Below are 56027 nucleotides of genomic sequence, written 5' to 3'. Positions count from 1 at the left end.
GCCGGACGGCGCCCCTCGCTCCCTACTGGTCGGACGAGAACCGCACCGCCCCGGCCGGAATCCGGGCGTCGCACCAGACCCGTACGCCGTCGCGGAGTTCGTTGTCCGGGCCGATGACCGCGCCGTCGCCGATGACCGTGCCGGTGAGGACGGAGCGTTCGCCGACGCGGGCGCGGGTGCCGATGAGGGAGTCGGTGATCACGGCGCCCGGTTCGATCACGGCGCCGGGCAGGATCGTGGAGCCGCAGACCCGTGCGCCCTCGGCGACGAACGCGCCCTCGCCCACCACCGTGCCGCCGGTGAGCTTGGCGTCGGGGGCGACCCGCGCCGTGGGCAGGACCAGCCGGTCGCCGCAACGGCCCGGGACCGCCGGGGACGGGGCGCGGCCCAGGACCAGGTCGGCCGACCCCCGGACGAACGCGGCCGGGGTGCCGAGGTCCAGCCAGTACGTGGAGTCCACCAGGCCCTGGAGATGGGCGCCGGCGGAGAGCAGGTCCGGGAAGGTCTCGCGCTCCACGGAGACCGGGCGGCCCGCCGGGATGGTGTCGATGACCGAGCGGCGGAAGACGTACGCCCCCGCGTTGATCTGGTCGGTGACGATCTCCTCCGGGGTCTGCGGCTTCTCCAGGAAGGCCAGGACGCGGCCCGTCGCGTCGGTGGGGACCAGCCCGTAGGCGCGCGGGTCGGTCACCTTGGTGAGGTGGAGCGAGACGTCGGCGCCGGTCGTCTCGTGGGTGCGGACCAGGGCCCGGATGTCCAGGCCGGTGAGGATGTCCCCGTTGAAGATCAGGACCGGTTCGTCGGGGCCCGAGTGGAGGCGCGCGGCCACGTTGCGGATGGCGCCGCCGGTGCCGAGGGGTTCGTCCTCCGTGACGTACTCGATGTGGAGGCCGAGGGCGGAGCCGTCGCCGAAGTGCGGTTCGAACACCTCCGCCAGATAGGAGGTGGCCAGCACGATGTGGTCCACGCCCGCCGCTCTCGCCCGCGCCAGCTGGTGCGTGAGGAACGGCACCCCCGCCGCCCTGACCATCGGCTTGGGGGTGCGCACCGTGAGCGGGCGCAACCGGGTGCCCTTGCCGCCGACCAGGAGGATCGCTTCTGTCACCTGTCGTCTCTGCTTCCTGCCGGGACCGGCCGCAACTGTCTGTCGGCCGGCCAGTGTATGCAGACCGCCCGATGGCGGCCCGCCTCCCCGACCCCCGTCGTCAACCCGTCGTCGCCCCGTCGACCACCCCGTCGGCGGCCCCTCGGCGCCCCCGTCGGCGGGCCGCCGTGGGACGGGCCGAGCCGAGTGCGTCGTCAGGTCGTCCATCGGGGCAGTACGTGGCGAATCCGTCCGGATGGCCGGAGATCACCTTGAGTCGCACCTTCCTGCCTTTTCGGTAGAGATTGCCACCCACGGACCGCAGGTATGTCCTGCCGCGCGGACCGACCCGTGGCCGCCGGACTTCCCCGCGGGCGCCCGCGTACGCTGGTGCGGGTGAACGCCACCGATCGCACCCCTGCCGACCTGCTGCGTTCCGCGCTTGCCGCGGACCCCGGCCGCCCCCTGGTGACCTTCTACGACGACGCCACGGGCGAACGGGTCGAACTCTCCGTGGCCACCTTCTGCAACTGGGTGGCCAAGACCGCGAATCTGCTCCAGGGGGATCTGGGGGCGGCGCCCGGTGACCGGGTCGCGCTGCTGCTGCCCGCGCACTGGCAGACGGCCGTCTGGCTGCTGGCGTGTTCGTCGGTCGGGGTCGTCGCGGATGTCGCCGGGAACCCGGGCGCGGCGGACGTCGTCGTCAGCGGGCCCGACTCGCTGGACGCGGCGCGGGCGTGCGAAGGGGAGCGGGTCGCGTTGGCCCTGCGGCCGCTCGGGGGGCGGTTCCCGCAGGCGCCGGCCGGGTTCGCCGACTACGCGGTGGAGGTGCCGGGCCAGGGCGACCGGTTCGTGCCGTTCGTGCCGGTCGGCCCCGAGGAGCCGGCGTTGATCGTGGCGGGGGCCGAGCTGACGGGCGCGGAGGTCGTCGAGCGGGCCCGGGCCGACGCGGGCGCGCTGGGGCTCACGGGTCCCGGTTCGCGGTTGCTGTCGGGGCTGGCGTACGACAGCTGGGACGGGGTGAGCGCCGGGCTGTACGCGCCGCTCGCCAGCGGGGCCTCGGTCGTGCTGTGCCGGAATCTGGCGCGGCTGGACGAGGAGTCGCTGGCCAGGCGGGTGGAGAGCGAGCGCGTCACGGCCACGCGCCGCTGAGGACGTCCGCGGCTCACCCGGACGGCGCAGCACCGGCCGCCTCACCGGCCCATCCGCGCCATGGTCGTAGGAGCAGGACTACACGCTCGTACGCCATGGAGGGGTGGGCCCGCTCGTGCTGGACGACGACACCGTAGGAGGGGCTTCCGCCTCCGGGGCCGGGCGCGTGCGCCGGCGGTGGCGCTGGGGGCGGCGGGGTGCACTCGGGGCGGGTGTCGTGGTGCTGGTCGCCGGAGGCGTCGGGTGGGGGGTCTACGCGAAGCTCGACGGGAACATCACGCCGGATGAGGCCGCCGCCGCCGAGCTGGCGCGGTACGAGAAGGAGCGGCCGACCTCGCTGGTGAAGGGCGCGCAGAACATTCTGCTGATCGGGTCGGACTCGCGGTCGGGCGAGGGGAACGCCGAGTACGGGCGGGACTCCGGGACCGAGCGGTCGGACACCACGATCCTGCTGCATCTGGCCGCCGACCGGCGCGGGGCGACCGCCGTGTCGCTGCCCCGGGACCTGATGGTGGACGTGCCGGCCTGCCGGCGGCCGGACGGGAGCCGGACCGAGCCGGTGTTCGCGATGTTCAACTCCGCGTTCCAGGAGGGCGGTTCGGCCTGCACCATCCGGACCGTGGAGAAGCTCACCGATGTCCGGATCGATCACCACATGGTCGTCGACTTCCACGGGTTCAAGGACATGGTCGACGCGGTCGACGGCGTGGAGGTGTGCCTGAAGGCGCCGATCGAGGACAGGGCCGCCCGGCTGCGGCTGCCCGCGGGCCGGGTGACGCTCGACGGGGAACAGGCACTGGGTTACGTACGGGCCCGCGAGTCGCTCGGGAACGGCAGCGACACCGAACGGATGGACCGTCAGCAGCGGTTCCTGGGCGCGCTCGTCAACAAGGTGCAGAGCGAGGACGTACTGCTCAATCCGGTGAAGCTCTATCCGGTGCTCGACTCGGCCACCTCCTCCCTCACCACCGATCCGGGGCTGGCGAACCTGCGCGGGTTGTACCAACTCGTGCGCGGAATGCGGGACATCCCCGCCGAACGGGTCCAATTCCTCACCGTGCCAAGGGAGTCGTACGTATACAACGCCAATCGCGACCAACTCGTGGAACCGCAGGCCGAGAAGTTGTTCGCGCGGTTGCGGGCGGACGACCCGGTGACGGTGACGAGGAAAATCCCCCGGGAAGGGGACGAAAGGCCCGGCGTTGACGCGACCGAGGCGCCCGCCTTTCGCGGGAACACGGCCGCCGAGGACGGCTGCCGGTAAAGCGATCGCCAAGGCGGCGGAGTTCCATAAAGAAAATTAGGGCGGATTGACCGGTTGTAGGGACGTGGAATGCGTCACCGCCGTCGCTCGACGCTCGACCGGGCGGATAGTGTGAGCGATCCGGTGCGCCTGGCCATGGGTCCGTCCTGTGGACGGCGCGCCGCTTGGACGAGACCCGAGCGCCTGGAGGGGGAAGGCGCCGCGTGGCCCCGACGGAGGATTCGGTAAACCGTGGACGCGCAAGGCCGTGGGCGGGCGGAGAACATCGACCCCGCAGACCAGTGGGTACTCAATCCGGACACTGGCGAATACGAACTGCGACTGACTCCTTCCACACCGCAGTCAGCGGTGCCGGGACCCCGCAGAGCCGCCCCCGGCGGCGGGACGGCACGGAGCCGTAAGACGCCTCCGGACCGGGAGGCCCGCCAGGCCCCGGGGCGCGCCGCCCCGGGCCGTGAGGTGCCGCCGCCGCGCAGACGGCGGGGCGCGCCCGAGGAACCGCCGGCCCGGCGCGGGCGGGGCGCGGCGAAGAAGAAGTCCAAGAGCAAGAAGATCCTGATGTGGACGGGCGGCGGCCTGGCCTTCGTCCTGGTCGCCGTGTCGGCGGGCGGCTACCTCTACATCAAGCACCTCAACGACAACATCACCTCCGTCTCGGACGACGGCGCGAGCACCGGCGGCTTCAGCAAGGACAAGGCGATCAACATCCTGCTGATCGGCACCGACAAGCGCACCGGTTCGGGCAACGAGGGCTACGGCGACTCCGGCAGCGTCGGCCACGCCGACACCACGATCCTGCTGCACGTCTCCAAGGACCGCTCGAACGCGACCGCCCTCAGCATTCCGCGCGACCTGATCACCGACGTCCCGGACTGCCCGACGACCCAGGCGGACGGCACCTCCAAGGTCATCCCGGGCACGACCGGCGTCCGCTTCAACACGAGCCTGGGGCAGGGCGGCCGTACGCCCAGTTGCACGGCGCGGACCGTCACCGAGCTGACCGGGGTCACCCCGGACAACTTCATGGTCGCCGACTTCAACGCGGTGAAGACGCTGACCACCGCGGTCGGCGGTGTCGACGTCTGTCTGGCGAAGGACATCAAGGACCCCGACTCGCATCTGAACCTGAAGAAGGGCACCCGGCACATCGAGGGCGAGACCGCGCTCGCCTTCGTACGGACCCGGCACGCGGTGGGGTTCGGCGGTGACCTGAGCCGGATCGCTCTCCAGCAGCAGTTCCTCAGCGCGCTGATGCGGAAGCTGAAGTCCAACTCGACCCTCACCGATCCGACGAAGATGGTGAAGGTGGCCGAGGCGGGCACCAAGGCGCTGACCGTCGACTCCCAGCTGGACAGCATCGGCAAGCTCAAGGACCTCGGTCTGGAGCTGGGCAAGCTGGACGTGAAGAACCTGACCTTCACCACCGTCCCGGTGATCGACAACCCGGCCGAGAAGGTCAAGGCCACCGTCGTCCTCAACGAGACGACCGCGCCGCAGGTCTTCTCCATGATCAAGAATGATGTGTCGTTCACCGCGGTCAAGCAGAAGGCGGCGAAGGAGAAGGCCGCCGTCGCCGCCCGGCTCAAGGGCACCAAGTCGGCGGCGGCCGACGTGCGGGTGCGCATCGTCAACGGCGGGGCCGAGTCCGGCAGCGCGCAGAAGACGCTCGCCTGGCTGCAGAACCAGGAGGGCGTGCTCAAGTCCGAGAACGCGGGCAACGCTCCGGCGGCGCTGGCGAAGACCACCCTGGAGTACGCGGCCGACCAGGCGCCCCAGGCCCGCCGGCTCGCCGCGATCATGGGTCTGTCGGGCTCGGCGCTGAAGCCCGGCAAGAGTGTGCTGAACTCGCAGGGGCTGCCCGCGATGACGTTGACGCTGGGCAAGGACTTCAAGGGGGCGGGCGTTCCGCTCACGGCGGCGTCGGGTTCGACGCCCGAGGGGGTACAGAAATCCACGGCCGACAAGGTTGAGTGCGCCAAGTAGGTGACCTGACGGGTCCGTTCCGCGTCTCACACGACGCGGGGCGGACCCGTGTCAGGTCCAGGGTGGGTTGGGGAGGGGCGGGAGTGGCGCGGAGCAGTGTGCGCGGGGAGGTGCCGGCGGCCGAGGAGACGAGGTCGCCCGGTCCGCGGAACGGGGAGAGACCGGCGGCCGGCAGCGGGGGCGCCGACGACGGGGACAGCGAGGGGAACGGCGAGGGGAACGGCGACCGCGGACGGCGTGGACGGCGGGCGCTGCGCTGGTCGGCGACGATCCTGGCGGTGGTCATAATCGGGACGGCCGGCGCCGGATACCTCTACTACGAGCACCTCAACGACAACATCAAAAAGGGCGCCCTGAACATCGGTGACGCGAAGGACCGGGCCGCCGCGCCGAAGGCCAACGCGGCGGGCCAGACGCCGTTGAACATCCTGCTGATCGGTTCGGACGCGCGGAACTCCGCGGAGAACCAGAAGCTCGGCGGCGCGAAGGACACCTTCGACACCCCGCCGCGCGCCGACGTCCAGATGCTGCTGCACCTCTCGGCGGACCGCTCCAACATGTCGGTGGTGAGCATGCCGCGCGACACCCTGCTGTCCATCCCCAAGTGCACGGACCCCAAGACGGGCGACACCTACTCCGCCGAGTCCACGGCGATGACGAACGACTCCCTCGGCCGCGGCGGTCCCGGCTGCACCGTGGCGACCTGGGAGAAGCTGACCGACATCCACATCGACCACTTCATGATGGTCGACTTCGCGGGCGTGGTCTCCATGGCGGACGCGATCGGCGGGGTGCCGGTCTGCGTGGACGCCAACATCTACTCGCACACCTCCTCCGGTCACGGCTCCGGCCTGAAGCTGGAGAAGGGCACCACGTCCGTCAAGGGCAAGCAGGCGTTGCAGTGGCTGCGCACGCGGTACGGCTTCGAGGACGACACCGACATCGCGCGGACCAAGGCGCAGCACCAGTACATGAACTCGATGGTCCGCCAACTGCGTGAGAACGCCACCCTCAGCAACCCCAACAAGCTGCGCGAGCTGGCCGAGACCGCCACCAGGTCGATCACGGTCGACGACGGGCTCGGCACCGTCTCCAAGCTGTACGACCTCAGCAAGGAGCTGAAGAAGGTCCCGACCGGGCGCATCACCATGACGACGATGCCGTGGCAGTACTCGGCGACCAGCAGCGGCCGGGTGGTGCCGAAGCCGGCCGACGCCGAGCAGCTCTTCCGCCTGGTCCGCGAGGACATCGCGCTGGACGGCAAGGACAAGAAGAAGACCCCGGCCGCGGAGCCGGTCTCCTCCGATCCGGCCGCCGCCGACGACAGGATCGCCGTACGGGTGGAGAACGGCACCCGGACGAGTACGACGGGCGCCGTGCGCGGACGGGCGGGCGACGTGGCGCGGGCGCTCGTCGGCAAGGGCTTCACCGAGGCGGTGGCGGACTCCTCGACGGTCCTCAGCAAGGACAGGACGGTCGTCCGCTATCCCAGCGACGATCTGCAGGGCGACGCCCAGCGGGTCGCCAAGTCCCTTGGTGTCCCGGTCGGTTCGGTGAAGAAGTCGACGAGCGTCTCGGGGGTCACCGTGGTCGTCGGCGCCGACTGGGCCTCCGGCACCACGTACCGGGCCCCGGCCGAGGACGACTCGACGCCGGACTCCGCCGCCGCCCTCAACGGCGCGGACACCACGGCCTGTATGCACGTCGACCCGGACTACATCTGGTAGTCCGGGCCGAACTCGCGTCCTGCGGTGGTCAGTTGCTGGTAGGGCTGAGCACCGCGGGCCGCCGGGAGGCGATCACCCGCCGTGCCAGGGACTTGGGGCTGGTGAGGAAGCCGAAGCCCCAGGAGAGGTGCATGGTGGCGAGGGCGAGGGGGATCTGGAGCCGGGCCTTCGGGGAGAGGCCCCGGCCCGCCGGTACGGAGCCGAGGGCGATCGCCGCGAGGTAGCCGCCGGGCACCACGAAGCCCCACGGGGTCAGCGCCAGGCCGACCGCGATCCCGGCCGCCATCGCGCACACCGCGGTGGGCGGGGCGAGGTAGCGCAGGTTGATGGAGCCCTCGTGGTAGCGGGCGACGACGTGCCGCCAACGGCCGTAGTCCTTGTACTGCTTGGCGAGGGCCTTCACCGAGGGCCGTGGGCGGTAGGACACGCGCAGTTCGGGCGAGAACCAGATCAGGCCGCCCGCCTCGCGGATCCGGAAGTTCAGCTCCCAGTCCTGGGCGCGGATGAACTCCTCGTTGTAGCCGCCCTGTTGCTCCAGCGCCGCGCGCCGGAACACACCGAGGTAGACGGTCTCGGCGGGGCCGGCCGCGCCGCCCGTGTGGAAGGCCGCGTTGCCCACGCCTATCTTCGAGGTCATCGCGGCGGCGACCGCGTCCTCCCAGGCGTTCTCGCCCTCGGCGTGCATGATGCCGCCGACGTTCTGCGCGCCGGTCTCGTCGAGGAGGCGTACGGCGTTGGCGATGTAGTTCGGCGAGAGGATGCCGTGGCCGTCGACGCGGACGACGATCGGATGGCGGGAGGCCTTGATCGCGGCGTTGAGGGCGGCGGGCGTGCGGCCGGTCGGGTTCGGGACGGTGTGCACGCGGGGGTCTTCGCGCACGAGCGCGGCGGCGATCTCGTCCGTGCGGTCCGTGGACGGACCCAGGGCGATCACCACCTCCATCTCGCCGGCGTACTCCTGCGCGAGGATCGCTTGGACGGCTCCGCGCAGATGCCGCTCCTCGTCGAGGACGGGCATGATCACAGAAACGGCGGGGAGCCGCGCGTCGGGCTTGGCGTTCATAGGGGGCTCACGTTACCGCGAACGGGGGACACCAGTGCGCCCCGCCCGGGTCGGTGCCGCTCGTATCTGATCGTATCGGCCTACGGTGCTCACGATCCCACGTTCGGCCCTCGCGGAGGTGTCCCCCATGCCCACGCCGCCCCGCCGCTCCCCCACCGCCCGTCCCCCCGAGCGCCGCCCGCGGCCCCCCGCGCGGCCGAAGCGACCGCCCGTGCGGCCGAAGAAGCCGCGCTGGGCCATGCGGGCGGCGAGCACGTTCTCCGTGGTGGTGCTCGCCTCCGCCGGGATCGGGCACGCCGTCGTCACCGGCCTCGACGCGGACATCGCCCGCGTCGACCCCTTCAAGGACATGAAGAACCGGCCGCGCGCCGGCCACGGCATGAACGTGCTGCTCGTCGGCACCGACGGCCGGGACCGGATCAGCGAGGCGGACCGGCACGAGTACCGCCTCGGCGGCGCGCCCTGCCGCTGCACCGACACGATCATGATCGTGCACCTCTCCGCGGACCGGGACCGGGCGAGCGTGGTCAGCCTGCCGCGCGACTCCTACGCCGAGGTGCCCGGCCGTACCGACCCGGCCACCGGCGGACACCACGGGACGCACCCCGTCAAGCTCAACGCGGCCTACGCGGAGGGCGGCCCGAACCTCACCGTGCGGACCGTCGAGAACATGACGCACGTGAAGATCGACCACTATCTGGAGGTCGACTTCACCAGCTTCATGAAGACGGTGGACGTGCTCGGCGGGGTGCGGATCTGTACCGCCGAGCCGCTGCGGGACTCCTACACCGGGCTCGACCTGCCGGCCGGCACGCACACGCTGATGGGCGGCCAGGCCTTGCAGTACGTCCGCTCGCGCCATGTGGACGGCGCCGCCGACCTCGGCCGGATGAAGCGTCAGCAGCGCTTCCTGGCGGCGCTGGTAGAGCAGGCCACCACCTCCGGGGTGCTGCTGAACCCGCTGCGGTTCCGTGACGTGACCCGGGCGGTCCTCGGCTCGGTCCGGGCCGACCAGGGCTTCGGCACCGATGAACTGCTGGACCTGGGGCGGGGGTTGCGGAACTTCTCCCCCTCCTCGTCCGAGTTCACCACGGTCCCGATCAGTGACATGGCCCATGTCGTGAAGGGCGTCGGCTCCACCGTGATGTGGGACGGCCCGAAGGCGGCGAAACTCTTCGACGCCCTGCGGGACGACAAGCCGCTGACCGTCCGCCGGGCGCCGGGCTCGGGCGTCGCGACGGTGGACGTGCCCCCGCGGCAGATCCAGGTGCAGGTGGAGAACGGCACGACGGTCGGCGGGCTCGGCCGCCGGGTGGACGCGGCGCTCGCGGCGACCGGCTTCCGCACCACCGGCCGGCCGGTCACCGCGGCCCAGCACGACGTACGCCGGACGGTCATCGCCCACGACCCCCGGTGGGACCGCTCGGCGCGGACGCTGGCCGCCGCGCTGCCCGGGAGCGAGCTGCGGGCGGTGCCGGGGCAGGGGACGCTGCTGAAGGTGATCGTGGGGAGCGACTTCAAGCGGGTCACGCCGGTGCGGGCGGACGGTCCACAGCCGGCCGAGCCCACCCGGTCGACGCCGTCGACCCCGTCGGCCCGGCCCATCCAGGCGCCCCCGTCGTCGACCGGGCCGGCGGAGGGCGCTGCGGGCGCCGAGGGGGCCGTGGAGACGGGGGAGAGGATGGGGTGCGCCTGAAAAAGCGTGACACTTCGCCGGAATTCGTCACGCTTTCCGCGGTGGACCCCCCCTCCCCGGGCCCCCTCGGGCTCAGTCGTCGAGGCCCTCGGCGGCCCGCTTCTCGCGCAGCTCCATGATCGCGCGGCGGCGGGCCAGCCGGTGCGTGCGGCGGATCTGGGCCTCCTGGTAGCGGCGCTCGTCGCGCTCGGTCTCCGGGAGCACCGGGGGCACCCGGCGGGGCCTGCCGTCGGCGTCGACGGCGGCGAAGACGAGGTAGGCGGAGCCGACCTGGGTGGCGGGGTCCGACTCGTTCCAGCGCTCGGCCATGACCCGCACGCCGACCTCCATGGAGCTCCGGCCGACCCAGTTGACCTGGGCCTTCACATGGACGAGGTCACCTACGCGGACCGGTTCGAGGAACGCCATCTCGTCCATGGACGCGGTGACGGCCGGGCCGCCGCTGTGCCGGCCGGCCACGGCGCCCGCCGCGTCGTCGACCAGCTTCATGATCACCCCACCGTGCACCGTACCCAGGAGGTTGGTGTCGTTGTGGGTCATGATGTGGCTGAGGGTGGTGCGGGAGGCGGAGGTCGGCTTCCCGGGGAGCTGGTCTGTCACGGCCTGGTCTGTCACGGCCTCCACCCTATGCCGGGTGACTTTCGCCGGACTTTGTGTCGGCTTGGCAACAGCAGTGACCTGATTTTCCGACGACCCTTGTATGGCCCATAGGGGCGCACTGCACACTGGGCCCCATGAGCGATTGGCCCCAGGGCAGTTCCGGCGACGACCGGGACCGGTACGGACGCGGCAGCGGCAACGCACAGCCGGAGAGCGCACGCGTGATGCGTCAGGTCCGGCGTGGCCCCGGGGCCACGCCGGGAGAGAACGGCTACCCGGGCTCCGGCCCGGCGGCACCGCCGTACGGCGGCGGAGTCCCGCAGCAGTCGTCGTACAGCGGCGGCCAGGGCTACGACGACGGGTACAACACCGGCCAGGTCTACGGCAGGCCCGGCCACGACGGTCCCGGCGGGCCGGAGGGTCCGGGCGGCCCGGGCGGACGCGGTCCGCGGCCCGCGCCGAACTGGCGCCGCCGGATCAAATGGACGGCGATCACCCTCGTCACCGTGCTGCTGGTCACCTCCGTGGCGACCTACTTCTGGGCCGACTCCAAGCTCAACCGCGACGTCGACCTCTCCAAGGTGATCGACCGGCCGGATGCGGGCGGCGGCACCAACTACCTGATCGTGGGTTCCGACAGCCGGGCCGGGCTGACGGCCGCGCAGAAGAAGGCGCTGCACACCGGTTCCGCCGAGGGCAAGCGCACGGACTCGATGATGATCCTGCACGTCGGTGACAACGGGGACACCCTGGTCTCGCTGCCCCGTGACTCGAACGTCACGATCCCGTCCTACGTGGGCTCGACGTCCGGCAAGACGTACAAGGGCACGGGCCGGCAGGAGAAGCTCAACGCGGCGTACGCGGAGGACGGGCCCACGCTGCTGGTCCGCACCGTCGAGTACAACACCGGCCTGCACATAGACCACTACGTCGAGATCGGCTTCGCCGGCTTCGCGAGCATCGTGGACGCGGTGGGCGGCGTCACGATCGACATCGACAAGGGCTTCAAGGACTCGTACTCGGGCGCCGACTTCAAGGCCGGCAAGCAGACGCTCAACGGCGACCAGGCGCTCGCCTTCGTCCGTACCCGGCACGCGTTCGCGGCCTCCGACCTCCAGCGCACCAAGAACCAGCAGAAGTTCCTGTCGGCGCTGGCGCACCAGGTGGCGACCCCGTCGACGCTGCTCAACCCGTTCAAGCTCTACCCGACGCTGGGCGCGGGCCTGGACTCCCTGACGGTGGACAAGGACATGTCGCTGTGGGACCTGGCGTCCATGTTCTGGGCGATGAAGGGGGTCAGCGGCGGCGACGGTACCTCGATGAACATGCCGATCTCCGGCTCCACCGGCGGCAACCTCGTCTGGGACAAGGCGAAGGTCAAGACGCTGGTGAACGAGTTGAACAACGACGAGAAGGTCACGGTGTCCGGCAACTGACACGGACCCGAAGGGCCCCGCCCGCACGCCCGCGAGGGGCGGTGGGGGCGGGGCCCTCGTGGTGTTACGGCAGGTTCCGCGCCATCACTATGCGCTGGACCTGGTTGGTGCCCTCGTAGATCTGGGTGATCTTCGCGTCGCGCATCATCCGCTCGACCGGGTAGTCGCGGGTGTAGCCGTAGCCGCCGAGGAGCTGGACCGCGTCGACGGTGACCTCCATCGCCACGTCCGACGCGAAGCACTTCGCCGCCGCGCCCTGGAAGGTGAGGTCCTTGTCGCCGCGCTCCGAGGCCGCCGCGGCCTGGTACGTCAGCGCGCGGGCCGCCTCGATCTTCATCGCCATGTCGGCGAGCATGAACTGGATGCCCTGGAAGTCGGCGATCGGCTTGCCGAACTGCTTGCGCTCCTTGACGTAGCCCTTGGCGTAGTCGAGGGCGCCCTGCGCGATGCCGAGCGCCTGGGCGGCGATGGTGATGCGGGTGTGGTCCAGGGTCTTCATCGCCGTCGCGAAGCCGGTGCCCTCCTCGCCGATCATGCGGTCGGCGGGGATACGGACGTTGTCGAGGTACACCTCGCGCGTCGGGGAGCCCTTGATGCCGAGCTTCTTCTCGGGGGCGCCGAAGGAGACGCCCTCGTCGGACTTCTCGACGACGAAGGCGGAGATGCCCTTCGAGCGCTTCTCGGGGTCGGTGACCGCCATCACCGTGTAGTAGTCGGAGACACCGGCGTTGGTGATCCAGCGCTTCACGCCGTTCAGCACGTAGAAGTCGCCGTCGCGGACCGCCCGGGTCTTCATGCCGGCCGCGTCCGAGCCGGCGTCCGGCTCGGAGAGGCAGTACGAGAACATCGCGTCGCCCTTGGCCAGCGGGGTGAGGTACTTCCGCTTCAGGGCGTCGGAGCCGGAGAGGACGACCGGGAGCGAGCCCAGCTTGTTCACCGCCGGGATCAGGGAGGAGGAGGCGCAGACGCGGGCCACCTCCTCGATGACGATCACGGTCGCCAGCGCGTCCGCGCCCGCCCCGCCGTACTCCTCGGGCACGTGCACCGCGTGCAGGTCGTTCGCGACCAGGGCGTCGAGGGCCTCCTGCGGGAAGCGGGCCTCCTCGTCCACCGCGGCGGCGAACGGCGCGATCTTCGCCTCGGCGAGGGAGCGGATCGCGTCCCGGAGCATGTCGTGCTCCTCGGACGGGCGGTACAGGTCGAAATCAGCCGATCCGGCCAAGGTCTCTCACGCTCCAAGGACACTGTGACGACGTTGTTCATTACTGTTAAGTAACCCAAATTTTAGGGGCCCCGCCCACGGGAGTGATACGTGAGCTTGGCGACAGGGGGGAAAATTCCCCGCACAGAGCGCCGACTATGCTCGGGCGCGCATCCCCGCGCCCACTTTTCTGGAGCACTCATGGCCCTCAAAATCACCGTGATCGGCACCGGCTACCTGGGCGCCACGCACGCCGCGGCCATGGCCGAGCTCGGCTTCGAGGTGCTCGGGCTCGACGTCGTACCGGAGAAGGTGGAGATGCTCCGCCGGGGCGAGGTGCCGATGTACGAGCCCGGCCTGGAGGAGTTGCTGCGCAAGCACGTGGCCGGGATAGAGGGCTCCAGCGGGCGGCTGCGCTTCACCATGGACTGGGCGGAGGTGGCGGAGTTCGGGGACATCCACTTCGTCTGTGTGAACACCCCGCAGAAGCACGGCGAGTACGCCTGCGACATGTCGTACGTCGACGCCGCCTTCGCCGCCCTCGCCCCGCACCTCACCGGTCCCGCGCTCGTGGTGGGCAAGTCCACCGTGCCCGTCGGCTCGGCGGACCGGCTGGCCGGCTACCTCGCCGCGCACGCCCCCGCGGGCGACGACGCCGAGCTGGCCTGGAACCCGGAGTTCCTGCGCGAGGGCTTCGCCGTCGAGGACACGCTGCACCCGGACCGGATCGTCGTCGGCACCAGGAGCGAGCGCGCCGAGAAGCTGCTGCGCGAGGTGTACGCGGGGCCGGTCTCGGCCGGGTCGCCGTTCGTGGTGACCGACTTCCCGACCGCCGAGCTGGTGAAGACGGCCGCCAACTCCTTCCTCGCCACCAAGATCTCCTTCATCAACGCGATGGCCGAGGTCTGCGAGGCCGCCGACGGGGACGTGGTGAAGCTGGCCGAGGCGATCGGGCACGACGAGCGGATCGGCCGGAAGTTCCTGCGGGCGGGCATCGGTTTCGGCGGCGGGTGTCTGCCCAAGGACATCCGGGCGTTCATGGCGCGCGCCGGCGAGCTGGGCGCCGACCAGGCGCTGACCTTCCTGCGCGAGATCGACTCCATCAACATGCGGCGGCGCGGCCAGATGGTGGAGATGGCGCGCGAGGCGCTGGGCGGCGGTTCCTTCCTGGGCAAGCGGGTCGCGGTGCTCGGCGCCACCTTCAAGCCGGACTCCGACGACGTACGCGACTCCCCCGCGCTGAACGTCGCCGGGCAGATCCACCTCCAGGGCGGCCAGGTCACCGTGTACGACCCGAAGGGCATGAACAACGCCCGCCGCCTCTTCCCGACGCTCGGGTACGCGGACACCGCCGCCGAAGCGGTACGGGGCGCCGATGTGGTCCTGCACCTGACGGAGTGGCGGGAGTTCCGCGAGCTGGACCCGGCGGCGCTCGGCGAGGCCGTACGCGCCCGGGTGGTGCTCGACGGGCGGAACGCGCTCGACCCGGAGCTGTGGCGCGCGGCGGGCTGGACGTTCCGCGCGATGGGCCGGCCCACCGCGTAGCGACGGCGGCGGCGGCCCGACCGCGGCGGCCGGACGACGCCGGTCCGGCCGAGGCTCAGTCGGCCGGACCGGCGTCCTGCCGCATTCTGCACCACCGCACGGTGATTCGGCCGACGACTCGCCAACTCCCGCCCCCGCGACGCCACTTGATCCGGTACCGACGCAGCCGCGCCGAGTAGTACGGCACCATGCGGTAACCCGTCATCGCTACGGCGGTTCTCCTGGTAACCGTCTCCTGAGGAGGAAGTCATGGCAGCTCTCGCCAAGCTCGGCCCGGTCGTCCTGGACTGTCCCGACCCGCTCGCGCTCGCCGGTTTCTACGCCGGTGTCCTGGGCGGCACGGTCGAGGGGGAGGGCGACTGGGTGGACCTGACACTGCCCGGCGGGGCGTCGCTCGCCTTCCAGCAGGCTCCGGGGCACGTACCGCCGGAGTGGCCGTCGCCGGACGGCTCGCAGCAGTTCCATCTGGACCTGACCGTCGACGACCTGGACGCGGCGGAGCGGGGGGTGCTGGCGCTGGGCGCGAAGCCGCTGGACGCGGCGGACCGCACGCGCGGGTTCCGGGTTTACGCGGACCCGGCCGGGCACCCGTTCTGTCTCTGCGCCTGCTGACCGGCGTGAGCGACCGAATCGTTGGAGGCACGATGACCGCAGTGGCCCGTTTCCGTTCCGTCGTCCTGGACTGCCCCGACCCGCACGCGCTCGCCGCGTTCTACGCGGCGGTGGTGGGCGGCACGCCCGTCGCCGAGGACGACGAGTGGGTCGTGCTCCAGGTCCCGGACGGCCCCCGGATCGCCTTCCAGCGGGCCGAGGGCCACACGCCCCCCGAGTGGCCGCGCGCGGACCGCAACGGGCAGCAGTTCCACCTCGACCTCGACGCCGGCTCCACCTGGGCGGAGATCGACGCGGCCGAGGGGAAGATCCTGGCGCTGGGCGCACGGCCGCTGCGCCAGGAGGACAAGGAGGACTTCCGGGTCTACGCCGACCCGGCCGGCCACCCCTTCTGCCTCTGCCGGATCGAGCACCCGTAGCGCGGGCCCGTCAGCGGCGGCCCAGCCCCGGTGGCCCAGCCCCGGTGGCCGGGCCGCCGCTGACGGGCCGCCGTCGGGGGGGGTGCTGACGGGGCGTTCGGGGGTGCGGCGCCCGGTCAGGCCGCCGGCGCCGCGCCGGGCGTTCCGTCGAGGGACTCGATCGTCGCGTTGGAGGGGCCCCGGCCGGCCTGGAGGTCGCGGGCCACGTCCTCGGCCGCGCCCAGCACCCGCACCGCGTTCCGCCAGGTCAGCTTGGACAGGTCGGCCTTCGACCAGCCGCGGTCCAGGAGTTCCGCGATGAGGTGGGGGTAGCCGGAGACGTCGTCGAGGCCCTCCGGCGTGAACGGGGTGCCGTCGTAGTCGCCGCCGATGCCCAGGTGGTCGATGCCGGCCGCCTCGCGCATGTGGTCGAGGTGGTCGGCGACGGTCGAGACGGTGGCGACCGGGCGCGGGTGGCTCTCCTCGTAGGCGCGGTGGACCCGCATCGCCTCGGGGGTGGTGTCGAGGTGGAAGAAGCCGTGCGCGCGCATGTTCTCGTCGGCGGCGGCCGTCCAGTCCACGGCGGCCTGGAGCACGAACTTGGGCACGAACGTCACCATCGCCATCCCGCCGTTGGCGGGCAGCCGCTCCAGGATGTCGTCGGGGATGTTGCGCGGGTGGTCGCAGAGGGCCAGGGCCGACGAGTGGGAGAAGATCACCGGCGCGGAGGTGGTGTCGAGCGCGTCGCGCATCGTGGTCGCCGCCACGTGCGAGAGGTCGACCAGCATGCCCTCCCGGTTCATCTCCCGCACGACCTCGCGGCCGAACGCCGTAAGTCCGCCGACGGCCGGCTCGTCGGTCGCCGAGTCCGCCCACGCCACGTTGTCGTTGTGGGTGAGCGTCATGTAGCGCACGCCCAGCGCGTACAACGACCGCAGCGTGGCGAGGGAGTTGGCGATCGAGTGGCCGCCCTCCGCACCCATCAGCGAGGCGATACGGCCCTCCGCGCGCGCCGCCTCCATGTCGGCGGCGGTCAGCGCGGCCCGCAGGTCGCCGGGGTAGCGGGCGAGCAACTGCCGTACGCAGTCGATCTGTTCGAGGGTGGCGGGGACCGCGTCGGGCAGGTCGGAGCGGACGTAGACCGACCAGTACTGCGCGCCGACCCCGCCCTGGCGCAGCCGCGGGATGTCGGTGTGCAGATGGGCGCCCTGGTGGCCGGCGATGTCGCGGGCGTCGAGGTCGTAGCGGACCTGTTCGCGCAGTGCCCAGGGCAGGTCGTTGTGGCCGTCGACGACCGGGAACTCCCGCAGCAGTTCCCGGGCTTGGGCCAGGGAGTCCGCTGCCCCCGAGGACGCGACGGACGCCGGTGAGGCCGGTGAGGTCGGTGTGTTCATCGCCGTCACTTCCCGAAGCCGAAGCCGCCGCCGGAGCTCTGCGCCTTGGCGCGCAGCCGCTTGCCCTTCTCCGCCGCCTGGTCGTTCAGCTCCTGCTGGAACTCCCGCATGCGGGCGCGGAGTTCGTCGTCGTGGACGGCGAGGATGCGGGCCGCGAGCAGCCCCGCGTTGCGCGCGCCGGCGACCGAGACGGTGGCGACCGGGACACCGGCCGGCATCTGCACGATGGAGAGCAGGGAGTCCATGCCGTCGAGGTGCTTCAGCGGCACGGGCACGCCGATCACCGGCAGCGGGGTCACCGAGGCGAGCATGCCCGGGAGATGGGCCGCGCCGCCCGCGCCCGCGATGATCGCCTTGAGGCCGCGGCCGTCCGCCTGCTCGCCGTAGCTGATCATCTCGCGCGGCATGCGGTGCGCGGAGACGACGTCGACCTCGTAGGCGATCTCGAACTCGTCGAGGGCCTTCGCGGCGGCCTCCATGACGGGCCAGTCGGAGTCGGACCCCATGACGATTCCCACGACAGGACTCATTCGGTGATCGTGCCTCTCAGGTAGCCGGCTGCGTGACGGGCGCGTTCCAGCACGTCGTCCAGGTCGTCGCCGTAGGTGTTGACGTGGCCGACCTTGCGGCCGGGCTTCACGTCCTTGCCGTACATGTGGATCTTCAGCTGGGGATCGCGGGCCATGCAGTGCAGGTACGCGGAGTACATGTCCGGGTAGTCGCCGCCGAGGACGTTGCCCATGACGGTCCAGGGGGCGCGGGCACGGGGGTCGCCCAGCGGGAGGTCGAGGACGGCCCGGAGATGGTTGGCGAACTGGCTGGTGACCGCGCCGTCCTGCGTCCAGTGGCCCGAGTTGTGGGGGCGCATGGCGAGTTCGTTGACGAGGATGCGGCCGTCGCGGGTCTCGAAGAGTTCGACGGCGAGGTGGCCGACGACACCGAGTTCCTTGGCGATACGCAGCGCCATCTCCTCGGCCTTCAGGGCGAGGGACTCGTCGAGGCCGGGGGCGGGCGCGATCACCGTGTCGCAGACGCCGTCGACCTGCTGGGACTCCACGACCGGGTAGGCGACGGCCTGGCCGTGCGGGGAGCGGACGACGTTCGCCGCCAGCTCCCGGACGAAGTCGACCTTCTCCTCGGCGAGGACCGGGACACCCGCGCGGAACGGGTCGGCGGCCTCCTCGACGGAGTCGACCACCCACACGCCCTTGCCGTCGTAGCCGCCGCGCACGGTCTTGAGGACGACCGGGAAGCCGTCCCCCTCCGCGGCGAAGGCGGCCACGTCCGCCGGGTCGCCGACCAGGCGGTGGCGCGGGCACGGCACACCGATCGAGGTGAGTCTGGCGCGCATCACCCCCTTGTCCTGGGCGTGCACGAGCGCGTCGGGGCCGGGGCGGACGGGGATGCCGTCCGCCTCCAGGGCGCGCAGATGCTCGGTGGGGACGTGTTCGTGATCGAAGGTGATCACGTCGCAGCCCCGTGCGAAGTCGCGCAGCGTGTCGAGGTCGCGGTAGTCGCCGACGACGACGTCACCGACGACCTGCGCCGCGGAATCCTGGGGCGTGTCACTGAGGAGCTTGAATCTGATGCCGAGCGGGATGCCAGCCTCGTGTGTCATACGGGCGAGCTGGCCTCCGCCGATCATGCCGACTACCGGGAACGTCACACCCCTAGGGTATCGGCCACTTTTGCCGCCCTCTTCCCGGCCCGGGAGGAGCTTCGCGGGCGGGAGGGGTGGCCGGTGGTTAGCATGGCCGGACCGACCACTCCGAGAGACGAGGCCTGTACAGCCATGGCACGTGGTTCCTCATCAGGGCCTTTCAAACGGTTCGGGCCCGAGATCGCCAAGTTCGGCGCGGTGGGCGCCGCGGGCACGGTGGTGAACTTCGGGGTCTCGAACCTGCTGTGGCACCTCACCAGCCTCCAGGCCGTCCGCGCCAACGTGATCGCCACGATCGTCGCCATCGGCTGCAACTACGTCGGCTTCCGCTACTTCACCTACCGGGACCGTGACAAGAGCGCGCGGACCAAGGAACTCACGCTCTTCCTGGTGTTCAGCCTGGTCGGCCTGGTGATCGAGAACGGCGTCCTGTTCGCGGCGATCTACGGCTTCGGCTGGGACAGCGCGCTGGAGCGCAACCTCTTCAAGGTGCTCGGCATCGGGATCGCCACCCTGTTCCGCTTCTGGTCGTACCGCACCTGGGTCTTCAGGACCCTGCCGGTCGACGACACCGCCGCGGACCCCCTGGACGGGCCGCGCCGCCCGTCCCAGCACGTGAGCTGACCGTCCCCGCCGCCGCTCAGCGGACGGTCGGTTCGTCGCCCTCCACCGGTGCCCGCTTCTGCGGAGCCGTCCGGGAGAGGAAAAGACCGAAGACCGGCGGCTTGGCCTGGAGCATCTCCAGTCGGCCGCCGTCCGCCTCGGCCAGGTCACGGGCGACCGCGAGGCCGATGCCGGTGGAGTTGCGGCCGCTGATGGTGCGCTCGAAGATGCGGGCGCCCAGGTCGGCGGGGACGCCCGGACCCTCGTCGGTGACCTCGACCACGGCCTGGTTGCCGGTGACCCGGGTGCGCAGGGCGACCGTGCCGCCGCCGTGCATCAGGGAGTTCTCGATCAGAGCGGCCAGCACCTGGGCGACGGCGCCCGGAGTGCCGACGGCCTGGAGGTGCCGCTTGCCGGAGCTGACGATGGCCCGGCCCACGCCCCGGTAGGCGGGGCGCCACTCGGCGAGCTGTTGTTGGATGACCTCGTCGAGGTCGAAGGTGACGGCGTTGCCGGTGCGCGGGTCGCGGGAGTTGGTGAGCAGCCGCTCGACGACGTCGGTGAGCCGCTCCACCTGCGTCAGGGCGATGGTCGCCTCCTCCTTCACCGTCTCCGGGTCGTCGGTGAGGGTGATCTCCTCCAGCCGCATGGAGAGCGCGGTCAGCGGGGTGCGCAGTTGGTGGGAGGCGTCGGCGGCCAGCCGGCGTTCGGCGGTGAGCATGCGCGCGATGCGCTCGGCGGAGGAGTCGAGGACGTCGGCGACCCGGTCCAGTTCGGGGACGCTGTAGCGCTTGTGGCGGGGGCGCGGGTCGCCGGAGCCGAGCCGCTCGGCGGTCTCCGCGAGGTCGGTGAGCGGCGAGGCGAGCCGGTTGGCCTGCCGTACCGCGAGGAGTACGGCGGCCACCACCGCGAGCAGGGCGACCGCGCCGATGATCAGCAGGGTGCGGCCGACCTCGCGGGTGACGGTGGAGCGCGGTTCCGCCACGGTGACCCGCTCGCCCTCCTCGCCCTTGGCGGTGGAGCGGATGACGTCACCGTCCGGCTTGGTGCCGACCTCGATCACCGGGTGTCCCGGGATGCGGATCACGGCGTAGCGGTCCTCGGTGACCTGGGTGCGCAGGACCTCCGAGTCGACGATCTCCGCCCCGAGGATCCGGCTGTCCACGATGCTGGCGAGCCGGAGCGCCTCGGAGTCCACCCGTTCCTGCGCGCTGTTGCTGATCGTGCGCGTCTCGACGATGACGAGGGAGAGCCCGAACACGGCGATCACCACGAGGACGACCGCCAGCGTGGACTGGATCAGACGACGACGCACGAGGTGCTAGCTCTTCTCGAAGCGGAAGCCCACGCCGCGCACGGTCGCGATGTACCGGGGGTTGGCGGCGTCGTCGCCGAGTTTCTTGCGCAGCCAGGAGATGTGCATGTCGAGGGTCTTGGTCGACGACCACCAGGTGGTGTCCCAGACCTCGCGCATCAGCTGGTCACGTGTCACCACCCGGCCGGCGTCCCGCACGAGGACCCGCAGCAGGTCGAACTCCTTGGCGGTGAGCTGGAGTTCCTCGTCACCCATCCACGCGCGGTGCGACTCCACGTCGATGCGCACGCCGTGGGTGGCGGGCGGCTGCTGGAGCTCGGCGGCCCCGCGCCGCAGCAGGGCCCGGACGCGGGCGAGCAGTTCGGCGAGCCGGAAGGGCTTGGTGACGTAGTCGTCGGCGCCCGCGTCGAGGCCGACGACGGTGTCCACCTCGTCGGCGCGCGCGGTCAGGATGAGGATCGGGACGGTGTGGCCCTCGGCGCGCAGCCGGCGCGCCACTTCCAGGCCGTCCATGCCGGGCAGGCCGAGGTCCAGGACGCACAGGTCGATTCCGCCCTGGATTCCGGCGTCCAGGGCGGTGGGTCCGTCCTCGCGCACCTCGACCTCGTAGCCCTCCCGGCGCAGGGCGCGGGCCAGCGGCTCCGAGATGGACGCGTCGTCCTCGGCGAGCAGTACACGGGTCATGAGGTGATGGTAGTCCGCCTCGGACATGCCCAGAGGTGTGATCGCCATTGCCCCCTTCTTACTCTGGGGCAAGTCGGGTACCCCGCCGTGAAGATCGTGGACCGGACCTGTAAGTGTGGGGTGCGATCCCGGCATCCACCTTCGAAAAGATGTCCGGGTTCCGTCTGAAACCTGTGATCCCTGTCTCAAGTCCTTCCATTTCCGGCAGTGTCCTGCCGTATGGTGAAGAGAAGGCTTGTACCGGCACCGTCGACCTTTAGTGCGTATTTGACGCCTAGGGTCTCTTTTTTTGTGCGGGCTTCCGCCCAAGACGCGTGTCCCGACCAGCAAGGAACAACCATGGCGTCCAGCCTGACGAAGGACTCGCTGACTCCGGGCACCCCCGGTTCCGAGAAATCCTTCTTCGGCCACCCCCGCGGACTGGCCACACTCTTCATGACCGAGATGTGGGAGCGGTTCTCCTACTACGGCATGAGGGCTCTGCTCCCGCTGTACCTGACCGCCCCGGGCGGCCTCCACCTGAGCCTGACCACCGCGACGGCGATCTACTCGGTGTACCTGTCGCTCGTGTACCTGCTCGCCCTGCCCGGCGGCTGGTTCGCGGACCGCGTCCTCGGGCCCCGCAGGACGGTCGCCGTGGCCGGCGTGGTCATCATGCTCGGCCACCTCACGCTGGCGCTGCCCACCGCCGGCACGTTCTTCGCGGGCCTCGGCCTGGTGGCGATCGGCTCGGGTCTGCTGAAGGCCAACATCTCCACGATGGTCGGCCACCTCTACGACGGTCCGGACGACCCGCGCCGGGACGGCGGTTTCACGCTGTTCTACATCGGCATCAACGTCGGCGCGTTCGCCGCGCCGCTGGTGATCGGCACCGTCGGCGAGAACGTCAACTGGCACCTCGGCTTCGCGCTCGCCGCGGTCGGCATGGGCCTGGGCCTCGCCCAGTTCATGCTCGGCACCCGCCACCTCAGCCCCCGCTCGGACGTGGTCCCCACCCCGCTGTCCGCCCGGGAGAAGTCGGCCACGCTGCGCAAGTCGGCGCTGTGGGCGGCCGTCGCGGTCGTCTTCTACGCGGTCGTCGGCCTCTCCGGCCACTACACGCTGAACTGGCTGCTCGTCCCCATCACGGTCGCCGGCCTCCTCATCCCGGTGCTGGTCATCGCCCGCATCAAGCGCGACCGGAGCCTCGACCGGGCCGACCAGTCGAAGATGAGCGCGTACATCTGGTTCTTCGTGGCCGCCGCCGTGTTCTGGATGATCTACGACCAGGGCGGCTCGACGGTCTCCCTCTTCGCCGAGTCGTCGGCGAAGAACACGGTCATGGGCTGGGAGTTCCCGGTCTCCTGGTACCAGTCGGTCAACCCGGTCCTGATCATGGCGCTGGCGCCGCTCTTCGCCTGGGCGTGGCTGGCGCTGGCCCGGCGGGGCAAGGAGCCGAGCACGGCCGTGAAGTTCGCGCTGGGCCTGGTCCTGATCGGCGCCTCGTTCTTCCTCTTCCTGGCCCCGCTCGCGATCGCCGACGGCGGTCACAAGGCGGCGGCGCTCTGGCTGGTGGCGATCTACTTCGTGCAGACCGTCGGCGAGCTGCTGCTCTCCCCGGTCGGCCTCTCCGTCACCACGAAGATGGCCCCGGCGAAGTACGCCTCCCAGATGATGGGCGTCTGGTTCCTCGCGGTCACCGCGGGCGACGCCACGACGGGCCTCCTCTCCATCGCCGGAGTCGACCTCAACAAGACGGGCATCGTCACGCTCCAGGCCGTCCTCGCGGTCCTCGCGGGCGCGGCGGTGTGGATGTACCGCAAGCGGGTCCGCGAGCTGATGGGCACCGTGCGCTGAGCCCTGGCCGGGCCGGGCCGGCTGAAGCAGCGAAGGGCCCCGCCGCACCCCACCCGGGTGCGGCGGGGCCCTTTTCTTACTCGTGGCACCTTGATCACTCTTTGTGATGACGGTGCCCGGATTCCGCGACTACCGTTGGGGCGAGGGCCCGAGGATCCCGTCCATGGGAGGAACCATGACCGCAGAGCGTGCCGAGACCGCGTCCCGTTGGCCGACGCCGCCCCAGGACGGCTACACCGTGGACGACCTGTTCACACTGCCCGAACTCCCGCCGCACACCGAGCTCATCGACGGGAGCCTTGTTTTCGTGAGTCCTCAGCGAGATTTTCACGCCACGGTGATCGACTTGCTCGTCACCGGACTACGGCGCACCGCACCGCCGGAGTTCAAGGTGCGCCGCGAGATGACAGTGATTCTCGACAGCCGCAACGGCCCGGAACCGGATGTCTGCGTGGTCCGCGCTAGCGCCGTCACCGGACCGAGACTGACCCGGTTCCAGGTGGCCGATGTACTGCTCGCCGCGGAGGTGGTGTCCCCCGACTCCGAGTCCCGCGACCGGGACACCAAGCCGCGCAAGTACGCGGCGGCCGGCATCCCCCACTTCTGGCTCGTCGAGATGGCGGGCGTGGACGAGCACCCGGTCGTGCGGGTCTACGAGCTCGACCCGCTGTCCAAGACCTACGTGCTGACCGGCATCCACCACACCGCCCTCAAGCTGCCCGTCCCCTTCGACATCGACGTGGACATCTCCCAGGAGGCAATGCAGAACCTATGACAGCTCGTCCCGGCACACGGCGGTGACGAAGGCGCCCCAAGCGGCCGCTCCGAGGACCAGGGCGGGACCCTGCGGGTTCTTGGAGTCCCGCACGGGGACGACGGGGGCGGGGACGTTGTCGGCGACTTCGAGGCAGTTGCCTCCGTCCTGGTTGCTGTAACTGCTCTTGCGCCACGTCACCTTGCTCAGCACGGCGCCTCCTCCAACATCCGCTCGATGAACTTTTGCGACTCATATGGGGACAGGGCCAGATCGCGTACCAGATCGTATCGGAGCTGAAGCTCTTCAACTGTGCCAGTTTCTTGCACAAGTTCGCCTGAGTACCCGGTCTCCACCCAGGCCACAGTGCGCCCGTCAGCTCCTCGCAAAAACATGGTGTCCGTGTTCGTCAGGCCGTGCAGCCCCGCAAGCAATGGCAATACGTGGATGACGATGTTGCTGTGGTGCCCCATGAACAGCAGGTGCTCCAGCTGCTCCCGCCAGGCGGACACATCGCGCAACGGTGTCCTCAGCGCCGCCTCCGAGACAATCGCGCGGAACCGTGGACCATCGTCCGCCAGCAGCATCTCGCGGCGGCCGACGCGTGCCTCGATCTGTACCTCCAGTGCCGTGCCGTCAAGGCCGCCTTTTGCTAGCAACTCGCGTGCGTACGCGGAGGTTTGGAACAGCCCGGGAAGAATGTTCATGGAGTGCTGCCACAAATGGACCGCCTCGGCCTCCAGCAGCATGTACCGGCGGTACCGCTCCCTGAACTGCTTCGGGTCACCGATCGCCAGTTCCCACAGTGTCAGCAGGAACCCCTGTGTCCCGTAGTACTGGTCCAGCGCCTGCGCGATCTCGGGGCTGCCCAGCGTCTGTCCTCGCTCCAGCTTCCCCAACGTCGACCAGTCCCAGCCCAGTTGCTCGGCGAGCTGCCGGAGGGTGATGCCCTTGCGCTCCCGCAACTGCTTGACCTCTTCCGCGAACCGCCGCCGCGGCTCCTGGCTACGGCTCGTCACCGTGCGTCGCTGTGGCACCCGGAACTCCCCCTTTCCGCCGTTGTCCTGCCGTTGTGGAATGTGTGGAACTTGGCAGGTGAGCCGTGGAACTAGCCCACGTCAGCGGCGTTTTCGCCGTCGGGGCCCGTCATGCTCGTCCCACCTGAACACGCACCGTAACGTGCTCGGTGCTCTCCGCACAGGCAAACAGAGGAGTACGCCATGACTCGCCCCGCCCTCCCCCGCCGCGTCCGCGTCCACCGCGCCGCCGCCTGGACCCCGCCCGCCGGCTGGGCGCGCCCGACCCCGGCCGTCCTGCGGGCGGTCGAGGCGGCGCTCGCCCGGTGGTCGGCGTGACGGCGCCCTCGTCGACCGACATCTGCGACGTGTGCGGGGCGCTGCTCGCCCAGCGGGCGGCGGCGAAGGAGGCCGGCCGGGACGGCGAAGCCGTCGACTGCGAAAGGGAGTTGCGGGAGGCGCTGGACGAACGGACCGGGGTGCACACCGCCGCCCCGCGGCCGTACGACGTGAGCCGCCCGCCCGTCCCCGTGGAGGGCTGCGAGCCGTGCGCGGAACTCGCCGACCGCCGGTCCGCGGCGCGCGCCTCCTTCGACTACAGCGCGGTCGGCGACGCGAACGTGCTGCTGCGGGCGCACCAGCGGCTGGACCACGGCACGTGAGAAGGAGGAGGAAGCGGCGGACCCCGCTCGACGAGGCACTGTGGAGCGGGGTCCTCACACTGTTCTGCGTGGCCGTCCTGCTGGTGGTGATCCTGGTGTGGGTACGGCCGGGTTGCTGACCCGACGCCGGCCGGCCGGGCTACCGCAGCCGCCGCCGGCCAGGCAGGAAGGTGAACACGGCCACACCCAGCAGGATCGCGGTCCCGGAGACCAGCCCCAGCGCCTTCAGCGCGCCGTGGCTGTCGGAACCCGTCTCGGCCAGACCCCCGGACCCCGACGTGGAGCCGGAGGCGGACCCCCCGCCGGACGTGGAGGTCCCCCCGGACGTCGAGGTGCCGCCGGCCGCGCCGCCCGCCTGCCCGGTGGTGTCCAGGGTGAGCGACACCTGGGACGACTTCGGGGTGCAGGTCGTCGTCGTACCGAGGGCGTCGACCGTCAGGACACCGGGCGCCAGCGTCGTCGTACCGGTCGCGCCCGGCTTGTACGTGCCCGTCAGGTCCGGGATCTCGATCGGGGTGCCGGACTTGATGGCGGCCGAATTCGTCGGGCCCTCCACCCGCACGGACCCCTTGTCCGCGCCGCCCAGGACCACGCTCATGGACGGCTTCACCGAGCCTGCCGGGATGTCCACGGGGCTGTCCATCACCGACTTCTTGAACTTCACGGTGAGGTCGTAACTCCCGCCGTTCTTCCTGGCGTTGATCTGCACCGGCGAGGTCGCGGCCTTGTCCCCGATCGGCGTCTTGCAGGCGTACGGCACCTGGACCTCCTCACCGGTGAAGTCCGTCTGGCCGGTGCCGTCGCTCGGGGAGGCCGACGCGGTGTCACCGGGCGAGCCGGACGGGGACGCCGACCGCGAGGCGGAGTCGGTCGGGTCGGGCGACGCGCTCGGCGACGTACTCGACGAACCGCCGTCCCCCGCCGTCACGTTGATCGTCGCCGACGGCTGGACCGTCTCGGTCGGCGCGCACTTGGTGTCGGTGGAGAACGCGTTGACCGTGTAAGCGTCCGGCGTCAGCGTGACCTCGCCCGCGGTGGTCAGTTTCAGCGTGCCCGTCATGTCGGAGAGCGTCATCGCGGCGCCCTTGGGGATCGCCGGGTTCTTCCGCGGCCCCCGCATCGCGACGGAGGCGCTCTGCGCGCCCGCCGCCTTCAACGTCCCCGACGGCTGCACCGAGTCGGCCGGCAGATCGATGATGTCCGGGTTCCTGGACGCGGCCTGGGTGAACTTCCACACGACGTCGACCGTGTCGCCCACCTTCGCCGTCGCGGGCGCGGTGATCTCGACCTTGGTGGTGCCGTCGACGGGGTCGATGCCCGCGGGCGGCACACAGTGGGTGGCGTACGACACCTCGGCGGCCTGCGCGGTCCCGGCGGCGAGGCCGAGCGCGACGCCCGCGCCGCCGAGCACCAGCGCGAGGGCCGCCGCACCCGCTCGCCGCACCCCGCCTCCCCCGGCCGGTATGACTCTCCTTCGCTCGCTCACGTGGGTCCCTTCCTGGTGGGAGCCGTCGGGCTCGTGGGGCTGGTGGGAGCCGTCGGGCCGGTGGGGCCGGTCGCGCCGGTCGGGCCCGCCGGGTGGTCGTGGTGCGGTGCGGAGAGCCGGCCCGCCGCGCCCGGATCGGACTCCGGGGTGAACCACGGCAGGGTCGGAGCCGGGGGTGCCTTTTCCGGGGCGGCGCCGAACCTCGGCAGGCGCAGGGTGAGTTCGGGCAGGCGCGGGCCGCGGTGGCCGGCGGGGCCGGTGCTGCGGCCGGGGCGGCGGCGCGGGCGCAGCCGGTCCACCACGGCCATCCCGGCGCGGAACACCGCCGCCGGCACGACCACGCAGAGCAGCACCCAGAACAGCGTCACGCCCCACGGGCGGCCCACGCCCCACGGCTGTTCGGCGAGCGTCCGCCCGGCGTACCGCAGGGAGACCGTGTAGTCGCCGTGCGCGCCCGCCGACAGGCCGACCGGCAGGCCGATCTCGGCCTTCCCGCCGGGCGCGAGCGTGCCGCGCCACTCCTGGTCGTCCCACTGCGGGGCGAACACGCCGTGCGCGACGCCGACTTGGAAGACCGGGTTGCGGACCGGGCCCGAGCCGGCGTTGCCGACGGTGAAGACCAGCCGGCGGGACGGCGGCGCCCCGAACCAGGTCAGCAGCCCGCTCGAACCGTCCAGCCGGGTCTCGGTGAGCACGGAGAGCCGCCCCGCCGCCGGCTCGGCGGGCAACGGCTTCACCGCGTGCCCGGCCACGTGGAACACCGCGTCGGCGGACGCGGTCGCGCCCGTGACGGTCGCCACGTGGATCACGCACGGACACGGCACCGGCGGCTCCGCGACCGGCAGCTTCTTGCTGAAGCCGCCCTTCGCGTCGGTGGTCACGGCCCTGCCCTGCGCGTTGGCACAGGAGTTGGTGCCGCCGATCACTCCCTGGGAGGGCGAGGACTGTCCGCAGACCAGCATCATCAGCAGCGCGTGCGCCCGCCATCCGCTGCCGCTCACCGTGACCGAACCCCCGGTCCCCGCCTGCGACGTGGACACCTCGACGGAGGGCCGGCCGGCCGCGCCCGCGGGCACCGCCCCGGTCCACGGCAGCAGCACCAGCGCCAGCACCGCCACCAGCGCCGCGGCGCGCGCCCTCCCGCTCATCCCACCGCTCCCGTCAACTCGACCTCCGCGAAAGGCGGTTGCCCCTCACGTGCGCCTCCCGCCTCCCCCTCGTCCCCCGTGCTCGCGCGGCGCCGTCGCCGCCCCCGCACCGCCAGCGCCGTCGCGACGGCCACGGCGAGCAGGGCGCCCGCTCCCGCCGTCGCGCCCCGGGACACGAACCGCGCCGACACCCGGGCCGATCCGTGCGCCCCGCCCGCCGCCGTGACGGTCAGCCGCACGCCGACCGCGTCCAGGGCGGGCCGCCCCGGCCACGGCTCGGTGAGCCTCAGCCGCTTCCCGGGCGGCAGCCGGACGGGAAGGGTGCGCGGGGGCCGGTCGAGGAGCGTCCCGCCGAGCAGACCGTGGGCGCGGACCGCGAGCCTCGGCACGAGGACCGTGGTGCCCCGGTTGACCAGCTCGTAGCCGATCCGGTCGCCGCGCACGGTGACGTGCTCGACGGTCAGCGCGGCCAACGCGGGGCCGCCGACGCGGAGTCGCAGCGGTACCGTCACCCGCCTCCCGTTCCCGTCGCGCGCGGTGAGGGTGCCGGTGCGGGCACCGGGGGCGGCGCCCGCCGGGACACCGACCGTGAAGGGGACGTCGGCGCGGGTACGGGCGGGCACCCGGACCGCCGTGGCGGCGAAGGTGATCACGAGGCCGCCGCCGCGCAACCGCACGGTGACCGGCCCGGCGCCCCGGTTGACCACGGACACCGTGTCCCGCAGCACCGTCCCGGGCGCGCCCTCCGCGTAGAAGGACGGGCGGTCGCCGCCCGCGGGCGCGAGGGACCAGGCGCTGTCGTCGGCCCGCGCGACCGGGGCGGTCAGGAGCAGCGCGAGCACGGACAGGCACAGGACACGGACGGTGGGCAGCATGGGCGGCTCCGGCGGCGGACGTACGGCGGTCGTACGACGGACGTGCTGTCGGGCCCGGTCAGCGGCGGGCGCGGGCCGTTTGATGGCGCCGGGTCAGCCAGAGGACGCCCGCCGCGCCGGTGAGCACCGCGGTGCCGCCGAGCGTGCCGAGGGCGATCGCGGAGTCGTCGGGGCCGGTCTGCGGGAGGGTGCCACCGGAGCCCGTACCACTGCCGGACGAGCCGGTGGAACCCGAGGACCCCGAAGACCCGGACGTGCCCGTGGAACCGGACGAGCCCGAGGTGCCCGAGGTCCCGCTCGACGAACCGCCGGTGCTGCCGCCCGCGGCCGTCACGTCGAGGGTGAGGGACGGGCCGGGGTTGTTCGTCGGGGTGCAGGTGGTCGTCGTACCGAGGGCCTTGATGGTGAGGATCGCCGCCGTGAAGGTGACCTTGCCGGTCGCCTTCGGGGTGTACGTACCCGTCAAGTCATTGATCTTTATTGGGGTGTTGGCGGGTATCGCGGCCTGGTTGGCGGGGCCCGACACGGCGAGCGTGCCGCTGTCGGCGCCGGCCAGCTTGATGGTGGCGCTGGGACTCATCGCGCCCTTGCCCAGTTCGACCGGGCTGGACGAGACGCCTTTCTGCCACGACATGGTGATCTTGTACACGCTGCCGCTCTTGACACCCTTGATGTCGATCGGCGAGACGGCCGTCTTGACGCCGATGGGCGTCTGGCACTTGTAGTCGACGTCCACCACGGCGGCGCGGGCTGCGGGGGCGGTCAGGAATACCGCCGAGCCGGCCAGGGCCGCGACAGACGCGAGCGCTGCGGTTCGTTTCTGGTACGACACGGTCCCCTCATTCCTGACGGCACATCAGATCGGCCGTCAAGGTACGCCGGGGGCCCTGTGGAAGGAAGACAACTGCGCGCCGGAGTTGTGACGATCCGGCGCGCGCGGCAGGGGAGGGCACGAGGAGAGGCGAGAGGGAGTAACCCTAGGTAACCCCTTGGGGGGGCGGAAGGCGTTGCGAGGGGACGGAACCGCCTCGCCGTCGCTTCGCCGGCGCCCCGCCCGCGTTACGCGGGCGCGCCCAGCTCCGCCCACACCGTCTTGCCGGCGACACCCGGGGTGCGCACGACCCCCCAGTCCATACAGAGGCGCTGCACGATGAACATGCCGTGGCCGCCTGGGCGGCCCGCGCGGTGCGGGGTCCGGGGTGCGGGCTGACCCTCGCCCAGGTCGGAGACCTCGACGCGGAGCACCTTGTTGTCGACGGCGATGCCCATGTCCTGCGGGCCCTGCGCGTGCAGGCAGGCGTTGGTGACCAGCTCCGAGACGACGAGCAGGACGTCCTCGGCCGCGGCGCGCCGGTCGGCGGTCTCGGCGGGCAGCCAGCCCCAGGCGTGCAGCGCCTGCCGGGCGAAATCACGGGCGAGGGGTACGACGGCACCCGCCCCGTCGAAACTGAGTCTGCGGGCCTGCCGGGGTGCGGACGGCGCGGCCGCGGCCCCGTCGACCGGCACGGCGACGGACGCCATGGACGACAGGACGTCAGTGCCCTCCTCGGGCGCCGCCTGGGCGCCGCTGGGCTCCTGGCCGCGGTCGCCCGGCGAGCAGGGCCGGGTGGTGCTCATCAGCGCTTCACCTCACCGATTCACCGGTTCACGATCGGGACTGCGTACGTGGATGGAGGACGTTCTCCGTCACTCCGGCTTCCGTTGTCTTCACAGGAGATCTCCTGCCCGAGTGAACCCACAGAACACCCCCTATTCCGCACGGAAGGCGGGACGCGGCGAATTCGCCGGTCAGCAGGGGGGTCGGCCGGTCGCGGCACGGACGGAGGGGGCCCCTGGCCGACCGGTCAGCCGGATTCATCTGCGAGAGCGTCCGCGAGCGTCTCATGGAGGGTGAAGACCGAGTCGGCCCCCGTGATCTCGAAGACACGGGCCACCACCGGAAGCATCGCGACGAGATGCACCGCTCCCCCGGCGTTCTCCGCCTTCAGGCGGGCGCCGAGCAGCACGTTCAGGCCCGTGGAGTCGCAGAACTCCAGCCGTGAGCAGTCCACGACGAGCCGGGTGTGCCCCTTGTCGAGGAGTTCCTCCAGCGGCTCGCGCAACAGATCGGCGGTGTGGTGATCCAACTCACCCGCCGGGGTCACGACGGCGCTGGCGCCCTCTTTCCGCACCTCGACCAGAAGTCGGCCAGACTGTGCGCTGCCGACCGTCCCGCGGTCCATGCCGTGTCTCACTCCCGACCTTGCCGTTGCTGACGCATGCCCTGGAACACTACGCCTTCCTCACACTCTCCGACACCCGAACAACCCCCCGCAAACGGACATATGACCGCATAACGAACTTGCGGGTACCTCCGAAAACCGGATAGGGCTAGTACCGACACGAATTCGACACGGCCGGCTTGGAGGCGCCGCACACCGCAGTGCACGCACAGGCTCCGGCAGCCACATGCCGAGAACGATGGAGGACACCATGCCACCCCGGCGCGACGCACCGCACGCCCCCCCGGCGACAGCGGCATCCACCCCGGACCGTCCGGCGCCCGTCGCAGCGCACGGCGCGAACCGCGGACCGGGTGACGTCCTCGCCGGGCTCCCGGAGATCCCCCCGTTCGACGAAGTGGGACCGGTCGACGCGCGGGCCCTCTCCAAGACCCTCTTCGAGCGGCTGGAACGCCTCGAGGAAGGCACCTACGCGTACTCCTACGTCCGCAACACGCTCGTCGAGCTGAACCTCGCGCTGGTCAGGTTCGCCGCCTCCCGCTTCCGCTCGCGCAGCGAGCCGATGGAGGACATCGTCCAGGTCGCCACCGTAGGCCTGATCAAGGCGATCGACCGCTTCGAGGTGAGCCGCGGGGTCGAGTTCCCGACCTTCGCGATGCCGACCATCGTCGGCGAGATCAAGCGCTTCTTCCGCGACACCTCGTGGTCCGTGCGCGTACCGCGCCGGCTCCAGGAACTCCGCCTCGAACTGGCCAAGGCCGGCGACGAACTGGCCCAGCGACTGGACCGCTCGCCCACCGTGGCCGAGCTGGCGGAGCGCCTCGGCATCTCCAACGAGGAGGTCCTGGAGGGCATGGCGGCGTCGAACGCGTACACCGCCAGTTCGCTCGACGCGCAGCCGGAGGAGGACGACTCCGAGGGCGCGCTCGCGGACCGCCTCGGCTACGAGGACCACGGGCTCGAAGGCATCGAGTACGTCGAGTCCCTGAAGCCCCTGATCGCCCGGCTCCCGCTGCGGGACCGGCAGATCCTCTCCCTGCGCTTCGTCTCCAACATGACCCAGTCGGAGATCGGCGAGGAGCTCGGCATCTCGCAGATGCACGTCTCCCGGCTGCTGACCCGCACCCTGGTGCGCCTGCGCAAGGCCCTGACGGCCGAGGTCTGACAGCCCGGCCCGACCGTCCGCCCAGTCCGTCCCGTCCGGTTGTGGTCCCCCCGTCCCGTTACCCGGGCGGGCCGCGGGTTACCCCGGGAAACTTCGCCAAACTCCTCTCCGCCCCTCCCCGCGCGTCGTCCCGCGCCACTATGGTCCCCACCGAACCGGCCGGTACGTCAGGGAGACGGGGGTGGGGGGATGAGCGGTCCGGACAGCGCCGGGGCCGACGCGTCCGACGCACGGCTGACCGAACTCCTGCGCGCCGACCCGTCCGCCGTCTACGCGGCGCTGCACGAACTCCGCGCCCGGCACCAGCCTTCCGTCCTCGCCTACGCCCGGCTGTGCACGACGAACGACTCGACGGCGGGACAGCTGGCGGCCCAGACGTTCGCCCTGGCCGCGCGCGAGACGGCCCGCGGCGTCGACCCCGGCACCCCCTGGCGGCACCGGCTGCTGCTGCTCACCGTCCGGGTGGCCGCGGCCTGGTCCCGGGACGACCGCGCCGCCGGCCTCGACCCGGCCCTGCTCCTCGTCCTCAACTCGGCGGCCCCGGACGGCCCGGCCCCCCCGATGCTCACGGCGTTCCAGAGCCTCTCCTCCCGCGCCCAGGGCCTCGTCTGGTACGACACCGTCGAGCGCGAACCCCGCGAGGTGACCACCACCCTCCTCGGCCTCACCCCCGAGGACATCGCCTACGGCACCGAACAGGCCCTCCAGGCGATGACCCGGGCGTGCCTCCGGTTCCGTCTCGCTGCCTCCGACGACCCGCGCTGCGCCGGATTCCGCCGTCTGATCGAGGAGTCGGTGCGCCCCGACCGCCCTCCCCGCGCCGGCACCGGCCTGGACGTCCACATGGCCCGGTGCGCCCACTGCACCGGCGCCCACGAGGAACTCACGGCCCTGCGCGACGCTCCGCGCACCACCCTGGCGGAGGGCCTGCTGCCGTGGGCCGGCACGGCGTACGCGGCCCATCCCCCTCGCGCCGAACCGATCGCCAACACCCGGCGCCGACAAGGCACTTGGCCACCCGCACGGCGGCGCGTGGTGCTGGCCTCGGCGGTGTTCGGGGTGGCGCTGCTCCCGCTGCTGTTCCTGCTGCGTCCCTCCGGTGGTCCGTCGTCCCCGGCCGCCGGCCCGTCGGTCCCGGCGCGGGTGACGGTGACGGCGACAGTCCCGACCCGCCCGTCGCCGTCACCCTCGCAGTCGCACTCGGCCGCACCGTCGAGGTCGCCGTCGCCGTCGCCGTCGCCGTCGGTCAAGTCGCCTTCTCCGAGCCGGAGTTCGGCCGCTCCGGGCAAGGCGTCGCACGCCCCGAACGGCGCCTACGCCCAGGTCGTGAACCTCGGATCCGGCCGCTGCCTCGACATCCGCGACGGCGACCTGTCGGAGGGCACGGACGTCGTGACGGCCGCGTGCGGCTCGTCCCGCACCCAGCGCTGGCGCGTCGACTCCGGGCGCGGCGTCGTGCGGTCCGCCGCCGATCCCGACCTCTGCCTCGACAGCCGGGGCTCCGTCGACAAGGGCGTCGGCATCTGGGAGTGCGCCTCGGTCGACGGCGACCACGGCCAGAACCTGACGTTCACCGTCGACAGCGACGGGGTGATCCGCCCGGCCATCGCCATCGAGACGGCGGTGACGCCGGCGGACGGCGACGGGGTCGCGCTGCGGCCACTGAACGGGGGTACGGCGCAGCGGTGGGCGGCCGGCGCCTCCTGAACACCGCTCCCCCGTCCCGGCCCGGTCGCGTTCCCGGAGTCGGAGCTCGCGGAGTCAGACCTCGCGGACTCCGCGCCGCCAGACACCGCTGACCAGCGGCACCCCCGGCCGGTAGGCCAGGTGGACGTGGCTCGGGGCGTCGAGGAGGAGCAGGTCGGCGCGGGCGCCCGGGGTGAGGCGGCCGAGGTCCGGGCGGCGCAGCGCCGCCGCGCCGCCCGCCGTGGCCGACCAGACCGCCTCGTCCGGGGTCATCCCCATGTCCCGTACCGCGAGCGCGACGCAGAACGGGACGGAGGAGGTGAACGAGGAGCCGGGGTTGCAGTCGGTGGAGAGGGCGACCGTGACACCCGCGTCCAGCAGGCGGCGGGCGTCCGGCCACGCGGCGCGGGTCGAGAACTCGGCGCCGGGCAGCAGGGTCGCGACCGTGCCGCCACTGGCGAGGGCGTCCACGTCCGCGTCGGTCAGGTGCGTGCAGTGGTCGGCGCTCGCCGCGTCGAGCTCCACGGCCAGCTGGACGCCGGGCCCGTACGAGAGCTGGTTGGCGTGGACGCGCGGGTGCAGGCCCTTCGCCCGGCCCGCCGTGAGGATCGCGCGGGCCTGGTCGCCGTCGAAGGCGCCCTTCTCGCAGAAGACGTCGATCCAACGGGCGTGCGGGGCGCAGGCGTCGAGCATCTCGCCGGTGACGAGGGCGACGTAGGCGGCGGGGTCGTCGGCGTGGTCCGGCGGGACGATGTGGGCGCCGAGATAGGTGACCTCGTCGGTGTGCGCTGCGGCGATGCGCAGCGCGCGGGCCTCGTCGGCGACCGTGAGGCCGTAGCCGGACTTGGTCTCGAAGGTGGTGGTGCCCTGCCGGAGGGCCTCGGCCAGATAGCGGGTGAGGTTCCGCTCCAGCTCCGCGTCGCTCGCGGCGCGCGTCGCCGCCACCGTCGTACGGATGCCGCCCGCGCTGTAGGGCCGGCCGGACATGCGGGCGTTGAACTCCCGCGTGCGGTCGCCCGCGAAGACGAGGTGCGAGTGGGAGTCGACGAAGCCCGGCAGCACCGCCCGGCCGCCGGCGTCGACCCGGTTGTCAGTGGCGGGTGCTTTGCTTGATTCACCGGTCCACGCGACGCGGTCCCCGTCGATGACGACGGCCGCGTCGTGGATCAGTCCGAGGGGGGATCCGTCACCGAGGGAGGGGTCGTTGGTGACCAGTGCGGCGATGTTGGTGATGACGGTGCTGCTGCTCATCGTGGCCTCGTGCTCGTCGGGCTCGTCGTGGGCTCGGGGGGCGGCGGTCACTGGGCGCGCAGGGCTTCCACGGCGGCGGCCAGCGCCTGCGGCACGTCGGGTACGAGGGTGTGCGCCCCGTCGCGTACGACGTGCCGGCCGCCCACGACCGTGTGCCGTACGTCCGCCGCCGTCGCCGCGAATACGGCCGTCTCGGCGCCGAGCCTGGGCACCGGTCCCGCCGTCCTGACCGAGTCGAGCGCGATCGTCGTCAGGTCGGCGAGCGCCCCGGCCTCGATGCTGCCCGCCTCCTCCCAGCCGAGCGCCGCGTGTCCGTCGGCGGAGGCGGCGCGCAGCAGGGCGGCGGCCGTCCAGTGGCCCCTGGTGCGGGTGCGCAGCCGCTCGTTCAGCTCCATCGCGCGGGCCTCCTCGAACAGGTCGATGACGGCGTGGCTGTCGGAGCCGAGCGAGAGGGGTGAGCCGGCCGCCTGGAGGGCCACGGCGGGGCCGATGCCGTCGGCGAGGTCGCGTTCGGTGGTGGGGCACATACAGGTGCCCGTGCCGGTCGAACCGAGCAGCGCGATGTCCTCGTCGGTGAGGTGCGTGCTGTGCACGGCGGTGGTGCGCGGGCCGAGCACCCCGTGGTCGGCGAGGAGCCGCGTCGGGGTGCGGCCGTGCGCGGTGCGGCAGGCGTCGTTCTCGGCGGTCTGCTCGGACAGGTGCACATGGAGCGGCGCACGCCGCTCCTCGGCCCAGCGGGCCACGGTCGCCAACTGCCCGGCGGGCACGGCCCGTACGGAGTGGACGGCCGCCCCGATCCGCGCGTGATCCCGTTCCTTGAGAAGTGCACAGCGTTCGGCCCAGGCGTCCGCGCTCCCGTCGGAGAAGCGGAGCTGGTGCCGGTTGGGGGCCTGCCCGAAGCCGGAGGAGAGGTAGACGGTGTCGAGGAGGGTGATGCGGAGACCGGCCTCGGCGGCGGCGGCGACCAGCGCCTCGCCCATCGCGTTGGGGTCGGCGTACCGGGTGCCGCCGTGCGCGTGGTGCACGTAGTGGAACTCGCCGACCGCCGTGATCCCGGCCAGCGCCATCTCCGCGTACACCGCGCGGGCCAGCGCGTGGTAGGTCTCCGGGGTCAGCCGGTCCGCGAAGGAGTACATCAGCTCGCGCCAGGTCCAGAAGGTGCCGGAGCCGACCTGGACCGTGGAGCGCAGGGCGCGGTGGAAGGCGTGGCTGTGGGCGTTGGCCAGGCCGGGGAGGGTGAGTCCGCGCAGGATCTCCGCGCCGGGGGGCGGGGTGCCGGTGCCGGTGCGGACGGCGGTGATCCGCCCGTCCGCGACGTCCAGGGCGACGCCCGGCTCGACGTGGGTGTCGAGCCAGGCGTGTTCCAGCCAGTACGTCCGTGTGCCGGGATGCGTCACCTGCGGGCCAGCCCTTCCAGTACGTCGGCGAGTGCGGTCACCCCGGCCACGCAGTCGTCCTCGGCCGCGAACTCGGCCGGGGAGTGCGAGACACCCGTGGGGTTGCGCACGAACAGCATGGCGGTCGGGATGCTCCCGGAGAGGATCCCGGCGTCGTGTCCGGCACCGGTTCCCAGGACGGGGACCCGGAGCCCGGCCTCCCGGCCGAGGAGGCGGGCGAGTTCGTCGCGCAGGGCGTGGTCGAAGTCGACGACGGGCGTGAAGGACTCCCGCACGACGTCCAGGTCGACGCCGTGCGCCTCGGCGTACTCGCGGGCCGCCTTCTCGACGCCGGTGACGACGGTGTCGAGGGTCTCCTGGTCGGCGGCCCGGGAGTCGAGCCAGCCGCGCACCAGGGAGGGGATCGCGTTGACGCCGTTCGGCTCCACGGCGATCTTCCCGAACGTGGCCACCGCACCGAGGAGTTGGGCCTCACGGCGGGCGGCGAGCACGGTCTCGGCGTACGACAGCATCGGGTCGCGCCGGTCGACGAGCCGGGTGGTGCCGGCGTGGTTGGCCTCGCCCCGGAAGTCGAACCGCCAGCGGCCGTGCGGCCAGATGGCGCTGGCGATGCCGACCCGGTCACCGGAGAGGTCGAGCGCCCGGCCCTGCTCGACGTGGAGTTCGACGAAGGCGCCGATCCGGGACAGGCGCTCGGGGTCGGGGCCGATGGCGTCGGGGTCGTAGCCGGCGGCGGCCATGGCCCGGGGCAGCGTGACCCCGTCGCCGTCGGTCAGCCGGTGCGCCTGCTCGACGGTCAGCTCCCCGGCGGTCAGCCGTGATCCGACGCAGGCCAGCCCGAACCGGGCGCCTTCCTCGTCCCCGAAGTTGACGACGGCCAGCGGCCTGTCCAACCGCGCACCGCGCGCCCGCAGTTCGTCCAGCGCGGCGAACGACGACACCACGCCGAGGGGCCCGTCGAAGGCCCCGCCGTCGGGCACGGAGTCGAGGTGCGAGCCGGTGACGACGGCGTCCCCCTCGGCGGGGTCACCGAGCCAGGCCCACTGGTTGCCGTTGCGGTCGAGTTCGTAGCCGAGCCCGCGCGCCCCGGCCTGCTCCTCGAACCAGCCCCGGCACTCGGCGTCGGCGCCGGTCCAGGCGTAGCGACGGTAGCCGCGGGACGCGGAGTGGCGGCCGACGGGAAGCAGGTCGCGCCACATCCGCAGGAAGGAGTCGCCGCCGCCTCCCCCGCGGCCGGCCGTGCCCGTGTCCGTGCCCGTGTCCGTGCCCGTGCCCGGCCGTGAACTATCGTCCCCGGTACGGGAGTTGGCGGCCCGCTCGTCCTCCGGCAGGGTCACGCGTCGTCACCCTCGCGCATGGGTACCCGGACGCCCCGCTCGTCCGCGACCCGCTCCGCGATGTCATACCCGGCGTCGACGTGCCGGATGACACCCATGCCGGGGTCGTTGGTGAGCACCCGGCGGATCTTCTCCCCGGCGAGCTTCGTGCCGTCGGCCACGCAGACCTGGCCCGCGTGGATGGAGCGGCCCATGCCGACGCCGCCGCCGTGGTGGATGGAGACCCAGGAGGCACCGGACGCCACGTTGACCATCGCGTTCAGCAGCGGCCAGTCGGCGATCGCGTCGGAGCCGTCGAGCATGGCCTCGGTCTCGCGGTACGGGGAGGCGACGGAGCCCGCGTCGAGGTGGTCGCGGCCGATGACGAGCGGGGCGGCCAGCTCACCGGAGGCCACCATGTCGTTGAAGCGGCTCCCGGCCTTGTCGCGCTCGCCGTAGCCGAGCCAGCAGATGCGGGCCGGGAGGCCCTGGAAGTGGACGCGCTCGCCGGCCATCCGGATCCACCGGTGCAGCGACTCGTTCTCCGGGAAGAGGTCGAGGATCGCCCGGTCGGTCTTGGCGATGTCCGAGGCCTCACCGGACAGGGCCGCCCAGCGGAAGGGGCCCTTGCCCTCGCTGAACAGCGGGCGGATGTAGGCGGGTACGAAGCCGGGGAAGGCGAACGCCCGCTCGTAGCCCGCGAGTTGTGCCTCGCCGCGGATGGAGTTGCCGTAGTCGAAGACCTCGGCGCCGGCGTCCATGAAGCCGACCATCGCCTCGACGTGCCGTGCCATGGACTCCCGGGCGCGGGTGGTGAAGCCCGCCGGGTCCTTCGCCGCCGCGTCGGCCATGTCCTCGAAGTCGACGCCGAGGGGGAGGTAGGCGAGCGGGTCGTGGGCCGAGGTCTGGTCGGTCACGATGTCGATGGGGGCGCTCTCGGCGAGCATCCGCGGGAGCAGCTCGGCCGCGTTGCCGAGCAGGCCGATGGAGAGCGGGCGGCGCGCGTCCCGGGCCTCGACGGCGAGGTGGAGGGCGTGCTCCAGGGAGTCGGCCCTGACGTCGAGGTAGCGGTGCTCGATACGGCGCTCGATGGCGCGCGGGTCGACGTCGACACAGATCGCGACGCCGTCGTTCATGGTCACCGCGAGGGGCTGGGCGCCGCCCATGCCGCCGAGGCCGGCGGTGAGGGTGATCGTCCCGGCGAGCGTACCGCCGAACTTCTTCGCGGCGACGGCGGCGAAGGTCTCGTAGGTGCCCTGGAGGATGCCCTGGGTGCCGATGTAGATCCAGGAACCGGCGGTCATCTGGCCGTACATGGTGAGGCCGAGCGCCTCCAGACGGCGGAACTCCTCCCAGTTGGCCCAGTCGCCGACGAGGTTGGAGTTGGCGATGAGCACGCGCGGCGCCCACTCGTGGGTCTGCATCACGCCGACCGGGCGGCCGGACTGGACGAGCATCGTCTCGTCCTGCTTGAGCCCCCGCAGCGTGCGCACCATGGCGTCGAAGGAGCGCCAGTCGCGGGCGGCCTTGCCGGTGCCGCCGTAGACGACGAGCTTGTCGGGGTGTTCGGCGACCTCGGGGTCGAGGTTGTTCTGGAGCATCCGCAGGGCGGCCTCCTGCTGCCATCCCAGGGCGCTCAGTTCCGTACCGCGCGGCGCTCGTACGGGGCGGGGTCCTGACATGGTCTGCCTCCTAGCGGAATGCTCCGGCGGGCCGGGCGCCGCCGATGAGTACTGCCGTTATTCACATACTCGCGTCCTGAATAGAACTAGTCAATACATCGGGTGCCGTTCTGGGCATGCTCTGAATGTTCGGCCGGAGGTGCGGTCACGGCGACGACGGAACAGGCAGGGGAAGCAGTGGGCGACGGAGACGGGGAAGGCGGCGGGGCCCCCAGCGGGACGGACAGGGACGGGGCCGAGCGGGTCGCGCGCCGGGACCTGGCGGTCCGGGCCGCCGTGGAGCGGGGCCTGCTCGGGCCCGCCGCCCCGGTCGCCGCCCTGCTGGACGTCACCGGCATCCGCGACTCGGCCGCCGGACTGCGGGCCGCCTTCGACGCGCGGGTCGCGCCGGGGACACCGGTGCTGCACGCGTTCGCGGTGAAGGCCTCCCCGCTGGTGCCGGTGGTACGGCTGCTGCACGAGGCGGGGATCGGCGCGGAGGTGGCGAGCCCGGGTGAACTCGCGCTGGCCCGCGCGGCGGGAGTGCCGCCCGCGCGGACGGTCCTGGACGCGCCCGCGAAGACGGCGGCGGAGCTGCGCGAGGCACTCGCCCAGGGCATCGCGGTCAACGTCGACAGCCCGCAGGAACTGCGCCGCGTCGACGGTCTGATGCGGTCGGCACCGCACCGCTCCCCGCTCGGACTCCGGGTGAACCCGCAGGTCGGCGGGGGTTCCATCGCGGCCCTCTCGACGGCCACGGCGACCTCGAAGTTCGGGGTGGCGCTGTGCGACGAGGGCGCCCGCGAGTGGATCGTAGGGGCCTTCGCGGAGCGGCCGTGGCTGACCCGGCTGCACGCGCACGTCGGCTCGCAGGGCATGCCGCTGTCGCTGATGGCGCAGGGCGTGGCGCGGCTGCACGCGCTGGCCGGGGAGATCAACGCGCGGATCGGGCACCGGCAGATCGACACCCTGGACATCGGCGGCGGACTGGCGGTCGACTTCGGCTCCGACGCGACGGCGCCGACGTACGCGCGGTACGTACGGCTGCTCGGCGAGGCGGTGCCGGAGCTGTTCGGCGGGCGGTACGGGCTGGTGACGGAGTTCGGGCGGTCACTGCTGGCCAAGCACGGCACGGTGGTGGCCCGGGTCGAGTACGCCAAGAGCGCCGGCGGGCGCCGGGTCGCGGTCACCCACGCGGGCGTGCAGGTCGCCACGCGGACCGTCTACGCGCCGGAGTCCTGGCCGCTGCGGATCGCCGCGTACGACGCGGAGGGGCGGCCCAAGGCGGGCCCGGACGTGGTCCAGGACGTGGCGGGCCCGGCCTGCTTCGCGGGGGATCTGCTCGCCGAGGGACGCGCCCTGCCCCTCCTGGAACAGGGTGACCACGTGGCGGCGCTGGACACCGGCGCGTACTACTTCTCGGCCCACTACGCCTACAACTCCCTTGCCCGGCCCGGCATTTACGGCTTCGTCCCGGACGGGTCGGGCGGCGTGGCGTTCGCGACGGTGCGCGAGCCGCAGACGGTGGCGGAGATCGTGGCCGAATCCGGAGGGGCGCACGCCGACTCCCTCACCACCCTGGGCGCAGCCGGGAGCCGTTGACGCACCCCCGTGGCCCCGCGATTCAACTGGTGGGAAAAAAGGGTTAGTTGACCGACCTTAGTCGCTGGGGGCATGTTCCACCGGAAAATGCCGGAACCCTCCCTCGCCCGGCACACCGTGCGTAGTTTCGGCGTCACTCAGCCGACACGTCCAGGCGGGAGGGAGCCACGGTGCCCGGAATCGATGAGTGCTTGCTGGAGGCCATGCGACTGCCCGGTGCCCGGGGCGCCGCGCTGGTCGACTGGACCAGCGGACTCGCCCTGGGCTCCGTGGGGGAGGCGCCGGGCGGCGACCGGGAGGCCAGTGCCGCGGAGGCGGCGGAGCTGGCCCGGCTGGCGGCGGAACAGGGGGTGTTCGCGGCGGCCCCGGACCCGGAGGAGGGCGGCGCCGACACCGCCGATCCGCCGGTCGAGGACCTCATCATCAGCAACCGCGACAGCTACCACGTGCTCTGGTTCGTCCGGACGTCGTTCGAGAGCAGTGTGTTCCTGCACCTGTGGCTGGCCCGCGCGGACGGCAATCTCGCGCTGGCCCGCATCCGGCTCGGCGAGATGGCCGGACAGCTGGTGCTGGGATGACCGCTCTGCGCACCCCGCCGCCGCGACTGCCCGTACGGGACAAGGCGGGCGCCGGCGACCGGGCCTGGGGCGGGGTGTCGCCGATGCTGACCCGGCTCGCCGCCGAACGGGCCACCGGCGTCCTCGTCCGGGAGCGCGGCAGCCTCCACCTCGTCGAGGGCGAGGTGGTGCACGCCGAGAGCCCGGCCGCGGCCGGCCTCGGCCTGCTCCTCACCGCGCGCGGCACCCTGCACGCCGAGGCCTGGCGGGCGGCGTGCGACGCGGCCGACGAACGGCACGGCGCCGGCCGCCTGCTGCTCGACGGCGGCCTGATCACCCTGGGCGCGCTGGAACTCTGCCATCTGGGGGCGCTCTACGACGCCGCGTACTTCGTCCTCTCGCCCAGCTCCACCCCGGGCCGTTTCCGCTACGGCGTCACGCACCGGCCCGGCTCCCCGCTGGCGGTCCCGGTGGCCGCCCTGGAGCACGAGACGCTGCGCCGCCGCGACCTGCTGCACCGCATCTGGCCCGACGCGGCGACCGACGGCACACCGCTGGTGCGGGCCGACCCGGTCGCCGTACCCCCGCTCACCGCCCGCCAGCGCACGGTACTGGCCCTGGTGGACGGCGTACGGACCGCGCCGGAGATCGCGCGGCTGCTGGGCCGGCGCGCGTTCCCCACCCTGGTGGACGTGCGGCGGCTGGTGGCGGCCGGGGCCGTCGACCCCCGCCCACCCCTGCCGCCGCCCCCGCCGCCGCCCGCCGACACCGATCCGGAGATCACCCTGCTGAAGAGGCTCAGGGATGCGCTGGAGGCCCTTTGAGCGGCCGCGCCCACGCGCCGAGAGGAGAGACCCGATGGCCTCCGAGGCCGAAATCCTGGACGAGCTGCGCCGGTTGAGAGCCCGGGTGCCGCAGCTGACCGGGGCGCTCGCGGCCGGCGTCGACGGATCGGTCCTCGCCCAGGACACCCCGGGCGTCGAGCCGGAGCGGGTCGCCGCGCTCACCGCCGACGCGCTCGGCACGGCCGTGCGGATGGCCGACGCCACCGGGCAGGGCGACTTCCGCGAGCTGCTCGTCCGAGGGGTCTACGGCTATGTCGCCACCTACGCGGCCGGCCCCGGCGCCGTCCTGACGCTGCTCGCCCAGGACCGGGTCAACGTCGGCCGGCTCCATCTGGAGGGGCGGCGCGCCGGGGCCCGTATCGAGGAACTGCTCGCGGCCGGGGCGCCCGCGCCGAGCGCCGCCGAACCCTCCGCCAGGACCACCACCGCACGTACCAGAACCGCGCGCTCCCCACGCACCACGAGCACCGCCAACGCGCGCTCCACCACGGAAAGCTGAGAGGAAACATCCGTCATGGCCAACACCGAGACCTCGCTCAAAGAGGCACTGACCTCCATCGAGGGCGCCACCGGCGTCGCGCTCGTCGACTACACCAGCGGTATGGCGCTGGGCACGATGGGCGGCAGCAAGACCTTCGACCTGGGGGTCGCCGCGGCCGGCAACACCGACGTGGTCCGCTCCAAGCTGCGCACCATGGAACACCTCGGCCTGAAGGGCGAGATCGAGGACATCCTGATCACCCTGTCGAGCCAGTACCACCTGATCCGGCTGCTCAAGGGACGCGGCGGCAACGGCCTCTTCCTCTACCTGGTCCTGGACGCCACCCGGGCCAACCTGGCGATGGCCCGGCACCAGCTGAAGAAGATCGAGACGGACCTGGAGGTCTAGGGTCCGTACCCGCTATACCAGTACGTCGCCGCGGCGGCGCGCCCCGCCCGGGGTGGCGTCGCCGGCGGCGATGCCCGTGCAGCGGTAGGCCCTGACCGGCTTGCCCGCGGGGGCGCCGGCCCGCCGGTCGAGCCCGTCGACCCGCACCCACAGCAGTACGTCGTCGGCGCGCTCGCGGTGGCCCAGCCAGGCGGCCTTGAGACGCAGTCCGGTACCGGCCCCGGCGAGCAGCAGGCCGCCCGCCGCGGGCACCGCCAGCGAACTGGCCAGCGCCACCGCGAAGGCGCCCAGCAGCCACCAACGGTGCGCGCGGCGCCAGTTGCGGACGGTCACCGCCCGGTCCTGGAGCACGTCGTGCCGGCCGGCCCGGGCGGCGCCGCGGGCCAGGGCGGCGTAGCGCTTGCGGTGCCGGCCGGCCAGCACGGCCGTCGCGACGATGAAGAGCGCGGCCCCGGCCAGCACCCCGATCCGCCGCCCGGTGAGGCCCGGCAGCAGCACGCCGACGCCGGCCGCGAACACCCCGGACCACCACATCGGGGCGGCCCCGGCCCGTACGACGACAGCCACCCTGGCCAGACCCTGAGCCCTGCGATCTCCGCGTGCCACGTCCCGCCTCCTGCTCGTCCCGGCACAATTGTGTCGGCCGGGAGAATACTCAGCGAACGTGAGACGAGTCTGAGAGGACGGCGGGCGGCGCGGCGCGCTCACTCCACGAAGAGCCCCCGCGCCGCCGCCCGCGCGTCGAACTCCTCCAACCGGGCCTGCGCGTCGGGGAGTTCGTCGCACATCGCCTCCAGCAGGACCCGGCCGAGGAGCATCGGCGCGCACGCCGTGTCGAAGGCGAGCCCGGTGCCCACGGCGGCCGGGATCAGCAGGTCGGACACCTTGGCGACCGGCGCGAACGCCGAGTCGGCGACGGTGACCACGCTCAGGCCGGCCTCCCTGGCATACGCCAGGATGTCCACCACCTCGCGCGGATGCCGGGGCAGCGCGAAGCAGAGCAGCGCGTCGGCACCGGCCCGGACCGCCGCGTCGATCCGGTCGCGGACCATCGTGCCGCCCTCGTCGAGCAGCCGTACGTCCGGATGGACCTTGGCGGCGAAGTACGCGAAGCCGTACGCCTGGGAGGCCGCCGCGCGCAGCCCGAGCACCGGCAGCGGGCGCGAAGCGGCGAGCAGCCGGCCGGCCCGCACGACCGGCCGGGGGTCGGCGAGGATCTCCGCGAGGTGCTTGAGGTTCTCGATCTCCGCCTCGACGGCCTGCTGGTACGCGTTGTACGACGCCGTGTCCACGGCCGTCCCGGCGGGCGCGACCTCGCGCAGGTGCCGGCGGAGCGCCGGGTAGCCGTCGAAGCCGAGGGCGACGGCGAAGCGGGTGACGGAGGGCTGGCTGACGCCGGCCAGTTCGGCCAGTTCCACGCTGGACAGGAACGGCACGTCGGCGGCGCGGCGCACCATGCTGTGGGCGATGCGCCGCTGGGTCGGCGTGAGCCGGTGCCCCTCGAAGAGTGCCTGCAACCGTGCGGCCGGGCTGTCGGTCCCGTTCATGACGTGCTCCCCCTCCAGATCTCCGTGAACCGGTCCAGCACTCCGGCCGCCACCGTCACATCGTCGGTGAGCGGCCGGTCGGCCGGGTCGTCGTCGAGCAGCGCCTCGGCCAGTTCCAGCGCGCGGCCCACCGGCAGGTCGGGGCCGGGCCGCAGGTCGCGCTGGCGCAACGCCCGTACGGCGGCGACGAGTTCGCAGCCGACGACGAGCCGGAACGCGCGGCCGGCCCGCAGCGTCTGACGGGCGGCGAGCGAGGCGAAGCTGGCCTGTTCCTCGACGCCCCGGGAGAGTACAGCGTGGCCGAGCGAGGCGGGGGCGGAGAGGGCGCGCAGTTCGCCGAGGGCGGCCCCGGCGGCGTACTCCAGGATCATCACGCCGGACGCGGCGGGCTCCTGGTCGGCGAGGAAGGGCTTGAGGCGGGTGAAGGCGGGCTCGTTGAGGGTGGAGAGCCGGGAGGTGGAGAGCCGGGCCACCTGAGTGAGGGAGAGCCTGAAGTGGTCCAGGGCCAGGCCGAGTTGGGCCTGGTAGAAGCCGCCGTGGTGGTAGGCGGCGAGGTCTTCGGGCGAGATGAGGGGGTTCTCGGCCGCCGCGTTGACCTCGATCGCCAGGACCTCCTCCAGGGCGTCCGCCGCGTCGTGCGCGGGCCCGTGGATCTGCGGCAGGCAGCGGAAGCCGTACGGGTCCTGGATACGGCCGAGCGGTGGCGTCGGCCGGTCGGCGGCACCGATCAACTCCCGCATGCGGCGGGCGACTTCGCTGGAACCGCGGTGCGGGCGGGCGGCGTGCACGGGGGCGGCGTAGGGCTCGTGGGAGCCGTCGACGGCGAGCAGGGAGAGCGCGGCGACGACCTGGGTGGCGCCGACGAGTCCGCGCAGTTCGTGCAGGGCGAGCGCGGACTGGCCGAGGGTGAGGGCGTTGCTGCTCATCAGGGCGAGCGCGTCGTTGTTGTCGAGGGGCTGCGGCTCGGGGGCGCCGGCGCCCCGCCAGGGGTGCTCGCCGGCCAGCGCCAGGCCGACCTGGGCGAGGGCGGCGATGTCGCCGGTGCCGACCGAGCCGAATTCGTTGACGACCGGATACGCCCCGCTCTCCAGCGCCCCGCACAGCGCCGTGACGACGCTGGGTCTCAACCCCGCGCCGCCGGCGAGGAGTTGGTTGGCGCGGACGGCGAGCATCGCGCGGACCTCGCGGGCCGGGAGTTCCGCGCCTATGGCGCCGGCGTGGCTGCGCAGCAGCCGGAGGCCGTGTCCGGCCGCCGCGTCGGTGGGCACGGCCTCGTTGCGGTTGGCGCCGACGCCGGTCGAGCGGCCGTAGACGCGGCCGGTGGCGGCGATCTGCCGGGCCGCGTTCCAGGACTCGGTGGCCCGGCGCACACCGTCCGGGCCCGGGACCGGGCGGGCGCTGCCGTCGGCGAGCCGGACGATGTCCGTGACGCCGAGCCCGCGTCCGTCCAGGACCACCGGGCCGGTGCTCGCGGGCGGCCCGGCCTGCACCACGACGGACGCGTCCACGCTCCGGGACGACTGGGACGACCGAGACGACACAGCGATCCGACTCCCCTCCCTATTCAGCCACCGAGAACTCTGCATGTCGTTATACAGCCCGGCAAGGGACATCTCAGGATCCGGCCCGGAGCGGACCGGCGAGAGGGGGGCTATCCCCAGTGCGGCGGGGGGCCACGGCTCCCTAATCTGAGCCCATGACCGGAATCGACGCGCGGGACACCGAGCTCAAGAAGGAACTCGACGCCACTTTGCAGGCCCGCAGGGAACTGGGCGAGGAGTACGAGTCCGCGCTGGTCGACTCGTTCCTGGCCAAGATCGACCAGCGCATCGACGGCGCGGTGGAGCGCCGGGTACGCCGACAGGTCGCCGAGCAGCAGATGGTGACCGCCCGCGGCTCCCGGGCGCCGAAGTCGACGGACTCGTGGGGGGAGCGGTTCGGCTTCTCGGTCGTCTCGCTGGTCCTGGCGATCCCGCTCTCCGGGATCGGCGCCGGCATCTCGGGCCTGCCCGGCCTGCTCGTCGCCTGGGGCGGCATCGTCGGCGTCAACGTGGTGCAGACCGTACGCCTGCACCCCGGCCTGTTCTCCCGTCGCCGGGAGAACAGGCCGGGGTCCCAGGACAGCGACTGGGAGGACTGACCGCCGCGCGCGGCGCGCCAGGGGTACGGGGAGAAGGTGCGCGCAGAGTTGTGCGCGGGGACCGCCGCACCCCCCGTTGCCGGGAGGGCGGGACGACGGCGGTCCCCGCGCAGCGGACGCGGGCCGGGTCAGGCCAGGCTGTCGCGTCCTGGGCGTCGGTGGAGGTCCGGGAGCCGCTCCGGAAGTCCGTGACGCCGTTTCTGTGCCGGCGAGGCGGGGAGCCGCTCCCGCCCTGCCGACGTCCACCAATCTGCCGCACGCGTGTTAAGCCGGTGCTGCGCGGACGTGACGCGCTCGTACCACTTCCGCGAAGTCCCGCCTCGTGGCGCGAAACCGCAGGATCGCCGCCGACGCGCCCCATTCACCGCACGTTCACCACCGCTTCCCGCCCTCGGCGAGGAAGACCGCGGATCCGGCCGGCTCAGGACACCGGGCGCCGAACCCCCCGCCGTCGCCGGTCGGGGACGACGGCGACCCGGGCGCCGCGCCCGGGTCGCCGGCCCGGGGGGACGTGCCGTCAGTGGGTGGCGTCGGCGAGGAAGGCCAGGAGGTCCTGCCGGGTGATCACCCCGGTGGGCTTGCCGTCCACCAGGACCACCGCCGCGTCCCGTCCTTCCAGCACGGACATCATCCGCGCCACCGGCTCCCCCGATCCGACGACCGGCAGCGGCGGGCTCATGTGCTTCTCGATCGGGTCTCCCGACCCGGCGCGATCGGCGAAGAGCGCGTGCAGGAGCACCCGCTCGTCCACGGCCCCGATCACCTCGGGCGCCATCACGTCGGGATGCCCTGCGCCCTTGGCCACCACCGGCATCTGCGACACCCCGAACTCCCTCAGCACCTCGATCGCGGCGCCGACGGTCTCGTTGGGGTGCATGTGCACGAAGTGCGGGATCTCGCCTCCCTCCTTCTGCTTCAGCACGTCTCCGGCGGTCGGCTCCGTCGCCGCCTCTTCGCTGAAGCCGTGCTGGCCGATCCACTCGTCGTTGAAGATCTTGCTGAGGTAGCCGCGCCCGCTGTCCGGGAGCAGGACCACCACGACGTCGTCGGGACCGAGCCGCTCGGCCACCCGCAGCGCCGCCACCACGGCCATGCCGCAGGAGCCGCCGACCAGCAGCCCCTCCTCCTTGGCGAGCCGGCGGGTCATCTGGAAGGAGTCCTTGTCGGACACGGCGACGATCTCGTCCGCGACGGTCCGGTCGTAGGCGGTCGGCCAGAAGTCCTCGCCGACGCCCTCGACGAGGTACGGCCGCCCGGAGCCGCCGGAGTAGACCGAGCCCTCGGGGTCCGCGCCGATCACGCGCACGGCGCCGTCACTGGCGTCCTTCAGGTAGCGGCCGGTGCCGGAGATGGTCCCGCCGGTGCCGACACCCGTCACGAAGTGGGTGATCTTCCCCTCGGTCTGCTCCCACAGCTCGGGGCCGGTCGAGTGGTAGTGGGAGAGCGGGTTGTGGGGGTTGGAGTACTGGTCCGGCTTCCAGGCACCCGGTGTCTCACGGACCAGCCGGTCGGAGACGTTGTAGTAGGAGTCGGGGTGACTCGGGTCCACGGCGGTGGGGCAGACGACCACCTCGGCGCCGTACGCGCGCAGCACGTTGATCTTGTCCGTGGACACCTTGTCGGGGCAGACGAAGATGCACTTGTACCCCTTCTGCTGGGCCACGATGGCGAGGCCGACGCCGGTGTTCCCGCTGGTCGGTTCGACGATCGTGCCGCCGGGCAGCAGTTCCCCGCTCTCCTCGGCCGCCTCGATCATGCGCAGCGCGATGCGGTCCTTCACGGAACCGCCGGGGTTGAAGTACTCCACCTTGGCGAGAACGGTCGCCTGGATGCCCGCGGTCACGCTGTTGAGCCTCACCAGCGGGGTGTTGCCGACGAGGCTGATCATCGAGTCGTGGAATTGCACCGTTGTCTCCGGTTGCTGCAAAAGAAGAAGTGGTCGTGTTCGGTCCAGCCAGCCTAAGCGGTGAGGCATCCGTTCACTGACTGTCGAGATTGGGCGACGGTCGGTTCGGGGCAAGGAGTGGATGACGGCTACGAGGAGGTGGCGGCGCGGAATGACGAGCATGTCGAGGGCGCGGGTGGCCCGGCGGATCGCGACCGGTGCCGCGTACGGCGGCGGCGGGGCCGGTCTGGTCGGCGCGGCGGTGGTCGGTCTGGTGCTGGCCGAGGTGCGCTTCGTGAAGCGGCACGTGGGCAACGGCCCGAGCGGCCATGTGCCGAGCACGGACGGCCGATACGGAGGGGGGTACGGAGGCGGACACCCCCGGCCGGGCGCGGCCGGGGCAGCGACGGGGGGCACCTACGGCGGTCCGGGCGAACCCGCGCTGCGGCTGACCATGCTCGGCGACTCCACGGCCGCGGGACAGGGCGTCCACCGGGCGTCCCAGACCCCGGGGGCGCTGCTGGCGTCCGGGCTGGCGGCGGTGGCCGAACGCCCGGTCGAGCTGCGCTGCGTGGCCCTGCCGGGCGCCCAGTCGGACGACCTGGACCGCCAGGTGGCCCTCACCCTCGCGGACCCGGCCCGGGTGCCCGACGTGTGCGTGATCATGATCGGCGCCAACGACGTCACCCACCGGATGCCGCCGACCCGCTCGGTGCGTCACCTGTCGGCGGCGGTGCGCCGGCTGCGCACGGCCGGCGCGGAGGTCGTCGTCGGCACCTGTCCCGACCTGGGCACGATCGAGCCGGTGGGCCAGCCGCTGCGCTGGCTGGCCCGGCGCGCCTCGCGCCAGCTCGCCGCCGCCCAGACGATCGGCGCGGTCGAGCAGGGCGGGCGCACGGTGTCGCTGGGCGATCTGCTGGGCCCGGAGTTCATGGCGAACCCCCGCGAGCTGTTCGGACCCGACCACTACCACCCCTCGGCGGAGGGGTACGCCACCGCGGCGATGGCCATGCTCCCCACCGTCTGCGCGGCCCTGAGCCTGTGGCCCGCCGACGAGGAGCGCCCGGACGCGTCCCGCCGCGAGGGGTTCCTGCCGGTCGCCCGGGCCGCGGCGGAGGCCGCGTCGGAGGCGGGCACCGAGGTCACGGCGGCGATGCCGGCCGGGCCGCGCGGGCCGTGGGCGCTGCTCAAGCGGCGGCGGAGGCGGCAGGTGCCGGCGCCGGACCCGACGCCGTCCAGGACGACCGGGGTCTGAGCCTCCCAGCCGACAAAGCAAGCGCTTAGAAAACTGCGGCCAGGGTCACACCGTCATCGGCGTGACCCTGGCCATACGTACGGGTAACTTCCCAAGCAGCCCGCCCCACCCTTCCGTACGCCAATGGAGCCGTGATGCCCGAAGCCGTCATCGTCTCGACCGCCCGCTCCCCCATCGGCCGCGCCTTCAAGGGCTCCCTCAAGGACCTGCGCCCCGACGACCTCACCGCCACGATCATCCAGGCGGCCCTCGCGAAGGTGCCCGGCCTCGACCCGCGGGACATCGACGACCTGATGCTCGGCTGCGGCCTCCCCGGCGGCGAACAGGGCAACAACCTGGGCCGGATCGTCGCCGTCCAGATGGGCATGGACCACCTGCCGGGCTGCACGATCACCCGCTACTGTTCCTCCTCCCTCCAGACCAGCCGCATGGCCCTGCACGCCATCAAGGCCGGCGAGGGCGACGTCTTCATCTCGGCCGGTGTCGAGCTGGTCTCGCGGTTCGTGAAGGGCAACTCCGACTCCCTCCCGGACACCCACAACCCGTTCTTCGCCGAGGCCGAGGCCCGCACCGCGGAGGTCGCGCAACAGGAGGGCACCTCCTGGCACGACCCGCGCGAGGACGGCCTGGTCCCGGACGCGTACATCGCGATGGGCCAGACCGCGGAGAACCTGGCCCGGATCAAGGGCGTCACCCGCCAGGACATGGACGAGTTCGGCGTCCGCTCGCAGAACCTCGCCGAGGAAGCCATCAAGAACGGCTTCTGGGAGCGGGAGATCACCCCGGTCACGCTGCCCGACGGCACGGTCGTCGCCAAGGACGACGGCCCGCGCGCCGGCGTCACCCTGGAGGGCGTCTCCGGCCTGAAGCCGGTCTTCCGCCCCGACGGGCTGGTCACGGCCGGCAACTGCTGCCCGCTGAACGACGGCGCCGCCGCCGTGGTCGTCATGTCCGACACCAAGGCCCGCGAACTCGGCCTCACCCCGCTCGCCCGGATCGTCTCCACCGGCGTCTCCGGGCTCTCCCCCGAGATCATGGGCCTCGGCCCGGTCGAGGCGTCCAAGCAGGCGCTGCGCCGGGCCGGCCTCGGCATCGACGACATCGACCTGGTGGAGATCAACGAGGCGTTCGCCGCCCAGGTGATCCCCTCCTACCGCGAGCTCGGCATCCCGCTGGAGAAGGTGAACGTCAACGGCGGCGCGATCGCCGTCGGACACCCCTTCGGCATGACCGGCGCCCGCATCACCGGCACGCTCATCAACTCCCTCCAGTTCCACGACAAGCAGTTCGGTCTGGAGACGATGTGCGTCGGCGGCGGCCAGGGCATGGCCATGGTCATCGAGCGCCTCAGCTGACCGACTCCCCGTAGCGGCAAGGGGACTCGCCGTCACCTTCCGGCCCGGAACCCGGCAGTCCCCCGGGTTCCGGGCCGTTCTGTGATCGAATCTCCCCCAGGATGTGACTTATCTCCCTTCCGCAGGGGCTTTCCCCAGGTCAGAGCGGTTACACCAGTAAACGCCGGACCGAAAGACCTGCCCGTTTCGTGACGTTACGCACTGACAGCTGGTTAGTTTGCCCTTCAAGCTGATGTAGGAAGTCGGGGGCCGACTTTGAACCGGGAGTACGTCAGTGAGCGCCATGCCGATCGCCCTGCTGCTCATCACGACCGCCACGGGTGCCGTGGGCGTCGCCGTCCTGCGCACCCTCTTGGTGCTGCGCCGCGAGGTCGCCGCCCTGCACACCCAGCTCGCCGAAGGCCGCGCGTCCGCCACGCGCGCCCCGGTGCCGGCCGCGCGCAGCCACAGCGACACCGACGAGATACGCGCCGCCGTGGCCGAGGCGCTCGCCGAGGAACGCGAGCGGGAACTCGCCGAGGCGCGGGCCTTCTGGGCCGCCCAGGAGGGCCGGGACACCGACGCGCCGACCCTGCTCGGCCTGCCGGACAGCGAGCTGTTCCTGCCCCGCCGCAGCGACTTCGCGGGCCTGGAGCCGCTGGAGCCGGTGAGCGAGTCCGGCGCGGACGCCGACGAGTTCGCGGGGGACTCGCCCGAACTGGCTGCCGCCCGCCGCCGCCACCCCTCGCACCCGGACTTCGTGCCGGTCCAGTCGCCCGTCGTCAACGACCACGAGCGGACGGTGGCCACGCTGGAGGAGCTCGCCGAGTCCGCCGTCGAACTGGCCGACGTACGGCCGGGCCCGCTGGGCACACTCGACGTCTACGTCTTCGCCGACGGCACCACGCTGTGCATGACCCCGGGCCACCGCGAGACCGCCGAACGCCTGGCCGCCGCCCTGCGCGCCGGCGAGACCCCGTTCCTGCTGGGCGGCTCCGGCATCTCCGGCGCCTACACGCTCACCTTCGCGTGCGGCGAGGAGAACGTGTACATCCTGGCGGACCGGGTCATAGCGTCGCTCTGACCGCACCCCCGCGCGCGCCGGACGTCCCGTTCAGACTCCGGCGCGTTTCTGCGCCCCGGCCACCAGCTCCAGCGCCTCCTCGACCTCGGCGTCGCTGCGCAGCACGAGTTCCAGGTCGTGCACCGCGACGGTGATCTGGTCGGCGACCGCGAACATCCCCGCGTCCGGCAGCTCCCTCGGCTCCCCCGAGGGGTCCTCGACCCGCTGCGCCCAGCGGGCGAAGTCCCTGGCCAGCCCCAGTGCCTCGGCGGCGGCACCCCGCTGCAACCGGCTCTGCGGAGCGGCCCGTAGGCGATCGGCGAAGTGATCCACCGCTTGAGTCAGACGCTTCGTTTCCACCACGCCGCGAGAGTAGGGCCTGCCCGGGACTGTTGCCAACGGGCGAACGCTCAGGCACCGTGACGGGAAGGACCGGCTCACACCCCATGCGTCCGGAGGCGCCGATGTCCCACGTCCTCTCCGAGGAGACCCATCGCAACCTGCTCGCCCGCATTCCGCACTGCACCGGTCGTGCGGTCTCCGACTGGCTCCGCGCCGTCGACGAAGGCCCCGCCCTCTTCCGCTTCGAGGAGAAGGTGAGCTGGCTCCGCGCGGAGCACAACCTCGCGTACGGCCACGCCAAGGCGATCATCCACGAGTACGACCTGAGAAGGGCCGCGCGCAACCTGCTGTAGCGCGCACCACGAACCCGCAGACACACGGACACACGAACCCGCAGACACACAGGCATGGCGAAGGGCCCCGGGCGCTTCCCGCACCGGGGCCCTTCGTGATCAACCTCCGTGTCAGTCGCTGCTGTTGAGGATCGCGAGGATCCGCAGGAACTCCATGTAGATCCAGACCAGCGTCAGCGTGAGGCCGAACGCCGCCAGCCACGCCTCCTCCTTCGGGGCACCGTAGGCGATGCCGTCCTCGACCTGCTTGAAGTCGAGGGCGAGGAAGCAGGCGCCGAGCAGGATGCCGACGACACCGAAGAAGATGCCGAGCGGACCGCTGCGGAAGCCGAGGCCGTCACCGCCGCCGAAGACCGCGAACAGCAGGTTCACGGCCATCAGCAGCACGAAGCCGAGCGCCGCCGCCATGACGAAGCCGTAGAAGCGGCGGTTGACGCGGATCCAGCCCGCCCGGTAGGCGATGAGCACGCCGGCGAAGACCGCCATCGTGCCGATCACCGCCTGCATGGCCGCGCCGCTCGCGATGCGGTTGTCGACGACGCTGGAGACGACGCCGAGGAAGACACCCTCGAGCGCCGCGTACGACAGGATCAGCGCCGGGACGGGCGTGCGCTTGAAGGACTGGACGAACGCCAGCACCATCGCGATCAGCGCGGCGCCGATCGCGATGCCGTACGACCGGTTGATGTGGGCGTCGTCGACCGGCAGCAGCGCCCAGGCGAGCGCCGCCGTGACGATCAGCGTGCCGAGGGTGGTGGCGGTGCGCAGGACGACGTCGTCCATGGTCATCCGGCCGGTGGTGGCCGGGGCCTGGGGCGGCGCGCCGTGCTGCGGGTCCTGCTGGGCGTACGGGTTCTGCGCGTAGGGGTTGCCCTGTGCGTAGGGATTCCCCTGCGTGCCGACAGCGGGTCCCCCGGCCTGCGGCGCGGTGTTGAAGCCCGCGTAGCCGTTGTCGCGGCTGAACCCCCGTCGCGAGAAGACCGGGTTTCTGCTCCTCATTTCACTCCTCCATGGCCGCCTGACGCGGCCTTGGCGTCAAGAGTAATAGGTAGGCAAAGGATTGACCCTACTGCTTGGGGAGGATCTTTCCCTCGTGCTGCCAAGGTACGCGGCTTGCCGTCGGCCCCGCGCACTCTGGTACCAAGCCGTGACGACCCTTCTGAAGAGGCTTTACCGCGCTTCTTCCAGGGGAAACCCGGTGTACGCCTCAGCTAGATCCGTCTCGGCCGCCCGCGAGGTCGCGATCCGTTCCAGCCGGGCCAGCTGGAGCCGCTCCTCGAAGGGCGTCGCGCCGGGCGCGCGGTGCAGGAGGCTCGTCATGTCGTAGGAGAACCGCTCGGCCTGCCACACCCGGCGCAGACAGGTCGCGGAGTAGCCGTCGAGCAGGTCGTCACGGCCGGTCTCCCTCTTGTACGTCAGGGCCCGCGCGAGGGTGACGACGTCCCCGACGGCGAGGTTCAGCCCCTTCGCGCCGGTCGGCGGGACGATGTGCGCGGCGTCACCGGCCAGGAAGAGGCGGCCGTGGCGCATGGGCTCGTGGACGTAAGAGCGCATGGGGGTGACGGACTTCTGGGTGATCGGGCCGCGCTCCAGCCGCCAGTCGTCGTCCGTCTCGAAGCGGCGCTCCAGTTCGTCCCAGACGGCGTCGTCGCTCCAGCTCTCCGCGTCCGTGCCCGGCGGGACCTGGAGATAGAGGCGGGAGACGGACGGGGAACGCATGGAGAGCAGGGCGAAACCGCGGTCGTGGCGGGCGTAGACGAGTTCGTGGTGGGAGGGGGCGACCTCGGCGAGGACGCCGAGCCAGGCGTAGGGGTACGTCCGCTCGAAGACCCGGGTCCGCTCGGCGGGGATCGCGTCGCGGGCCACGCCCCAGAAACCGTCGCAGCCGACGACGTGGTCGCAGTCGAGGACGGACTCGACGCCCTCGTGCCGGAAGCGGACGCGCGGGCGGTCGGTCCCCGCGCCCTCGACGGCGAGCGCCTCGGCCTCGAACAGCAGCGGGCCGCCGTCCGCCAGTTGGAGGGCGATGAGGTCCTTGCAGACCTCCGTCTGGGCGTAGACCGTCACGCGGCGACCGCCGGTGAGGGCCGGGAAGTCGACGCGGTGGCGCCTGCGGTCGAAACGCAGCTCGATGCCGTCGTGGGGCAGGCCCTCGCGGTCCAGGCGTTCGGCGGCGCCGGCCGCGCGCAGTACGTCGACGGTGCCCTGCTCCAGGATTCCGGCGCGCTGGCGGTGCCCGACGTAGGCGCGGTCGCGGCTCTCCAGCACCACGGAGGCGATGCCGGCCCGGTGGAGCAGCCGGGCGAGGAGCAGGCCGGCCGGA

Annotated in this window: 55 protein-coding genes and 1 pseudogene; 27 read left to right on the top strand and 29 right to left on the bottom strand. The window is 72.3% G+C overall.

What is annotated here, in order from left to right; genetic code table 11:
* Positions 1-22: 22 nt before the first annotated feature.
* Both ABZT12_RS16180 and ABZT12_RS16175 read right to left on the bottom strand, forming a co-directional pair.
* Positions 23-1105 (bottom strand): NDP-sugar synthase, encoded by a 1083-nt coding sequence (locus ABZT12_RS16180; protein ID WP_356383682.1) that lies wholly within the window; start codon positions 1103-1105, stop codon positions 23-25.
* 100 nt (positions 1106-1205) lie between these two features.
* Positions 1206-1427, bottom strand: a pseudogene (locus ABZT12_RS16175) (hypothetical protein); the annotation flags it as partial.
* Between the two features lie 53 nt (positions 1428-1480).
* On the opposite strand from ABZT12_RS16175, the gene ABZT12_RS16170 reads away from it, so the two are divergent.
* The 4 genes from ABZT12_RS16170 (at position 1481) to ABZT12_RS16155 (ending at position 7210) form a co-directional block, all read left to right on the top strand.
* Complete coding sequence (locus tag ABZT12_RS16170; protein ID WP_356383679.1) at positions 1481-2236, top strand: TIGR03089 family protein; 756 nt, start codon at positions 1481-1483, stop codon at positions 2234-2236.
* A 103-nt stretch (positions 2237-2339) separates the two neighbouring features.
* Positions 2340-3500, top strand: a complete 1161-nt coding sequence (locus ABZT12_RS16165) for an LCP family protein (protein WP_356383676.1) — start codon at positions 2340-2342, stop codon at positions 3498-3500.
* Between the two features lie 231 nt (positions 3501-3731).
* Positions 3732-5483, top strand: coding sequence for an LCP family protein (locus ABZT12_RS16160; RefSeq protein WP_356383673.1), 1752 nt, complete (start codon positions 3732-3734; stop codon positions 5481-5483).
* A gap of 83 nt (positions 5484-5566) precedes the next feature.
* Entirely contained in the window at positions 5567-7210 is a 1644-nt protein-coding gene (locus ABZT12_RS16155; protein ID WP_356383670.1) for an LCP family protein, read from the top strand.
* A gap of 28 nt (positions 7211-7238) precedes the next feature.
* On the opposite strand, the gene ABZT12_RS16150 is transcribed toward ABZT12_RS16155, so the two are convergent.
* Positions 7239-8273 (bottom strand): glycosyltransferase family 2 protein, encoded by a 1035-nt coding sequence (locus tag ABZT12_RS16150; RefSeq protein WP_356383666.1) that lies wholly within the window; start codon positions 8271-8273, stop codon positions 7239-7241.
* A 127-nt stretch (positions 8274-8400) separates the two neighbouring features.
* On the opposite strand from ABZT12_RS16150, the gene ABZT12_RS16145 reads away from it, so the two are divergent.
* A complete protein-coding gene (locus ABZT12_RS16145) occupies positions 8401-9969 on the top strand; it encodes an LCP family protein (protein WP_356383663.1) in 1569 nt (522 codons plus the stop codon).
* A gap of 72 nt (positions 9970-10041) precedes the next feature.
* Here the strand turns inward: ABZT12_RS16145 and ABZT12_RS16140 are convergent, their stop codons facing one another.
* A complete protein-coding gene (locus ABZT12_RS16140) occupies positions 10042-10593 on the bottom strand; it encodes an acyl-CoA thioesterase (protein ID WP_356383660.1) in 552 nt (183 codons plus the stop codon).
* A gap of 110 nt (positions 10594-10703) precedes the next feature.
* Here ABZT12_RS16140 and ABZT12_RS16135 point away from each other — a divergent pair, with 110 nt between their 5' ends.
* Complete coding sequence (locus tag ABZT12_RS16135) at positions 10704-12005, top strand: LCP family protein (protein ID WP_356383658.1); 1302 nt, start codon at positions 10704-10706, stop codon at positions 12003-12005.
* A gap of 64 nt (positions 12006-12069) precedes the next feature.
* Here the strand turns inward: ABZT12_RS16135 and ABZT12_RS16130 are convergent, their stop codons facing one another.
* Complete coding sequence (locus ABZT12_RS16130; RefSeq protein ID WP_356383655.1) at positions 12070-13227, bottom strand: acyl-CoA dehydrogenase; 1158 nt, start codon at positions 13225-13227, stop codon at positions 12070-12072.
* 180 nt (positions 13228-13407) lie between these two features.
* On the opposite strand from ABZT12_RS16130, the gene ABZT12_RS16125 reads away from it, so the two are divergent.
* The 3 genes from ABZT12_RS16125 to ABZT12_RS16115 all read left to right on the top strand — a co-directional run bounded on the left by ABZT12_RS16125 (position 13408) and on the right by ABZT12_RS16115 (position 15782).
* Positions 13408-14751, top strand: coding sequence for a UDP-glucose/GDP-mannose dehydrogenase family protein (locus ABZT12_RS16125; RefSeq protein WP_356383653.1), 1344 nt, complete (start codon positions 13408-13410; stop codon positions 14749-14751).
* A 249-nt stretch (positions 14752-15000) separates the two neighbouring features.
* Positions 15001-15363, top strand: a complete 363-nt coding sequence (locus ABZT12_RS16120; RefSeq protein WP_356383651.1) for a VOC family protein — start codon at positions 15001-15003, stop codon at positions 15361-15363.
* Positions 15364-15395: 32 nt separating this feature from the next.
* Positions 15396-15782 carry a VOC family protein gene (locus ABZT12_RS16115; RefSeq protein ID WP_356383648.1) on the top strand — a complete coding sequence of 129 codons (387 nt, stop codon included), beginning with the start codon at positions 15396-15398 and terminating at the stop codon, positions 15780-15782.
* Positions 15783-15898: 116 nt separating this feature from the next.
* Here the strand turns inward: ABZT12_RS16115 and ABZT12_RS16110 are convergent, their stop codons facing one another.
* The 3 genes from ABZT12_RS16110 to ABZT12_RS16100 are packed head-to-tail and all read right to left on the bottom strand — an operon-like array spanning position 15899 to position 18821.
* Positions 15899-17155 (bottom strand): dipeptidase, encoded by a 1257-nt coding sequence (locus ABZT12_RS16110; protein ID WP_356383645.1) that lies wholly within the window; start codon positions 17153-17155, stop codon positions 15899-15901.
* Positions 17156-17160: 5 nt separating this feature from the next.
* Entirely contained in the window at positions 17161-17685 is a 525-nt protein-coding gene (gene purE, locus ABZT12_RS16105) for a 5-(carboxyamino)imidazole ribonucleotide mutase (protein ID WP_356383642.1), read from the bottom strand.
* Entirely contained in the window at positions 17682-18821 is a 1140-nt protein-coding gene (locus ABZT12_RS16100; protein WP_356383639.1) for a 5-(carboxyamino)imidazole ribonucleotide synthase, read from the bottom strand. The genes purE and ABZT12_RS16100 overlap by 4 nt, the downstream gene beginning before the upstream one ends.
* A gap of 126 nt (positions 18822-18947) precedes the next feature.
* Between ABZT12_RS16100 and ABZT12_RS16095 the strand changes: the two genes are divergently transcribed.
* Positions 18948-19439, top strand: a complete 492-nt coding sequence (locus ABZT12_RS16095) for a GtrA family protein (RefSeq protein ID WP_356383636.1) — start codon at positions 18948-18950, stop codon at positions 19437-19439.
* 16 nt (positions 19440-19455) lie between these two features.
* Here the strand turns inward: ABZT12_RS16095 and ABZT12_RS16090 are convergent, their stop codons facing one another.
* Positions 19456-20733: an ATP-binding protein gene (locus ABZT12_RS16090; RefSeq protein ID WP_356383633.1), complete on the bottom strand. Its 1278-nt coding sequence runs from the start codon at positions 20731-20733 to the stop codon at positions 19456-19458.
* Between the two features lie 6 nt (positions 20734-20739).
* Positions 20740-21417 (bottom strand): response regulator transcription factor, encoded by a 678-nt coding sequence (locus tag ABZT12_RS16085; protein ID WP_356383630.1) that lies wholly within the window; start codon positions 21415-21417, stop codon positions 20740-20742.
* A gap of 339 nt (positions 21418-21756) precedes the next feature.
* Here ABZT12_RS16085 and ABZT12_RS16080 point away from each other — a divergent pair, with 339 nt between their 5' ends.
* Positions 21757-23253 (top strand): oligopeptide:H+ symporter, encoded by a 1497-nt coding sequence (locus tag ABZT12_RS16080; protein ID WP_356383627.1) that lies wholly within the window; start codon positions 21757-21759, stop codon positions 23251-23253.
* A 175-nt stretch (positions 23254-23428) separates the two neighbouring features.
* Complete coding sequence (locus ABZT12_RS16075; RefSeq protein ID WP_356383624.1) at positions 23429-24028, top strand: Uma2 family endonuclease; 600 nt, start codon at positions 23429-23431, stop codon at positions 24026-24028.
* Here ABZT12_RS16075 and ABZT12_RS16070 read toward each other — a convergent pair.
* Positions 24023-24217 carry a DUF397 domain-containing protein gene (locus tag ABZT12_RS16070; RefSeq protein WP_356383719.1) on the bottom strand — a complete coding sequence of 65 codons (195 nt, stop codon included), beginning with the start codon at positions 24215-24217 and terminating at the stop codon, positions 24023-24025. The two genes, ABZT12_RS16075 and ABZT12_RS16070, sit on opposite strands and share 6 nt — an antisense overlap.
* Positions 24214-25044 carry a helix-turn-helix transcriptional regulator gene (locus ABZT12_RS16065; RefSeq protein WP_356383621.1) on the bottom strand — a complete coding sequence of 277 codons (831 nt, stop codon included), beginning with the start codon at positions 25042-25044 and terminating at the stop codon, positions 24214-24216. Before ABZT12_RS16065 ends, ABZT12_RS16070 begins: the two co-directional genes overlap by 4 nt.
* Positions 25045-25227: 183 nt before the next feature.
* Between ABZT12_RS16065 and ABZT12_RS16060 the strand changes: the two genes are divergently transcribed.
* The 3 genes from ABZT12_RS16060 to ABZT12_RS16050 are packed head-to-tail and all read left to right on the top strand — an operon-like array spanning position 25228 to position 25804.
* Positions 25228-25362: a hypothetical protein gene (locus ABZT12_RS16060; RefSeq protein WP_356383618.1), complete on the top strand. Its 135-nt coding sequence runs from the start codon at positions 25228-25230 to the stop codon at positions 25360-25362.
* Complete coding sequence (locus ABZT12_RS16055) at positions 25359-25685, top strand: hypothetical protein (protein ID WP_356383615.1); 327 nt, start codon at positions 25359-25361, stop codon at positions 25683-25685. The genes ABZT12_RS16060 and ABZT12_RS16055 overlap by 4 nt, the downstream gene beginning before the upstream one ends.
* Positions 25682-25804 carry a hypothetical protein gene (locus ABZT12_RS16050; protein ID WP_356383612.1) on the top strand — a complete coding sequence of 41 codons (123 nt, stop codon included), beginning with the start codon at positions 25682-25684 and terminating at the stop codon, positions 25802-25804. Before ABZT12_RS16055 ends, ABZT12_RS16050 begins: the two co-directional genes overlap by 4 nt.
* Positions 25805-25824: 20 nt before the next feature.
* Here the strand turns inward: ABZT12_RS16050 and ABZT12_RS16045 are convergent, their stop codons facing one another.
* From ABZT12_RS16045 to ABZT12_RS16020, 6 genes are all read right to left on the bottom strand, one after another.
* Positions 25825-27129, bottom strand: coding sequence for a hypothetical protein (locus tag ABZT12_RS16045; RefSeq protein WP_356383609.1), 1305 nt, complete (start codon positions 27127-27129; stop codon positions 25825-25827).
* Positions 27130-27167: 38 nt separating this feature from the next.
* On the bottom strand, positions 27168-28319 hold the full coding sequence (locus ABZT12_RS16040) for a hypothetical protein (protein ID WP_356383606.1): 1152 nt from the start codon (positions 28317-28319) through the stop codon (positions 27168-27170).
* Entirely contained in the window at positions 28316-29194 is an 879-nt protein-coding gene (locus ABZT12_RS16035; protein WP_356383603.1) for a hypothetical protein, read from the bottom strand. The genes ABZT12_RS16040 and ABZT12_RS16035 overlap by 4 nt, the downstream gene beginning before the upstream one ends.
* Before the next feature lie 58 nt (positions 29195-29252).
* A complete protein-coding gene (locus ABZT12_RS16030; RefSeq protein ID WP_356383601.1) occupies positions 29253-30026 on the bottom strand; it encodes an LPXTG cell wall anchor domain-containing protein in 774 nt (257 codons plus the stop codon).
* Positions 30027-30253: 227 nt separating this feature from the next.
* On the bottom strand, positions 30254-30811 hold the full coding sequence (locus ABZT12_RS16025; protein WP_356383598.1) for an ATP-binding protein: 558 nt from the start codon (positions 30809-30811) through the stop codon (positions 30254-30256).
* Between the two features lie 227 nt (positions 30812-31038).
* Complete coding sequence (locus tag ABZT12_RS16020) at positions 31039-31416, bottom strand: STAS domain-containing protein (RefSeq protein WP_356383595.1); 378 nt, start codon at positions 31414-31416, stop codon at positions 31039-31041.
* Between the two features lie 238 nt (positions 31417-31654).
* Between ABZT12_RS16020 and ABZT12_RS16015 the strand changes: the two genes are divergently transcribed.
* A complete protein-coding gene (locus ABZT12_RS16015) occupies positions 31655-32581 on the top strand; it encodes an RNA polymerase sigma factor SigF (RefSeq protein WP_356383592.1) in 927 nt (308 codons plus the stop codon).
* Between the two features lie 189 nt (positions 32582-32770).
* Positions 32771-34288, top strand: coding sequence for an RICIN domain-containing protein (locus ABZT12_RS16010; protein ID WP_356383589.1), 1518 nt, complete (start codon positions 32771-32773; stop codon positions 34286-34288).
* 54 nt (positions 34289-34342) lie between these two features.
* On the opposite strand, the gene hutI is transcribed toward ABZT12_RS16010, so the two are convergent.
* The 4 genes from hutI to hutU form a co-directional block, all read right to left on the bottom strand.
* The gene (gene hutI / locus ABZT12_RS16005) at positions 34343-35518 is read right to left on the bottom strand and encodes an imidazolonepropionase (RefSeq protein WP_356383586.1); all 1176 of its coding nucleotides are present in this window, start codon (positions 35516-35518) and stop codon (positions 34343-34345) included.
* 47 nt (positions 35519-35565) lie between these two features.
* Positions 35566-36915: a formimidoylglutamate deiminase gene (locus ABZT12_RS16000; RefSeq protein WP_356383583.1), complete on the bottom strand. Its 1350-nt coding sequence runs from the start codon at positions 36913-36915 to the stop codon at positions 35566-35568.
* Positions 36912-38114: an allantoate amidohydrolase gene (locus ABZT12_RS15995; protein WP_356383716.1), complete on the bottom strand. Its 1203-nt coding sequence runs from the start codon at positions 38112-38114 to the stop codon at positions 36912-36914. Before ABZT12_RS15995 ends, ABZT12_RS16000 begins: the two co-directional genes overlap by 4 nt.
* 134 nt (positions 38115-38248) lie before the next feature.
* The gene (hutU, locus tag ABZT12_RS15990) at positions 38249-39913 is read right to left on the bottom strand and encodes a urocanate hydratase (protein ID WP_356383580.1); all 1665 of its coding nucleotides are present in this window, start codon (positions 39911-39913) and stop codon (positions 38249-38251) included.
* Between the two features lie 177 nt (positions 39914-40090).
* On the opposite strand from hutU, the gene ABZT12_RS15985 reads away from it, so the two are divergent.
* The 5 genes from ABZT12_RS15985 (at position 40091) to ABZT12_RS15965 (ending at position 43785) form a co-directional block, all read left to right on the top strand.
* Positions 40091-41494 (top strand): diaminopimelate decarboxylase, encoded by a 1404-nt coding sequence (locus ABZT12_RS15985; protein ID WP_356383578.1) that lies wholly within the window; start codon positions 40091-40093, stop codon positions 41492-41494.
* A gap of 170 nt (positions 41495-41664) precedes the next feature.
* Positions 41665-42072, top strand: a complete 408-nt coding sequence (locus ABZT12_RS15980) for a hypothetical protein (protein WP_356383577.1) — start codon at positions 41665-41667, stop codon at positions 42070-42072.
* Positions 42069-42875 carry a transcriptional regulator gene (locus tag ABZT12_RS15975; RefSeq protein WP_356383574.1) on the top strand — a complete coding sequence of 269 codons (807 nt, stop codon included), beginning with the start codon at positions 42069-42071 and terminating at the stop codon, positions 42873-42875. Before ABZT12_RS15980 ends, ABZT12_RS15975 begins: the two co-directional genes overlap by 4 nt.
* A 34-nt stretch (positions 42876-42909) precedes the next feature.
* A complete protein-coding gene (locus ABZT12_RS15970; protein ID WP_356383571.1) occupies positions 42910-43395 on the top strand; it encodes a roadblock/LC7 domain-containing protein in 486 nt (161 codons plus the stop codon).
* Positions 43396-43410: 15 nt separating this feature from the next.
* Entirely contained in the window at positions 43411-43785 is a 375-nt protein-coding gene (locus ABZT12_RS15965) for a hypothetical protein (RefSeq protein ID WP_356383568.1), read from the top strand.
* 12 nt (positions 43786-43797) lie between these two features.
* On the opposite strand, the gene ABZT12_RS15960 is transcribed toward ABZT12_RS15965, so the two are convergent.
* From ABZT12_RS15960 to ABZT12_RS15950, 3 genes are all read right to left on the bottom strand, one after another.
* Positions 43798-44391 carry a hypothetical protein gene (locus ABZT12_RS15960; protein ID WP_356383565.1) on the bottom strand — a complete coding sequence of 198 codons (594 nt, stop codon included), beginning with the start codon at positions 44389-44391 and terminating at the stop codon, positions 43798-43800.
* 98 nt (positions 44392-44489) lie between these two features.
* Positions 44490-45332, bottom strand: coding sequence for a MurR/RpiR family transcriptional regulator (locus ABZT12_RS15955; RefSeq protein WP_356383562.1), 843 nt, complete (start codon positions 45330-45332; stop codon positions 44490-44492).
* Positions 45329-46840, bottom strand: coding sequence for an aromatic amino acid ammonia-lyase (locus ABZT12_RS15950; protein ID WP_356383559.1), 1512 nt, complete (start codon positions 46838-46840; stop codon positions 45329-45331). Before ABZT12_RS15950 ends, ABZT12_RS15955 begins: the two co-directional genes overlap by 4 nt.
* A 188-nt stretch (positions 46841-47028) precedes the next feature.
* Between ABZT12_RS15950 and ABZT12_RS15945 the strand changes: the two genes are divergently transcribed.
* Positions 47029-47472 carry a hypothetical protein gene (locus tag ABZT12_RS15945; RefSeq protein ID WP_356383556.1) on the top strand — a complete coding sequence of 148 codons (444 nt, stop codon included), beginning with the start codon at positions 47029-47031 and terminating at the stop codon, positions 47470-47472.
* 517 nt (positions 47473-47989) lie between these two features.
* Here the strand turns inward: ABZT12_RS15945 and ABZT12_RS15940 are convergent.
* Entirely contained in the window at positions 47990-49378 is a 1389-nt protein-coding gene (locus ABZT12_RS15940; protein ID WP_356383553.1) for a cystathionine beta-synthase, read from the bottom strand.
* 151 nt (positions 49379-49529) lie between these two features.
* On the opposite strand from ABZT12_RS15940, the gene ABZT12_RS15935 reads away from it, so the two are divergent.
* The 3 genes from ABZT12_RS15935 (at position 49530) to ABZT12_RS15925 (ending at position 53030) form a co-directional block, all read left to right on the top strand.
* Positions 49530-50612, top strand: coding sequence for an SGNH/GDSL hydrolase family protein (locus ABZT12_RS15935; RefSeq protein WP_356383551.1), 1083 nt, complete (start codon positions 49530-49532; stop codon positions 50610-50612).
* Positions 50613-50746: 134 nt separating this feature from the next.
* Entirely contained in the window at positions 50747-51967 is a 1221-nt protein-coding gene (locus tag ABZT12_RS15930) for an acetyl-CoA C-acetyltransferase (protein WP_356383548.1), read from the top strand.
* Positions 51968-52241: 274 nt separating this feature from the next.
* Positions 52242-53030, top strand: a complete 789-nt coding sequence (locus ABZT12_RS15925; protein WP_356383545.1) for a hypothetical protein — start codon at positions 52242-52244, stop codon at positions 53028-53030.
* A gap of 30 nt (positions 53031-53060) precedes the next feature.
* Here the strand turns inward: ABZT12_RS15925 and ABZT12_RS15920 are convergent, their stop codons facing one another.
* The gene (locus ABZT12_RS15920) at positions 53061-53372 is read right to left on the bottom strand and encodes a hypothetical protein (protein WP_356383542.1); all 312 of its coding nucleotides are present in this window, start codon (positions 53370-53372) and stop codon (positions 53061-53063) included.
* A gap of 101 nt (positions 53373-53473) precedes the next feature.
* On the opposite strand from ABZT12_RS15920, the gene ABZT12_RS15915 reads away from it, so the two are divergent.
* Positions 53474-53704: a DUF4287 domain-containing protein gene (locus tag ABZT12_RS15915; RefSeq protein ID WP_356383713.1), complete on the top strand. Its 231-nt coding sequence runs from the start codon at positions 53474-53476 to the stop codon at positions 53702-53704.
* Positions 53705-53815: 111 nt separating this feature from the next.
* Here the strand turns inward: ABZT12_RS15915 and ABZT12_RS15910 are convergent, their stop codons facing one another.
* Both ABZT12_RS15910 and ABZT12_RS15905 read right to left on the bottom strand, forming a co-directional pair.
* The gene (locus tag ABZT12_RS15910) at positions 53816-54703 is read right to left on the bottom strand and encodes a Bax inhibitor-1/YccA family protein (protein ID WP_356383540.1); all 888 of its coding nucleotides are present in this window, start codon (positions 54701-54703) and stop codon (positions 53816-53818) included.
* Positions 54704-54874: 171 nt separating this feature from the next.
* Positions 54875-56027 (bottom strand): 4-hydroxybenzoate 3-monooxygenase (locus ABZT12_RS15905; RefSeq protein ID WP_356383537.1); only part of this gene is annotated, 1153 nt, incomplete at its 5' end.

The organism is Streptomyces sp. NPDC005423 (assembly GCF_040606415.1).
In the GTDB taxonomy this organism is placed as follows: domain Bacteria; phylum Actinomycetota; class Actinomycetes; order Streptomycetales; family Streptomycetaceae; genus Streptomyces.
This window is presented reverse-complemented; position numbering and strand designations above follow the sequence as displayed.

Excerpts from the sequence above, each read along its gene's own strand:
- ABZT12_RS16135 (WP_356383658.1), top strand. The coding sequence starts at position 10,704 with ATGAGCGATTGGCCCCAGGGCAGTTCCGGCGACGACCGGGACCGGTAC.
- ABZT12_RS15970 (WP_356383571.1), top strand. The coding sequence starts at position 42,910 with ATGGCCTCCGAGGCCGAAATCCTGGACGAGCTGCGCCGGTTGAGAGCC.
- ABZT12_RS16115 (WP_356383648.1), top strand. The coding sequence starts at position 15,396 with ATGACCGCAGTGGCCCGTTTCCGTTCCGTCGTCCTGGACTGCCCCGAC.
- ABZT12_RS16150 (WP_356383666.1), bottom strand. The coding sequence starts at position 8,273 with ATGAACGCCAAGCCCGACGCGCGGCTCCCCGCCGTTTCTGTGATCATG.
- ABZT12_RS16035 (WP_356383603.1), bottom strand. The coding sequence starts at position 29,194 with ATGCTGCCCACCGTCCGTGTCCTGTGCCTGTCCGTGCTCGCGCTGCTC.
- ABZT12_RS16015 (WP_356383592.1), top strand. The coding sequence starts at position 31,655 with ATGGAGGACACCATGCCACCCCGGCGCGACGCACCGCACGCCCCCCCG.
- ABZT12_RS16060 (WP_356383618.1), top strand. The coding sequence starts at position 25,228 with ATGACTCGCCCCGCCCTCCCCCGCCGCGTCCGCGTCCACCGCGCCGCC.
- ABZT12_RS16125 (WP_356383653.1), top strand. The coding sequence starts at position 13,408 with ATGGCCCTCAAAATCACCGTGATCGGCACCGGCTACCTGGGCGCCACG.
- ABZT12_RS16080 (WP_356383627.1), top strand. The coding sequence starts at position 21,757 with ATGGCGTCCAGCCTGACGAAGGACTCGCTGACTCCGGGCACCCCCGGT.
- ABZT12_RS16010 (WP_356383589.1), top strand. The coding sequence starts at position 32,771 with ATGAGCGGTCCGGACAGCGCCGGGGCCGACGCGTCCGACGCACGGCTG.
- purE (WP_356383642.1), bottom strand. The coding sequence starts at position 17,685 with ATGAGTCCTGTCGTGGGAATCGTCATGGGGTCCGACTCCGACTGGCCC.
- ABZT12_RS15915 (WP_356383713.1), top strand. The coding sequence starts at position 53,474 with ATGTCCCACGTCCTCTCCGAGGAGACCCATCGCAACCTGCTCGCCCGC.
- hutI (WP_356383586.1), bottom strand. The coding sequence starts at position 35,518 with ATGAGCAGCAGCACCGTCATCACCAACATCGCCGCACTGGTCACCAAC.
- ABZT12_RS16095 (WP_356383636.1), top strand. The coding sequence starts at position 18,948 with ATGGCACGTGGTTCCTCATCAGGGCCTTTCAAACGGTTCGGGCCCGAG.
- ABZT12_RS15955 (WP_356383562.1), bottom strand. The coding sequence starts at position 45,332 with ATGAACGGGACCGACAGCCCGGCCGCACGGTTGCAGGCACTCTTCGAG.
- ABZT12_RS15995 (WP_356383716.1), bottom strand. The coding sequence starts at position 38,114 with ATGTGGCGCGACCTGCTTCCCGTCGGCCGCCACTCCGCGTCCCGCGGC.
- ABZT12_RS16145 (WP_356383663.1), top strand. The coding sequence starts at position 8,401 with ATGCCCACGCCGCCCCGCCGCTCCCCCACCGCCCGTCCCCCCGAGCGC.
- ABZT12_RS16085 (WP_356383630.1), bottom strand. The coding sequence starts at position 21,417 with ATGACCCGTGTACTGCTCGCCGAGGACGACGCGTCCATCTCGGAGCCG.
- ABZT12_RS16110 (WP_356383645.1), bottom strand. The coding sequence starts at position 17,155 with ATGAACACACCGACCTCACCGGCCTCACCGGCGTCCGTCGCGTCCTCG.
- ABZT12_RS15975 (WP_356383574.1), top strand. The coding sequence starts at position 42,069 with ATGACCGCTCTGCGCACCCCGCCGCCGCGACTGCCCGTACGGGACAAG.
- ABZT12_RS15910 (WP_356383540.1), bottom strand. The coding sequence starts at position 54,703 with ATGAGGAGCAGAAACCCGGTCTTCTCGCGACGGGGGTTCAGCCGCGAC.
- ABZT12_RS16040 (WP_356383606.1), bottom strand. The coding sequence starts at position 28,319 with ATGAGCGGGAGGGCGCGCGCCGCGGCGCTGGTGGCGGTGCTGGCGCTG.
- ABZT12_RS16075 (WP_356383624.1), top strand. The coding sequence starts at position 23,429 with ATGACCGCAGAGCGTGCCGAGACCGCGTCCCGTTGGCCGACGCCGCCC.
- ABZT12_RS15935 (WP_356383551.1), top strand. The coding sequence starts at position 49,530 with ATGACGAGCATGTCGAGGGCGCGGGTGGCCCGGCGGATCGCGACCGGT.
- hutU (WP_356383580.1), bottom strand. The coding sequence starts at position 39,913 with ATGTCAGGACCCCGCCCCGTACGAGCGCCGCGCGGTACGGAACTGAGC.
- ABZT12_RS15930 (WP_356383548.1), top strand. The coding sequence starts at position 50,747 with ATGCCCGAAGCCGTCATCGTCTCGACCGCCCGCTCCCCCATCGGCCGC.
- ABZT12_RS15965 (WP_356383568.1), top strand. The coding sequence starts at position 43,411 with ATGGCCAACACCGAGACCTCGCTCAAAGAGGCACTGACCTCCATCGAG.
- ABZT12_RS16120 (WP_356383651.1), top strand. The coding sequence starts at position 15,001 with ATGGCAGCTCTCGCCAAGCTCGGCCCGGTCGTCCTGGACTGTCCCGAC.
- ABZT12_RS15945 (WP_356383556.1), top strand. The coding sequence starts at position 47,029 with ATGACCGGAATCGACGCGCGGGACACCGAGCTCAAGAAGGAACTCGAC.
- ABZT12_RS16020 (WP_356383595.1), bottom strand. The coding sequence starts at position 31,416 with ATGGACCGCGGGACGGTCGGCAGCGCACAGTCTGGCCGACTTCTGGTC.
- ABZT12_RS16025 (WP_356383598.1), bottom strand. The coding sequence starts at position 30,811 with ATGAGCACCACCCGGCCCTGCTCGCCGGGCGACCGCGGCCAGGAGCCC.